Source organism: Escherichia sp. E13S3 (genome assembly GCF_004212325.1).
GTDB lineage: Bacteria > Pseudomonadota > Gammaproteobacteria > Enterobacterales > Enterobacteriaceae > Escherichia.
This window is the reverse complement of sequence record NZ_RHJR01000003.1, coordinates 1-57,671: the sequence shown is the minus strand read 5'-3', so window position 1 is coordinate 57,671 and position 57,671 is coordinate 1. Positions and strand designations below refer to the sequence as shown.

General features: G+C 52.3%; 54 protein-coding genes (1 of these 54 running past the window's edge). 37 read left to right on the top strand and 17 right to left on the bottom strand.

What is annotated here, in order from left to right; genetic code table 11:
* From hrpB to fhuB, 6 genes are all read left to right on the top strand, one after another.
* Positions 1-787, top strand: partial view of an ATP-dependent helicase HrpB gene (gene hrpB / locus D9597_RS03240; protein WP_130221607.1) — the 3' end only. Its footprint begins 1,643 nt before the window's first position; 787 of the gene's 2,430 nt are visible here — the last part of the coding sequence; its start codon lies off the left edge, out of view; it ends in the stop codon at positions 785-787.
* Positions 788-949: 162 nt separating this feature from the next.
* Positions 950-3,472 (top strand): bifunctional glycosyl transferase/transpeptidase, encoded by a 2,523-nt coding sequence (gene mrcB, locus D9597_RS03235; RefSeq protein ID WP_130221606.1) that lies wholly within the window; start codon positions 950-952, stop codon positions 3,470-3,472.
* 219 nt (positions 3,473-3,691) lie between these two features.
* The gene (fhuA, locus tag D9597_RS03230; protein WP_130221605.1) at positions 3,692-5,935 is read left to right on the top strand and encodes a ferrichrome porin FhuA; all 2,244 of its coding nucleotides are present in this window, start codon (positions 3,692-3,694) and stop codon (positions 5,933-5,935) included.
* Positions 5,936-5,985: 50 nt separating this feature from the next.
* Positions 5,986-6,783, top strand: coding sequence for a Fe3+-hydroxamate ABC transporter ATP-binding protein FhuC (fhuC, locus tag D9597_RS03225; protein ID WP_001158929.1), 798 nt, complete (start codon positions 5,986-5,988; stop codon positions 6,781-6,783).
* Positions 6,783-7,673: a Fe(3+)-hydroxamate ABC transporter substrate-binding protein FhuD gene (gene fhuD / locus D9597_RS03220; RefSeq protein ID WP_130221604.1), complete on the top strand. Its 891-nt coding sequence runs from the start codon at positions 6,783-6,785 to the stop codon at positions 7,671-7,673. The genes fhuC and fhuD overlap by 1 nt, the downstream gene beginning before the upstream one ends.
* Entirely contained in the window at positions 7,670-9,652 is a 1,983-nt protein-coding gene (fhuB, locus tag D9597_RS03215) for a Fe(3+)-hydroxamate ABC transporter permease FhuB (protein ID WP_130221603.1), read from the top strand. Before fhuD ends, fhuB begins: the two co-directional genes overlap by 4 nt.
* A 440-nt stretch (positions 9,653-10,092) precedes the next feature.
* On the opposite strand, the gene hemL is transcribed toward fhuB, so the two are convergent.
* The gene (hemL, locus tag D9597_RS03210) at positions 10,093-11,373 is read right to left on the bottom strand and encodes a glutamate-1-semialdehyde 2,1-aminomutase (RefSeq protein ID WP_130221602.1); all 1,281 of its coding nucleotides are present in this window, start codon (positions 11,371-11,373) and stop codon (positions 10,093-10,095) included.
* Between the two features lie 161 nt (positions 11,374-11,534).
* On the opposite strand from hemL, the gene D9597_RS23255 reads away from it, so the two are divergent.
* The 4 genes from D9597_RS23255 to erpA are packed head-to-tail and all read left to right on the top strand — an operon-like array spanning position 11,535 to position 13,441.
* Entirely contained in the window at positions 11,535-11,597 is a 63-nt protein-coding gene (locus tag D9597_RS23255; protein ID WP_214430084.1) for a hypothetical protein, read from the top strand.
* Positions 11,594-13,015: a H(+)/Cl(-) exchange transporter ClcA gene (gene clcA, locus D9597_RS03205; RefSeq protein ID WP_130217336.1), complete on the top strand. Its 1,422-nt coding sequence runs from the start codon at positions 11,594-11,596 to the stop codon at positions 13,013-13,015. Before D9597_RS23255 ends, clcA begins: the two co-directional genes overlap by 4 nt.
* 23 nt (positions 13,016-13,038) lie before the next feature.
* Positions 13,039-13,104 (top strand): small protein YadW, encoded by a 66-nt coding sequence (yadW, locus tag D9597_RS03200; RefSeq protein ID WP_120795373.1) that lies wholly within the window; start codon positions 13,039-13,041, stop codon positions 13,102-13,104.
* The gene (gene erpA, locus D9597_RS03195; RefSeq protein ID WP_001295564.1) at positions 13,097-13,441 is read left to right on the top strand and encodes an iron-sulfur cluster insertion protein ErpA; all 345 of its coding nucleotides are present in this window, start codon (positions 13,097-13,099) and stop codon (positions 13,439-13,441) included. Before yadW ends, erpA begins: the two co-directional genes overlap by 8 nt.
* A gap of 46 nt (positions 13,442-13,487) precedes the next feature.
* Here the strand turns inward: erpA and D9597_RS03190 are convergent, their stop codons facing one another.
* Genes D9597_RS03190 through mtnN form a run of 3 tightly spaced genes read right to left on the bottom strand, consistent with a single transcriptional unit; the run spans position 13,488 to position 15,640 of the window.
* Complete coding sequence (locus D9597_RS03190; RefSeq protein WP_064525034.1) at positions 13,488-14,111, bottom strand: TRIC cation channel family protein; 624 nt, start codon at positions 14,109-14,111, stop codon at positions 13,488-13,490.
* 37 nt (positions 14,112-14,148) lie between these two features.
* Positions 14,149-14,949 (bottom strand): vitamin B12 ABC transporter substrate-binding protein BtuF, encoded by an 801-nt coding sequence (gene btuF / locus D9597_RS03185; protein WP_130205008.1) that lies wholly within the window; start codon positions 14,947-14,949, stop codon positions 14,149-14,151.
* The gene (mtnN, locus tag D9597_RS03180; protein ID WP_064525028.1) at positions 14,942-15,640 is read right to left on the bottom strand and encodes a 5'-methylthioadenosine/S-adenosylhomocysteine nucleosidase; all 699 of its coding nucleotides are present in this window, start codon (positions 15,638-15,640) and stop codon (positions 14,942-14,944) included. Before mtnN ends, btuF begins: the two co-directional genes overlap by 8 nt.
* An 83-nt stretch (positions 15,641-15,723) precedes the next feature.
* Between mtnN and dgt the strand changes: the two genes are divergently transcribed.
* From dgt to cdaR, 3 genes are all read left to right on the top strand, one after another.
* Positions 15,724-17,241, top strand: a complete 1,518-nt coding sequence (gene dgt, locus D9597_RS03175) for a dGTPase (RefSeq protein ID WP_130221601.1) — start codon at positions 15,724-15,726, stop codon at positions 17,239-17,241.
* 129 nt (positions 17,242-17,370) lie between these two features.
* Entirely contained in the window at positions 17,371-18,798 is a 1,428-nt protein-coding gene (gene degP / locus D9597_RS03170; RefSeq protein WP_130205012.1) for a serine endoprotease DegP, read from the top strand.
* Between the two features lie 154 nt (positions 18,799-18,952).
* Complete coding sequence (cdaR, locus tag D9597_RS03165; protein WP_130217332.1) at positions 18,953-20,110, top strand: DNA-binding transcriptional regulator CdaR; 1,158 nt, start codon at positions 18,953-18,955, stop codon at positions 20,108-20,110.
* Positions 20,111-20,198: 88 nt separating this feature from the next.
* Here cdaR and D9597_RS03160 read toward each other — a convergent pair whose 3' ends face one another.
* The 4 genes from D9597_RS03160 to map form a co-directional block, all read right to left on the bottom strand.
* Positions 20,199-20,585: a DUF3461 family protein gene (locus D9597_RS03160; RefSeq protein ID WP_000272188.1), complete on the bottom strand. Its 387-nt coding sequence runs from the start codon at positions 20,583-20,585 to the stop codon at positions 20,199-20,201.
* A gap of 307 nt (positions 20,586-20,892) precedes the next feature.
* Positions 20,893-21,717: a 2,3,4,5-tetrahydropyridine-2,6-dicarboxylate N-succinyltransferase gene (dapD, locus tag D9597_RS03155; protein ID WP_001186656.1), complete on the bottom strand. Its 825-nt coding sequence runs from the start codon at positions 21,715-21,717 to the stop codon at positions 20,893-20,895.
* A gap of 30 nt (positions 21,718-21,747) precedes the next feature.
* Positions 21,748-24,420, bottom strand: a complete 2,673-nt coding sequence (gene glnD / locus D9597_RS03150; protein WP_130221600.1) for a bifunctional uridylyltransferase/uridylyl-removing protein GlnD — start codon at positions 24,418-24,420, stop codon at positions 21,748-21,750.
* Between the two features lie 179 nt (positions 24,421-24,599).
* Complete coding sequence (gene map / locus D9597_RS03145; protein WP_001018190.1) at positions 24,600-25,394, bottom strand: type I methionyl aminopeptidase; 795 nt, start codon at positions 25,392-25,394, stop codon at positions 24,600-24,602.
* A gap of 367 nt (positions 25,395-25,761) precedes the next feature.
* Between map and rpsB the strand changes: the two genes are divergently transcribed.
* The 20 genes from rpsB (at position 25,762) to tilS (ending at position 47,862) form a co-directional block, all read left to right on the top strand.
* Positions 25,762-26,487 (top strand): 30S ribosomal protein S2, encoded by a 726-nt coding sequence (gene rpsB, locus D9597_RS03140; RefSeq protein WP_000246884.1) that lies wholly within the window; start codon positions 25,762-25,764, stop codon positions 26,485-26,487.
* A 258-nt stretch (positions 26,488-26,745) separates the two neighbouring features.
* On the top strand, positions 26,746-27,597 hold the full coding sequence (tsf, locus tag D9597_RS03135; RefSeq protein ID WP_000818112.1) for a translation elongation factor Ts: 852 nt from the start codon (positions 26,746-26,748) through the stop codon (positions 27,595-27,597).
* A 146-nt stretch (positions 27,598-27,743) separates the two neighbouring features.
* Positions 27,744-28,469, top strand: coding sequence for a UMP kinase (pyrH, locus tag D9597_RS03130; RefSeq protein WP_000224573.1), 726 nt, complete (start codon positions 27,744-27,746; stop codon positions 28,467-28,469).
* A 290-nt stretch (positions 28,470-28,759) separates the two neighbouring features.
* Positions 28,760-29,317 carry a ribosome recycling factor gene (gene frr, locus D9597_RS03125; protein WP_000622419.1) on the top strand — a complete coding sequence of 186 codons (558 nt, stop codon included), beginning with the start codon at positions 28,760-28,762 and terminating at the stop codon, positions 29,315-29,317.
* A 91-nt stretch (positions 29,318-29,408) separates the two neighbouring features.
* Positions 29,409-30,605, top strand: a complete 1,197-nt coding sequence (ispC, locus tag D9597_RS03120; protein ID WP_130217328.1) for a 1-deoxy-D-xylulose-5-phosphate reductoisomerase — start codon at positions 29,409-29,411, stop codon at positions 30,603-30,605.
* Positions 30,606-30,793: 188 nt separating this feature from the next.
* Positions 30,794-31,552, top strand: a complete 759-nt coding sequence (gene ispU / locus D9597_RS03115; protein WP_112014149.1) for a (2E,6E)-farnesyl-diphosphate-specific ditrans,polycis-undecaprenyl-diphosphate synthase — start codon at positions 30,794-30,796, stop codon at positions 31,550-31,552.
* 12 nt (positions 31,553-31,564) lie between these two features.
* Positions 31,565-32,422, top strand: coding sequence for a phosphatidate cytidylyltransferase (gene cdsA / locus D9597_RS03110; RefSeq protein WP_130205024.1), 858 nt, complete (start codon positions 31,565-31,567; stop codon positions 32,420-32,422).
* Positions 32,423-32,433: 11 nt separating this feature from the next.
* Positions 32,434-33,786, top strand: a complete 1,353-nt coding sequence (gene rseP, locus D9597_RS03105) for a sigma E protease regulator RseP (protein WP_130221599.1) — start codon at positions 32,434-32,436, stop codon at positions 33,784-33,786.
* Positions 33,787-33,815: 29 nt separating this feature from the next.
* A complete protein-coding gene (gene bamA / locus D9597_RS03100; RefSeq protein WP_130217324.1) occupies positions 33,816-36,248 on the top strand; it encodes an outer membrane protein assembly factor BamA in 2,433 nt (810 codons plus the stop codon).
* 121 nt (positions 36,249-36,369) lie between these two features.
* Positions 36,370-36,855, top strand: coding sequence for a molecular chaperone Skp (gene skp, locus D9597_RS03095; RefSeq protein ID WP_000758958.1), 486 nt, complete (start codon positions 36,370-36,372; stop codon positions 36,853-36,855).
* A 3-nt stretch (positions 36,856-36,858) separates the two neighbouring features.
* The gene (lpxD, locus tag D9597_RS03090) at positions 36,859-37,884 is read left to right on the top strand and encodes a UDP-3-O-(3-hydroxymyristoyl)glucosamine N-acyltransferase (RefSeq protein WP_064524990.1); all 1,026 of its coding nucleotides are present in this window, start codon (positions 36,859-36,861) and stop codon (positions 37,882-37,884) included.
* A gap of 104 nt (positions 37,885-37,988) precedes the next feature.
* Positions 37,989-38,444: a 3-hydroxyacyl-ACP dehydratase FabZ gene (gene fabZ / locus D9597_RS03085; RefSeq protein ID WP_000210739.1), complete on the top strand. Its 456-nt coding sequence runs from the start codon at positions 37,989-37,991 to the stop codon at positions 38,442-38,444.
* A 3-nt stretch (positions 38,445-38,447) separates the two neighbouring features.
* Positions 38,448-39,236, top strand: a complete 789-nt coding sequence (lpxA, locus tag D9597_RS03080) for an acyl-ACP--UDP-N-acetylglucosamine O-acyltransferase (RefSeq protein WP_130221598.1) — start codon at positions 38,448-38,450, stop codon at positions 39,234-39,236.
* Positions 39,236-40,384 carry a lipid-A-disaccharide synthase gene (gene lpxB / locus D9597_RS03075; protein ID WP_130221597.1) on the top strand — a complete coding sequence of 383 codons (1,149 nt, stop codon included), beginning with the start codon at positions 39,236-39,238 and terminating at the stop codon, positions 40,382-40,384. The genes lpxA and lpxB overlap by 1 nt, the downstream gene beginning before the upstream one ends.
* Positions 40,381-40,977 (top strand): ribonuclease HII, encoded by a 597-nt coding sequence (gene rnhB / locus D9597_RS03070; RefSeq protein WP_130221596.1) that lies wholly within the window; start codon positions 40,381-40,383, stop codon positions 40,975-40,977. Before lpxB ends, rnhB begins: the two co-directional genes overlap by 4 nt.
* Positions 40,978-41,013: 36 nt before the next feature.
* Positions 41,014-44,496: a DNA polymerase III subunit alpha gene (gene dnaE / locus D9597_RS03065; RefSeq protein ID WP_130221595.1), complete on the top strand. Its 3,483-nt coding sequence runs from the start codon at positions 41,014-41,016 to the stop codon at positions 44,494-44,496.
* A gap of 12 nt (positions 44,497-44,508) precedes the next feature.
* Positions 44,509-45,468: an acetyl-CoA carboxylase carboxyl transferase subunit alpha gene (accA, locus tag D9597_RS03060; protein WP_000055746.1), complete on the top strand. Its 960-nt coding sequence runs from the start codon at positions 44,509-44,511 to the stop codon at positions 45,466-45,468.
* Positions 45,469-45,690: 222 nt separating this feature from the next.
* A complete protein-coding gene (locus D9597_RS03055) occupies positions 45,691-45,945 on the top strand; it encodes a DUF4282 domain-containing protein (protein WP_130205036.1) in 255 nt (84 codons plus the stop codon).
* A gap of 164 nt (positions 45,946-46,109) precedes the next feature.
* Complete coding sequence (locus D9597_RS03050; protein ID WP_130205038.1) at positions 46,110-46,499, top strand: VOC family protein; 390 nt, start codon at positions 46,110-46,112, stop codon at positions 46,497-46,499.
* Between the two features lie 64 nt (positions 46,500-46,563).
* Positions 46,564-47,862, top strand: a complete 1,299-nt coding sequence (gene tilS / locus D9597_RS03045; RefSeq protein WP_130221594.1) for a tRNA lysidine(34) synthetase TilS — start codon at positions 46,564-46,566, stop codon at positions 47,860-47,862.
* 48 nt (positions 47,863-47,910) lie between these two features.
* Here tilS and rof read toward each other — a convergent pair whose 3' ends face one another.
* Positions 47,911-48,171 (bottom strand): Rho-binding antiterminator, encoded by a 261-nt coding sequence (gene rof / locus D9597_RS03040; RefSeq protein WP_000062312.1) that lies wholly within the window; start codon positions 48,169-48,171, stop codon positions 47,911-47,913.
* Positions 48,158-48,358, bottom strand: coding sequence for a YaeP family protein (locus tag D9597_RS03035; RefSeq protein ID WP_000417058.1), 201 nt, complete (start codon positions 48,356-48,358; stop codon positions 48,158-48,160). The genes rof and D9597_RS03035 overlap by 14 nt, the downstream gene beginning before the upstream one ends.
* A 165-nt stretch (positions 48,359-48,523) precedes the next feature.
* On the opposite strand from D9597_RS03035, the gene D9597_RS03030 reads away from it, so the two are divergent.
* From D9597_RS03030 to nlpE, 3 genes are read left to right on the top strand one after another with little or no spacing between them, the layout of a single operon-like run.
* On the top strand, positions 48,524-49,069 hold the full coding sequence (locus D9597_RS03030) for a YaeQ family protein (RefSeq protein WP_001185282.1): 546 nt from the start codon (positions 48,524-48,526) through the stop codon (positions 49,067-49,069).
* On the top strand, positions 49,066-49,488 hold the full coding sequence (gene arfB / locus D9597_RS03025) for an alternative ribosome rescue aminoacyl-tRNA hydrolase ArfB (RefSeq protein ID WP_130205042.1): 423 nt from the start codon (positions 49,066-49,068) through the stop codon (positions 49,486-49,488). Before D9597_RS03030 ends, arfB begins: the two co-directional genes overlap by 4 nt.
* Positions 49,489-49,501: 13 nt before the next feature.
* Positions 49,502-50,212, top strand: a complete 711-nt coding sequence (nlpE, locus tag D9597_RS03020; protein WP_130221593.1) for an envelope stress response activation lipoprotein NlpE — start codon at positions 49,502-49,504, stop codon at positions 50,210-50,212.
* A gap of 154 nt (positions 50,213-50,366) precedes the next feature.
* On the opposite strand, the gene D9597_RS03015 is transcribed toward nlpE, so the two are convergent.
* The 7 genes from D9597_RS03015 to metN form a co-directional block, all read right to left on the bottom strand.
* Complete coding sequence (locus tag D9597_RS03015) at positions 50,367-51,191, bottom strand: YaeF family permuted papain-like enzyme (RefSeq protein WP_130221592.1); 825 nt, start codon at positions 51,189-51,191, stop codon at positions 50,367-50,369.
* A 52-nt stretch (positions 51,192-51,243) separates the two neighbouring features.
* The gene (gene proS / locus D9597_RS03010) at positions 51,244-52,962 is read right to left on the bottom strand and encodes a proline--tRNA ligase (RefSeq protein WP_001260707.1); all 1,719 of its coding nucleotides are present in this window, start codon (positions 52,960-52,962) and stop codon (positions 51,244-51,246) included.
* A gap of 110 nt (positions 52,963-53,072) precedes the next feature.
* Positions 53,073-53,780 (bottom strand): tRNA (N6-threonylcarbamoyladenosine(37)-N6)-methyltransferase TrmO, encoded by a 708-nt coding sequence (gene tsaA / locus D9597_RS03005; RefSeq protein WP_130221591.1) that lies wholly within the window; start codon positions 53,778-53,780, stop codon positions 53,073-53,075.
* Entirely contained in the window at positions 53,777-54,181 is a 405-nt protein-coding gene (rcsF, locus tag D9597_RS03000; protein ID WP_001202329.1) for an Rcs stress response system protein RcsF, read from the bottom strand. Before rcsF ends, tsaA begins: the two co-directional genes overlap by 4 nt.
* 117 nt (positions 54,182-54,298) lie before the next feature.
* Positions 54,299-55,114, bottom strand: coding sequence for a methionine ABC transporter substrate-binding lipoprotein MetQ (gene metQ / locus D9597_RS02995; protein ID WP_000874224.1), 816 nt, complete (start codon positions 55,112-55,114; stop codon positions 54,299-54,301).
* Between the two features lie 39 nt (positions 55,115-55,153).
* Positions 55,154-55,807, bottom strand: coding sequence for a methionine ABC transporter permease MetI (locus D9597_RS02990; protein WP_001294600.1), 654 nt, complete (start codon positions 55,805-55,807; stop codon positions 55,154-55,156).
* Positions 55,800-56,831 (bottom strand): methionine ABC transporter ATP-binding protein MetN, encoded by a 1,032-nt coding sequence (gene metN / locus D9597_RS02985; protein ID WP_000593990.1) that lies wholly within the window; start codon positions 56,829-56,831, stop codon positions 55,800-55,802. The genes D9597_RS02990 and metN overlap by 8 nt, the downstream gene beginning before the upstream one ends.
* A 187-nt stretch (positions 56,832-57,018) precedes the next feature.
* Here metN and gmhB point away from each other — a divergent pair, with 187 nt between their 5' ends.
* Positions 57,019-57,591 (top strand): D-glycero-beta-D-manno-heptose 1,7-bisphosphate 7-phosphatase, encoded by a 573-nt coding sequence (gene gmhB, locus D9597_RS02980; RefSeq protein ID WP_097751265.1) that lies wholly within the window; start codon positions 57,019-57,021, stop codon positions 57,589-57,591.
* Positions 57,592-57,671 lie beyond the last annotated feature (80 nt).

Sequence of the window (57,671 nt, the reverse complement as noted above, 5' to 3'; positions counted from 1 at the left end):
TTTGCTGGCGCTGCCGGTCGATATTGATGAGTTAGTACATCGCTGCCCGCAGCTATTACGGCAGTCTGACACCGTAGAATGGGATGATGCGCAAGGTACTCTGAAGGCCTGGCGTCGGTTGCAGATTGGTCAGCTCACAGTAAAAGTACAGCCGCTGGCGAAACCGTCGGAAGATGAATTACATCATGCAATGCTTAATGGTATTCGCGATAAAGGTCTAAGCGTACTTAACTGGACGCCGGAAGCGGAACAACTACGCTTGCGTTTGCTGTGTGCCGCAAAGTGGTTACCAGAGTATGACTGGCCAGCGGTCGATGACGCGAGTTTATTGGCGACGCTTGAAACGTGGTTGTTGCCGCATATGAGCGGTGTACATTCGCTACGTGGCCTGAAATCAGTCGATATTTACCAGGCGCTGCATGGATTACTCGATTGGGGAATGCAGCAACGTCTGGTGAGTTCCCTGCCTGCGCATTACACTGTGCCGACGGGAAGTCGGATCGCCATTCGTTATCATGAAGATAACCCGCCTGCGCTGGCAGTAAGAATGCAGGAGATGTTTGGCGAAGCCACCAATCCGACAATCGCCCAGGGGCGTGTGCCGCTGGTGCTGGAGTTACTTTCACCCGCCCAAAGGCCGCTGCAAATCACGCGTGATTTGGGGGCCTTCTGGAAAGGGGCGTATCGTGAGGTGCAAAAGGAGATGAAAGGGCGTTATCCCAAACACGTCTGGCCGGACGACCCGGCGAATACCGCACCAACGCGGCGGACGAAAAAGTATTCGTAAGGTTGGTAAACGGGCATAGGGGCAATGTGCGCGCTGATGCCCTCACCCCGGCCCTCTCCCATAGGGAGAGGGAGAAAAGCATTTTGAGAGATATCTTCTTCTGTATTGCAACAGAAGAACAGAAAATCGGGCTTTTGCGCCTGAATATTGCGGAGAAAAAGCATGGCCGGGAATGACCGCGAGCCAATTGGACGCAAAGGGAAACCGACGCGTCCAGTCAAACAAAAGGTAAGCCGTCGTCGTTACGAAGACGACGATGATTACGACGATTATGATGACTATGAGGACGAAGAACCGATGCCGCGCAAAGGAAAGGGCAAAGGAAAAGGGCGTAAGCCTCGTGGCAAACGCGGCTGGTTATGGCTGCTGCTAAAACTGGCTATCGTTTTTGCCGTGCTGATCGCCATTTACGGCGTTTATCTCGATCAAAAAATTCGTAGCCGTATTGATGGCAAGGTCTGGCAGTTGCCAGCAGCGGTCTATGGCCGAATGGTTAACCTTGAACCAGATATGACCATCAGCAAGAACGAGATGGTGAAACTGCTGGAGGCGACCCAGTATCGTCAGGTGTCGAAGATGACCCGTCCTGGCGAATTTACCGTGCAGGCCAACAGCATTGAGATGATCCGCCGTCCGTTTGATTTCCCGGACAGTAAAGAAGGGCAGGTGCGTGCGCGTCTGACTTTTGATGGTGATCATCTGGCGACCATCGTCAATATGGAGAACAACCGTCAGTTCGGTTTCTTCCGTCTTGATCCGCGCCTGATCACCATGATCTCCTCGCCAAACGGCGAGCAGCGTCTGTTTGTGCCGCGCAGTGGTTTCCCGGACTTGCTGGTAGATACCTTGCTGGCGACAGAAGACCGTCATTTCTACGAGCATGATGGCATCAGCCTCTACTCCATTGGACGTGCGGTGCTGGCGAACCTGACAGCCGGACGCACGGTGCAGGGGGCGAGTACACTGACGCAACAGTTAGTGAAAAACCTGTTCCTCTCCAGCGAACGTTCTTACTGGCGTAAAGCGAACGAAGCCTATATGGCGTTGATCATGGATGCGCGTTACAGCAAAGATCGCATTCTTGAGCTGTATATGAACGAGGTGTATCTCGGTCAGAGCGGCGACAACGAAATTCGTGGCTTCCCGCTGGCGAGCCTGTACTACTTTGGTCGCCCGGTAGAAGAGTTGAGCCTTGACCAGCAGGCGCTGTTAGTTGGCATGGTGAAAGGCGCGTCGATCTACAACCCGTGGCGTAATCCGAAACTGGCGCTGGAGCGACGTAACCTGGTGCTGCGTTTGCTGCAACAACAGCAGATTATCGACGGCGAACTGTATGAAATGCTGAGTGCGCGACCGCTGGGCGTACAGCCACGCGGCGGAGTAATCTCTCCGCAGCCAGCCTTTATGCAGCTGGTGCGTCAGGAGTTGCAGGCGAAACTGGGCGATAAGGTGAAAGATCTCTCTGGTGTGAAGATCTTCACTACTTTTGACTCAGTGGCCCAGGATGCGGCAGAAAAAGCTGCCGTAGAAGGCATTCCTGCACTGAAGAAACAGCGTAAGTTGAGCGATCTGGAAACGGCGATTGTCGTCGTTGATCGCTTTAGTGGCGAAGTCCGTGCGATGGTCGGGGGGGCTGAACCGCAGTTTGCGGGCTACAACCGTGCGATGCAGGCACGTCGTTCGATTGGTTCACTGGCAAAACCAGCGACTTATCTTACGGCGTTAAGCCAGCCGAAAATCTATCGTCTGAATACGTGGATTGCCGATGCGCCAATCGCGCTGCGTCAGCCGAACGGTCAGGTCTGGTCACCGCAGAACGATGATCGTCGCTATAGCGAAAGCGGCAGAGTGATGCTGGTGGATGCGTTGACCCGTTCGATGAACGTGCCGACGGTGAATCTGGGGATGGCGCTGGGGCTGCCTGCGGTTACGGAGACCTGGATCAAACTGGGCGTGCCGAAAGACCAGTTGAATCCAGTTCCGGCAATGTTGCTGGGAGCGCTGAACTTAACGCCAATCGAAGTGGCGCAGGCGTTCCAGACTATCGCCAGCGGTGGTAACCGCGCGCCGCTTTCTGCACTGCGTTCGGTAATCGCGGAAGATGGTAAGGTGCTGTATCAGAGCTTCCCGCAGGCGGAACGCGCAGTTCCGGCGCAGGCGGCGTATCTGACGCTGTGGACCATGCAGCAAGTGGTGCAACGTGGTACAGGGCGTCAGCTTGGGGCGAAATATCCGAACCTGCATCTGGCAGGGAAAACGGGTACTACCAACAACAACGTTGATACCTGGTTTGCGGGCATTGATGGCAGCACGGTGACCATCACCTGGGTAGGCCGCGATAACAACCAGCCGACTAAGCTGTACGGTGCCAGCGGGGCGATGTCGATTTACCAGCGTTATCTGGCTAATCAGACACCAACGCCGCTGAATCTTGTACCGCCGGAAGATATCGTGGATATGGGCGTGGATTACGACGGTAACTTTGTTTGCAGCGGTGGTATGCGTACTTTGCCGGTCTGGACCAGCGATCCGCAATCGCTGTGCCAGCAGAGTGAGGTACAGCAGCAGCCGTCAGGCAATCCGTTTGATCAGTCTTCACAGCCGCAACAGCAACCTGCTCAACAGCAGCAGAAAGACAGCGACGGCGTGGCAGGCTGGATCAAGGATATGTTTGGTAGTAATTAACGTCTAAACGTGAAATACCGGATGGCGAGTTGCCATCCGGTAAAATAACATCCCACCCAAAGTATTAACCCTTTCTTTTCATCTGGTTGTTTATTAACCCTTCAGGAACGCTCAGATTGCGTACCGCTTGCGAACCCGCCAGCGTTTCGAATATTATCTTATCTTTATAATAATCATTCTCGTTTACGTTATCATTCACTTTACATCAGAGATATACCAATGGCGCGTTCCAAAACTGCTCAGCCAAAACACTCACTGCGTAAAATCGCAGTTGTAGTAGCCACAGCGGTTAGCGGCATGTCTGTTTATGCACAGGCAGCGGTTGAACCGAAAGAAGACACTATCACCGTTACCGCTGCACCTGCGCCGCAAGAAAGCGCATGGGGTCCGGCTGCAACTATTGCGGCGCGACAATCCGCCACCGGTACCAAAACAGATACGCCGATTCAAAAAGTGCCACAGTCTATTTCTGTTGTGACTGCTGAAGAGATGGCGCTGCACCAGCCGAAGTCAGTAAAAGAAGCGCTCAGTTACACGCCGGGTGTCTCAGTGGGTACGCGTGGTGCATCCAACACCTATGACCACCTGATCATTCGTGGTTTTGCTGCGGAAGGCCAAAGTCAGAACAACTATCTGAATGGCCTGAAGATGCAGGGCAACTTCTATAACGATGCGGTTATCGACCCGTATATGCTGGAGCGCGCTGAAATCATGCGTGGCCCGGTATCTGTGCTTTATGGGAAAAGCAGCCCAGGCGGCCTGTTGAACATGGTCAGCAAGCGCCCGACCACCGAACCGTTGAAAGAAGTGCAGTTTAAAGCCGGGACTGACAGCCTGTTCCAGACCGGTTTTGACTTTAGCGATGCGCTGGATGATGACGGCGTTTACTCTTATCGTCTGACCGGTCTTGCGCGCTCTGCCAATGCCCAGCAAAAGGGGGCGGAAGAGCAGCGTTATGCCATTGCACCGGCGTTCACCTGGCGTCCGGATGATAAAACCAATTTCACTTTCCTTTCTTACTTCCAGAATGAACCGGAAACTGGTTATTACGGCTGGTTGCCGAAAGAGGGAACCGTTGAGCCGCTGCCGAACGGTAAGCGTCTGCCGACAGACTTTAATGAAGGGGCGAAGAACAACACCTATTCTCGTAATGAGAAGATGATTGGCTACAGCTTCGACCACGAATTTAATGACACCTTTACTGTGCGCCAGAACCTGCGCTTTGCTGAAAACAAAACCTCGCAAAACAGCGTTTATGGTTACGGCGTCTGCTCCGATCCGGCGAATGCTTACAGCCAACAGTGTGCAGCTTTAGCGCCAGCGGATAAAGGCCATTATCTGGCGCGCAAATACGTCGTTGATGATGAGAAGCTGCAAAACTTCTCTGTTGATACCCAGTTGCAAAGCAAATTCGCCACTGGCGATATCGACCATACCCTGCTGACCGGTGTCGACTTTATGCGTATGCGTAATGACATCAACGCCTGGTTTGGTTACGACGACTCTGTGCCACTGCTCGATCTGTACAATCCGGTGAATACCGATTTCGATTTCAATGCGAAAGATCCGGCAAACTCCGGCCCGTACCGTATTCTGAATAAGCAGAAGCAAACGGGTATTTACGTTCAGGATCAGGCGCAGTGGGATAAAGTGCTGGTCACTCTGGGCGGTCGTTACGACTGGGCAGATCAAGAATCTCTTAACCGCGTAGCGGGAACGACAGACAAGCGTGATGACAAACAGTTCACCTGGCGTGGTGGCGTTAACTACCTGTTTGATAACGGCGTAACACCGTACTTCAGCTATAGCGAATCGTTTGAACCTTCTTCACAGGTCGGGAAGGATGGTAATATTTTCGCACCGTCTAAAGGTAAGCAGTACGAAGTCGGCGTGAAATACGTACCGGAAGATCGCCCAATTGTGGTGACTGGCGCGCTGTATAATCTCACCAAAACCAACAACCTGATGGCGGATCCTGAGGGTTCCTTCTTCTCGGTTGAAGGTGGCGAGATCCGTGCGCGTGGCGTTGAGATCGAAGCAAAAGCGGCGCTGTCGGCGAGTGTTAACGTAGTCGGTTCTTATACTTACACCGATGCAGAATACACCACCGATACTACCTATAAAGGCAATACACCTGCGCAGGTGCCAAAACACATGGCTTCTCTGTGGGCTGATTACACCTTCTTTGACGGTCCACTTTCAGGTCTGACGCTGGGTACTGGCGGTCGTTATACTGGCTCCAGCTACGGCGATCCGGCGAACTCCTTTAAAGTGGGAAGTTATACGGTCGTGGATGCGTTAGTGCGTTATGATCTGGCGCGAGTCGGCATGGCGGGCTCCAACGTAGCGCTGCATGTTAACAACCTGTTCGATCGTGAATACGTCGCCAGCTGCTTTAACACCTATGGCTGCTTCTGGGGCGCAGAACGTCAGGTCGTTGCAACCGCAACCTTCCGTTTCTAATTTTCTCTTTGGGGCACGGATTTCCGTGCCCGCTTCACAAGTTGGCTGTTATGCAGGAATACACGAATCATTCCGATACCACTTTTGCACTGCGTAATATCTCCTTTCGTGTGCCAGGGCGCACGCTTTTGCATCCGCTGTCGTTAACCTTTCCTGCCGGAAAAGTGACCGGTCTGATTGGTCACAACGGTTCTGGTAAATCCACTCTGCTCAAAATGCTTGGTCGTCATCAGCCGCCGTCGGAAGGTGAGATTCTTCTTGATGCCCAGCCGTTGGAAAGCTGGAGCAGCAAAGCGTTCGCCCGCAAAGTGGCTTATTTGCCGCAGCAGCTTCCTCCGGCAGAAGGGATGACCGTGCGTGAACTGGTGGCGATTGGTCGTTACCCGTGGCATGGCGCGCTGGGGCGCTTTGGCGCGGCTGATCGCGAAAAGGTCGAAGAGGCGATTTCGCTGGTTGGCTTAAAACCGCTGGCGCATCGGCTGGTCGATAGTCTCTCTGGCGGCGAACGTCAGCGGGCGTGGATCGCCATGCTGGTGGCGCAGGATAGCCGTTGCCTGCTGCTGGATGAACCGACCTCGGCGCTGGATATCGCCCACCAGGTTGACGTGCTGGCGCTGGTGCACCGTTTAAGTCAGGAACGTGGCCTGACGGTCATTGCCGTGCTGCACGATATTAATATGGCTGCGCGCTACTGTGATTATCTGGTCGCCCTGCGCGGCGGTGAAATGATTGCTCAGGGAACGCCTGCGGAAATTATGCGTGGCGAAACCCTCGAAATGATTTATGGCATCCCGATGGGGATTTTGCCGCATCCGGCGGGTGCTGCACCTGTGAGTTTTGTTTATTGATGAGCGGTTTACCTCTTATTTCGCGCCGTCGACTGTTAACGGCGATGGCGCTTTCTCCGTTGCTATGGCAGATGAATACCGCCCGTGCGGCGGCTATTGATCCACATCGCGTTGTGGCGCTGGAGTGGTTGCCGGTGGAATTACTGCTGGCGCTCGGCATCGTACCTTACGGCGTGGCGGACACCATTAACTATCGCCTGTGGGTCAGCGAACCACCATTACCTGAATCGGTGATTGACGTTGGTTTGCGCACAGAACCTAACCTTGAACTGCTGACCGAAATGAAACCATCGTTTATGGTCTGGTCGGCGGGATATGGCCCTTCGCCAGAAATGCTGGCACGCATTGCGCCGGGACGTGGATTTAACTTCAGCGACGGAAAACAGCCGCTGGTGATGGCGCGTAAATCGCTGACGGAAATGGCGGATTTACTTAATCTGCAAAGCGCAGCAGAAACGCATTTAGCGCAATATGAAGACTTTATCCGCAGCATGAAACCCCGCTTTGTGAAGCGTGGAGCGCGCCCGTTATTGCTGACGTCGCTTCTTGATCCGCGCCATATGCTGGTCTTCGGTCCAAACAGCCTGTTCCAGGAAATCCTCGATGAATACGGCATTGTGAATGCCTGGCAGGGAGAAACTAACTTCTGGGGCAGTACCGCCGTCAGTATCGATCGTCTGGCAGCGTATAAAGACGTTGATGTGCTCTGTTTTGATCATGACAACAGCAAGGAGATGGACGCGCTAATGGCAACCCCGCTGTGGCAGGCCATGCCGTTTGTCCGCGCCGGACGTTTTCAGCGCGTTCCGGCAGTCTGGTTCTATGGCGCGACGCTTTCGGCAATGCACTTTGTGCGTATTCTGGATAACGCCATCGGAGGTAAAGCGTGAGTAAACGTATTGCGCTTTTCCCGGCGTTATTGCTGGCGCTGCTGGTGATTGTCGCAGCGGCGCTCACCTGGATGAACTTTTCGCAAGCGCTGCCGCGTAGCCAGTGGGCGCAGGCTGCATGGTCGCCGGATATCGATGTCATCGAGCAGATGATTTTTCACTACAGCTTGTTGCCGCGTCTGGCGATTTCGCTGCTGGTGGGCGCGGGCCTGGGGCTGGTGGGCGTGCTGTTTCAGCAAGTGCTGCGTAACCCGCTGGCGGAACCGACGACGTTGGGCGTTGCTACAGGCGCGCAACTGGGGATTACCGTCACTACGCTCTGGGCGATCCCCGGTGCGATGGCGAGCCAGTTTGCTGCGCTGGCGGGCGCTTGTGTCGTTGGCTTAATCGTTTTTGGCGTCGCGTGGGGGAAACGGCTTTCGCCGGTAACGCTGATCCTCGCGGGGCTGGTGGTGAGCCTTTATTGCGGGGCAATCAATCAGTTACTGGTCATCTTCCATCACGACCAGCTGCAAAGCATGTTCCTGTGGAGCACCGGAACGCTGACGCAAACCGACTGGGGCGGCGTTGAGCGTTTATGGCCGCAGCTGCTGGGCGGCGTGATGCTGACGTTACTGCTACTTCGCCCGTTAACCCTGATGGGGCTTGATGATGGCGTGGCGCGCAATCTCGGGCTGGCCTTGTCGCTGGCGCGTCTGGCTGCGCTGTCGCTGGCGATAGTCATCAGTGCGTTGCTGGTGAACGCGGTGGGGATTATCGGCTTTATCGGTTTGTTCGCGCCGTTGCTGGCGAAAATGCTGGGCGCGCGGCGTCTGCTGCCACGATTGATGCTGGCGTCGCTGATTGGTGCGTTAATTCTGTGGCTTTCTGATCAAATCATCCTCTGGCTGACTCGCGTGTGGATGGAAGTTTCTACCGGTTCGGTCACTGCGCTCATCGGTGCGCCGCTGCTACTGTGGCTGCTGCCGCGTTTACGCAGCATTAGCGCGCCGGATATGAAGGTCAACGATCGTGTCGCGACTGAACGCCAACACGTGCTGGCGTTTGCCCTCGCGGGCGGCGTGCTGCTGTTGATGGCTGTGGTGGTGGCGCTGTCGTTTGGTCGTGATGCGCACGGCTGGACGTGGGCGAGCGGGGCGTTGCTCGAGGATTTGATGCCCTGGCGCTGGCCGCGAATTATGGCGGCGTTGTTTGCGGGCGTTATGCTGGCGGTGGCGGGCTGTATTATTCAGCGGCTGACCGGAAACCCGATGGCAAGCCCGGAAGTGCTGGGGATTAGCTCCGGCGCGGCGTTTGGCGTGGTGTTAATGCTGTTTCTGGTGCCGGGTAATGCCTTTGGCTGGCTGTTACCCGCGGGAAGTCTCGGGGCTGCGGTGACGCTGTTGATCATTATGATCGCCGCCGGACGCGGCGGATTTTCCCCACACCGGATGTTACTGGCGGGGATGGCTTTAAGTACCGCGTTCACCATGCTTTTGATGATGTTGCAGGCAAGTGGTGACCCGCGAATGGCGCAAGTGTTGACCTGGATTTCCGGTTCGACCTACAACGCGACAGATGCGCAGGTATGGCGTACCGGAATTGTGATGGTGATTTTGCTGGCGATTACCCCGCTGTGTCGCCGCTGGCTGACCATTTTACCGCTGGGCGGTGATACCGCGCGAGCCGTGGGGATGGCGCTGGCGCCGACGCGAATTGCGCTGCTGCTGTTAGCGGCTTGCCTGACGGCGACCGCGACAATGACCATCGGGCCGTTGAGTTTTGTTGGTCTGATGGCACCGCATATCGCGCGGATGATGGGCTTTCGACGGACGATGCCGCACATCGTGATTTCAGCGCTGGTGGGGGGATTACTGCTGGTGTTCGCTGACTGGTGTGGACGGATGGTGCTGTTTCCATTCCAGATCCCGGCGGGTCTGCTGTCGACGTTTATCGGCGCACCGTATTTTATTTATTTGCTGAGAAAGCAGAGCCGTTAATTTTTCCATATAACGGCGCTGAACCCCAGGTCGGATAAGGCGTTCATGCCACATCCGACAAACAATGCCCGATGCGACGCTGGCGCGTCTTATCGGGCCTACAAACGGTCCTGCACTCCAGGTCGGATAAGGCGTCCATGCCGCATTCGGCAAACAATGCCCGATGCGACGCTGACGCGTCTTATCGGGCCTACAAACGGCCCTGAACTCCAGGTCGGATAAGGCGTTCACGCCGCATCCGACAAACCATGCCCGATGCAACGCTGGCGCGTCTTATCGGGCCTACAAACGGCCCCGAACCGTAGGTCGGATAAGGCGTTCACGCCGCATCCGACAACCGATGCCCGATGCGACGCTGGTGCGCCTTATCGGGCCTACAAACGGCCCTGAACTCCAGGTCGGATAAGGCGTTTACGCCGCATCCGACAAACCATGCTGGATCACAACTTCGCAAACACCCGGCGTGCAGCATCGATGGTGTTATTGATATCTTTCATGCTGTGCGCCACGGACATAAAGCCCGCTTCAAACGCTGACGGTGCCAGGTAAACACCTTCGTCCAGCATCATATGGAAGAAACGCTTAAAGCGTTCCACGTCACAGGACATCACATCCTGGTAGCATGTTACGGACTCGGCGTCGGTAAAGAAAATACCGAACATGCCGCCAACGTGGTTAACAACCAGCGGAATTCCCGCTTCTTCCGCCGCTTCCAGCAGACCTTCTGCCAGACGTGTTGTCAGCTCATCCAGTGTCTCGTGAACGCCCGGCTGCGCGACTTCATTCAGACAGGCGAAACCGGCGGCCATCGCAATCGGGTTACCGGAAAGCGTACCCGCCTGATACACCGGACCAGTCGGAGCCAGCGCATCCATCACATCACGACGACCGCCGAAGGCACCTACCGGCATTCCACCACCGATGATTTTGCCCAGACAGGTGAGATCTGGCACCACGCCGTAATAATCCTGTGCGCCAGCTAGCGCTACGCGGAAACCGGTCATCACTTCATCAATGATCAGCAACGCGCCAAATTCGTCGCACAGCGCGCGCAGACCTGGCAGGAACTCTGGCAGCGGTGGAACACAGTTCATATTGCCTGCCACCGGCTCGACGATAATACAGGCAATCTCTTGCGGGTACTGTTCGAACGCGGCGCGTACAGAGGCCAGATCGTTATAAGTACAGGTTAAGGTATGTTTGGCGAAATCTGCCGGAACGCCCGGTGAGTTTGGCTGCCCTAAAGTGAGTGCGCCAGAACCGGCTTTCACCAGCAGGCAGTCAGCATGACCGTGGTAGCAACCTTCGAATTTGATGATCTTGTCACGGCCAGTAAAACCACGGGCCAGGCGGATGGCGCTCATTGTCGCTTCGGTGCCGGAGTTCACCATGCGCACCATATCCATCGTTGGCACCAGTTCGGTCACCAGTTGCGCCATTTTCACTTCCATTTCGGTCGGCGCACCAAAGCTCAGACCGCGCTCGGCGGCTTCAATCACTGCGTTACGGATCGCCGGATGGTTATGGCCCAGCACCATCGGCCCCCAGGAACCGACATAATCGATATACGCTTTGCCATCAACATCATACAGATAAGCGCCGTCCGCTTTTTCGATAAACAGTGGAGTGCCGCCCACGCCAGTAAAGGCGCGAACAGGAGAGTTCACACCGCCAGGGATCAGCTCGCGCGCTGCGCTGTAAAGATTTTCAGACTTACTCATGGAGGGTTCCTGATTCGTAGAAAAAGTGAATGGCTGCTATTCTAGGTTATTCATAACAAGTTAAATACTCGTCAACAAGTTGCTTTTACTGCTGCAACTTTGACTTCGTAGAGTATAAAAGTTTTGTGCATTTGAAACATTACGCTTTGCAAAGGATTTTCATTGAATGTACGAGTAAAATGCCGTCATCTTATTTGTATGACCAATATGTGATCATTGGATGAAAACTGATACTCCCTCTTATGAAATACCGCAGGCTGCGCGTCTGCGACGCAGACAACTCATTCGCCAGCTTCTTGAGCGTGATAAAACGCCATTAGCTATTTTGTTTATGGCGGCGGTCGTCGGTACCCTTGTCGGGCTGGCAGCGGTTGCTTTTGACAAAGGTGTCGCCTGGTTGCAGAACCAACGAATGGGCGCGCTGGTACATACTGCCGATAATTATCCACTTCTGTTAACCGTTGCTTTTCTCTGTTCGGCAGTGCTGGCGATGTTCGGTTATTTCTTAGTGCGCAAATACGCGCCGGAAGCGGGTGGTTCGGGTATCCCGGAAATTGAAGGGGCGCTGGAAGATCAACGTCCCGTTCGCTGGTGGCGTGTATTACCAGTGAAATTCTTTGGTGGCCTGGGGACGCTGGGCGGCGGTATGGTACTGGGGCGCGAAGGGCCAACCGTGCAGATTGGCGGTAATATTGGCCGGATGGTGCTTGATATTTTCCGCATGAAAGGTGACGAAGCTCGCCATACGTTACTGGCAACCGGTGCGGCGGCAGGTCTGGCGGCGGCTTTTAACGCGCCGCTGGCGGGGATTCTTTTTATTATTGAAGAGATGCGTCCGCAGTTTCGCTATACGCTAATTTCGATTAAAGCGGTATTTATTGGCGTCATTATGTCGACCATTATGTACCGGGTATTTAACCACGAAGTTGCACTTATTGATGTCGGTAAACTTTCTGACGCCCCGCTTAATACGCTGTGGCTTTATCTGATCCTCGGTATTATTTTTGGCATTTTCGGCCCTATTTTTAATAAATGGGTGCTGGGGATGCAGGATTTACTACACCGCGTACACGGCGGCAATATAACCAAATGGGTACTGATGGGCGGTGCGATTGGTGGTTTGTGTGGGCTGCTGGGTTTTGTCGCTCCTGAAACCTCAGGCGGTGGTTTTAACCTGATTCCTATCGCCACGGCGGGGAACTTCAGCATGGGAATGCTGGTGTTTATCTTTGTCGCGCGGGTCATTACCACCTTACTCTGTTTCTCTTCCGGCGCGCCGGGCGGTATTTTCGCTCCGATGCTGGCGCTGGGTACCGTGCTGGGAACCGCGTTCGGGATGGTTGCCGTTGAGCTGTTTCCGCAATATCACCTTGAAGCAGGCACCTTTGCTATTGCCGGAATGGGCGCGTTACTGGCGGCGTCCATTCGTGCGCCGTTAACGGGGATCATTCTGGTATTAGAGATGACAGATAACTATCAGCTCATTTTGCCAATGATTATTACCGGTCTTGGCGCAACACTATTAGCACAATTTACCGGCGGAAAACCGCTATACTCGGCGATTCTTGCGCGCACGCTGGCAAAACAGGAAGCGGAGCAACTGGCGCGAAGCAAGGCCGCTGTCGCCAGCGAGAATACTTGAACGAAATACCAGGGTATTAGATAATGGCGATTATTATTGGGTTAGAATTTGCCCAATTGCCGATGTCGTTTGGAGCAAAATATGAGTGATGACGTAGCACTGCCGCTGGAGTTTACCGACGCAGCAGCCAACAAAGTTAAAAGCCTGATCGCTGACGAAGATAACCCGAATCTGAAATTACGCGTGTATATCACCGGTGGCGGTTGCAGCGGCTTCCAGTATGGTTTCACCTTTGATGATCAGGTGAACGAAGGCGATATGACCATTGAAAAACAGGGCGTTGGCCTGGTGGTTGACCCGATGAGCCTGCAATATCTGGTTGGTGGTTCCGTTGATTATACTGAAGGACTGGAAGGTTCGCGTTTCATCGTGACCAACCCGAACGCGAAAAGCACCTGTGGTTGCGGTTCTTCCTTCAGCATCTAATCTGCTGTTAATGTGCCGGATAAACTATCCGGCACATCTACTCTCTTTAACGCCCATTCTCATCCAGCGCAAATGTCGGCAGTTTAAGATGCCAACGGATAGCTGCCAGTCGAATCAATAGCGTTACCACCATCCCCATCATACTGGCCGTTTCTAACGGGACGGAAAACGTATAATAAGCCGTAGCGTGGACAATACCGCCGATAATACAGGCTGTTGCGTAGATTTCTGTACGTAAAATCATGGGGATTTCGCGCGCCAGCACATCGCGAATGATCCCGCCGCCAACGCCCGTAATAACACCCATACATACCGCAATCAATGGACCCGCATCCGCATTAAAGGCTTTGTTGACGCCAATGCCAACAAATACTGCCAACCCAACAGCATCCAGCACCGGCAGCATCCATTTCGGCAAGCGTCTTGGCTGGCGTACCAGGACGATCGTCAGCATGCTGGTTACCATTGCAACGACCAGATCGGTAGGGTCTTTCACCCAAAATACCGGACCGTGATCCAGCGCCATGTCACGAATGGTTCCACCACCTACTGCGGTAACCACGCCTAATACCAGGACGCCAAAAGGGTCCATACGCAATTTTCCGGCAAGTAAAACGCCGGAGATGGCAAATACCGCTGTGCCGACTATATCCAGCCAATAGACGAGCATTGTTCAATCCCCACTGAGCACCTGAAAAGGTCAGGCGCTAATCCACTTGTGAAAGCGCATTACAGAGTTGTTGTGCAGCGAGGATAATACGTGGGCTTGCACGTTCAAACCAGTCACTTGTGAGAGGAATAATGGGAATTTTGAGCTGTTCACCCCAGTATTGCTCGATTTTAGGAGTTTGGTCCGATCCGCCAGTGATGACAATTGCCTGTGGCGCGCGTGCTAATACCTGTTCGCGGCTCACCTGTGGCCAGGGAACATGGCTGTTTTTAAAGATGTTTTCTCCACCGCAAACTTCCAGTACCTGGTTCTGAATCGACTCTTTTCCGCTGGTGAAGGGCGGATTAATGCCGAATTGTAAGAAAACACGTTTTTTAGGTTTGTCGGCGAATTTAGCTTTGAGTTGCGCATACTGTTCCAGCAAGGTTTGCGCGGCTTTCTCGGCCTTGTCAGGTTGCGGACTCCACGGGGCCAGTTGACGTAACGCATCGGCAATTTGTTCAATGCTTGTCGCATCGACCCACATCACTTTTATTCCCAGCGAAGCAAGCTGGTCAACTTGTCGCTCGGCGTTACCCCCGCGCCAGGCTACGACCAGATCGGGTTTTAGCGCCACAATACGTTCCAGATTCATCCCTTGCCAGGTGGAAACCTGCTCTATTTTCTGTGCTTCTGGCGGATAGTCGGAATAACTGCTGACCGCTACCGGCGTGATCCCGGCGGCAAATGCGAGTTCGGTGTTAGCGGGGGAAAGTGTGATGACACGCGGCGCGGCGTTGAGCCACAGTGGCGCAAGAAAAGACAGGGCGACCAGCGCCCTGAATAGTGACTTAGCCATGAGCCAGTTTCTGCACCAGTGACTCAACCATCAGGCTGGACTGTTTGGCAGCAACGGCCAGGAACTCGTCGAAGCTAAGGTGAGACTGTTGATCGGCGACGTCAGAGATGGCGCGCACCACCACAAACGGGACGTTAAAATTGTGGCAAACGTGAGCGATAGCCGTCGCTTCCATTTCGACAGCAATGGCCTGCGGGAAATTGTGGCGGATTTTCGCCAGACCAACAGAGCCGTTGATGAAAGCGTCGCCGCTAACAATCAGGCCACGTACAGCGTTAAGATTCAGTTCGGCAATGCAGGACTCGGCAGCAGCGATCAGTTTATCGTCAGCTTTGAAGCCTGCAGGGCAGCCAGGCAGTTGACCGTATTCATAGCCAAACGCCGTGACATCCGCGTCGTGATAACGTGCTTCGTCCGAGACAACGATATCGCCCACTTTCAGCGTTGGCGCCAGGCCACCCGCGGAACCGGTGTTAATAATCACATCAGGCTTGCAGTGTTCCAGCAGCAGAGTTGCACCCAGCGCTGCTGCGACTTTACCAATGCCTGATTTCAGAAGCGCAACCTCGGTTCCGTTCAGTTGGCCGGTATAGATTTCGCAACCGCCCAGGCTGATAGTTTGACGGTTTTCGATTTTGTCACGCAGCAGCGTAACTTCTTCTTCCATTGCACCAATGATGCCGATTTTCATAGATTTACTCGCGATAAGCTCGATTTGAAGGCATAGTTTATCATGCGCTTGAGGGGAAGCGTATTTCTCACGCGGGAGAGGACATGGCACAGATTGATTTCCGAAATAAAATAAACTGGCATCGTCGTTATCGTTCACCGCAGGGCGTTAAAACTGAACATGAGATCCTGCGGATCTTCGAGAGCGATCGCGGGCGTATTATCAACTCCCCGGCGATTCGCCGTCTGCAACAAAAGACCCAGGTCTTCCCACTTGAGCGCAATGCTGCCGTGCGCACGCGTCTTACCCATTCTATGGAAGTTCAGCAGGTGGGGCGTTATATCGCTAAAGAAATTTTAAGCCGCCTGAAAGAGCTTAAATTGCTGGAGGCTTACGGTCTGGACGAGTTGACCGGGCCGTTTGAAAGCATTGTCGAAATGTCGTGCCTGATGCATGACATAGGAAATCCGCCGTTTGGTCATTTCGGCGAGGCAGCCATTAATGACTGGTTCCGTCAGCGCTTGTACCCGGCGGATGCCGAAAGTCAGCCATTAACCGACGATCGCTGTAGCGTGGCAGCGTTGCGATTGAGGGAAGGGGAGGAGCCGCTCAACGAGCTGCGGCGAAAAATTCGTCAGGACTTATGTCATTTTGAAGGTAACGCACAGGGTATTCGTCTGGTGCATACATTGATGCGGATGAATCTTACCTGGGCCCAGGTAGGCGGTATTTTAAAATATACCCGTCCGGCGTGGTGGCGTGGCGAAACGCCCGAGACTCACGATTATTTAATGAAAAAGCCGGGCTATTACCTTTCTGAAGAATTCTATATTGCGCGTTTGCGTAAAGAACTTAATTTAGCGCTTTACAGTCGCTTCCCATTAACGTGGATTATGGAAGCTGCCGACGATATATCTTATTGTGTGGCTGATCTTGAAGATGCGGTAGAAAAAAGAATATTTACCGTTGAACAGCTTTATCATCATCTGCATGAAGCGTGGGGCCAGCATGAGAACGGCTCGCTGTTTGCGCAGGTGGTAGAAAATGCCTGGGAAAAATCGCGCTCAAATAGCTTAAGTCGTAGCACGGAAGATCAGTTTTTTATGTATTTACGCGTAAATACCTTAAATAAACTGGTGCCGTATGCGGCACAACGATTTATTGATAACTTACCTGAAATTTTTGCCGGAACCTTTAATCATGCACTGTTAGAAGATGCCAGCGAATGTAGCCAGTTGCTGAAGTTATATAAAAATGTCGCTGTAAAACATGTGTTTAGCCATCCAGATGTCGAGCAGCTTGAATTGCAGGGCTACCGGGTGATTAGCGGTTTATTAGAGATATATCGACCGTTGTTAAACATGTCGTTATCAGACTTTACCGAACTTGTTGAAAAAGAACGTGTGAAACGTTTCCCCATTGAAACGCGTTTATTCCATAAGCTCTCAACGCGCCATCGGTTGGCCTATGTTGAGGCTGTCAGTAAATTATCGTCAGATTCACCTGAGCTCCCGCTATGGGAATATTATTACCGCTGCCGGCTGTTACAGGATTATATCAGCGGTATGACAGACCTTTATGCGTGGGATGAATACCGACGTCTGATGGCCGTAGAACAATAACCAGGCTTTTGTAAAGACGGACAATAAATTTTTACTTTTTGCAGAAACTTTAGTTCGGAACTTCGCGCTATAAAACGAATCTGAAGAACACAGCAATTTTGCGTTATCTGTTAATCGAGACTGAAATACATGAAAAAAACCACATTAGCACTGAGTGCACTGGCTCTGAGTTTAGGTTTGGCGTTATCTCCGCTCTCTGCAACGGCGGCTGAGACTTCTTCAGCAACGACAGCCCAGCAGATGCCAAGCCTTGCACCGATGCTCGAAAAGGTGATGCCTTCAGTGGTCAGCATTAACGTAGAAGGTAGCACAACCGTTAATACGCCGCGTATGCCGCGTAATTTCCAGCAGTTCTTCGGTGATGATTCCCCGTTCTGCCAGGAAGGTTCTCCGTTCCAGAGCTCCCCGTTCTGTCAGGGCGGTGGACAAGGTGGTAACGGCGGTGGCCAGCAACAAAAATTCATGGCGCTGGGTTCTGGCGTCATCATTGATGCCGATAAAGGCTATGTCGTGACTAACAACCACGTTGTCGATAACGCGACGGTCATTAAAGTTCAACTGAGCGATGGCCGTAAGTTCGACGCGAAGATGGTCGGCAAAGATCCGCGCTCTGATATCGCGCTGATCCAGATCCAGAACCCGAAAAACCTGACCGCGATTAAGATGGCGGATTCCGATGCGCTGCGCGTGGGTGATTACACCGTCGCTATCGGTAACCCGTTTGGTCTGGGCGAGACGGTAACTTCCGGTATCGTCTCTGCGCTGGGGCGTAGCGGTCTGAACGCCGAAAACTACGAAAACTTCATCCAGACAGACGCAGCAATCAACCGTGGTAACTCCGGTGGTGCGCTGGTTAACCTGAACGGTGAACTGATCGGTATTAACACCGCGATCCTTGCACCAGACGGCGGTAACATCGGTATCGGTTTTGCTATCCCGAGCAACATGGTGAAAAACCTGACCTCACAGATGGTGGAATACGGCCAGGTGAAACGCGGTGAGTTGGGCATTATGGGTACTGAGCTGAACTCTGAACTGGCGAAAGCGATGAAAGTTGACGCCCAGCGTGGCGCTTTCGTAAGTCAGGTTCTGCCGAATTCCTCCGCTGCAAAAGCGGGTATTAAAGCGGGTGATGTGATCACCTCACTGAACGGTAAGCCGATCAGCAGCTTTGCCGCACTGCGTGCTCAGGTGGGTACTATGCCGGTGGGCAGCAAACTGACCCTGGGCTTGCTGCGCGATGGTAAGCAGGTCAACGTGAATCTGGAACTGCAGCAGAGCAGCCAGAATCAAGTTGATTCCAGCTCTATCTTCAATGGTATTGAAGGCGCTGAAATGAGCAACAAAGGCAAAGATCAGGGCGTGGTCGTGAACAACGTGAAAACCGGTACTCCGGCTGCGCAGATTGGCCTGAAAAAAGGTGATGTGATTATTGGCGCGAACCAGCAGACAGTGAAAAACATCGCTGAACTGCGTAAAGTTCTCGACAGCAAGCCGTCAGTGCTGGCGCTGAACATTCAGCGCGGCGATAGCACCATCTACCTGTTAATGCAGTAATCTCCCTCAACCCCTTCCTGTAAACGGGAAGGGGTTCTCTTTTCAATTTGTGACCCCCTCCACAACTCCATATTTCTCCGTCGTCCTTTGTGCATTTGCACAATGCCGTGCGTTGCGTACTTCCTTATGCTAAACCGTGCACAACGGAGGGCTTATGGCTGGCTGGCATCTTGATACCAAAATGGCGCAGGATATCGTGGCGCGTACCATGCGCATCATCGATACCAATATCAACGTAATGGATGCTCGCGGGCGAATTATCGGCAGCGGCGATCGTGAGCGTATTGGTGAATTGCACGAAGGTGCATTACTGGTACTGTCGCAAGGGCGGGTGGTCGATATCGATGATGCGGTAGCGCGCCATCTGCACGGAGTACGTCAGGGGATTAACCTGCCGTTAAGGCTGGAAGGCGAGATTGTCGGCGTTATCGGCCTGACCGGTGAACCGGAGCATTTGCGCAAATATGGTGAACTGGTCTGTATGACGGCGGAGATGATGCTGGAACAGTCGCGGTTGATGCACCTGCTGGCGCAGGATAGCCGACTGCGTGAAGAGTTAGTCATGCATCTGATTCAGGCTGAAGAAAATACGCCAGCGTTAACCGAATGGGCGCAACGACTGGGTATCGATCTCAATCAACCCCGCGTGGTAGCCATTGTCGAGGTCGATAGCGGCCAGCTTGGCGTGGACAGCGCGATGGCGGAACTACAGCAACTGCAAAATGCACTCACCACGCCGGAACGCAACAATCTGGTGGCGATAGTCTCGCTAACCGAAATGGTAGTGCTGAAACCGGCGTTGAATACGTTTGGGCGCTGGGATGCGGAAGACCATCGTAAGCGAGTAGAGCAACTTATTACTCGTATGAAGGAGTACGGTCAGCTGCGTTTTCGCGTGTCACTGGGCAATTATTTTACCGGCGCTGGCAGTATTGCGCGTTCTTATCGTACGGCGAAAACAACGATGGTCGTGGGTAAACAGCGGATGCCAGAAAGTCGCTGCTATTTTTATCAGGATCTGATGCTGCCAGTATTACTCGACAGTTTGCGTGGCGACTGGCAAGCCAACGAACTGGCGCGCCCCCTGGCACGGCTGAAAGCGATGGACAATAACGGTTTACTGCGACGGACGCTGGCGGCGTGGTTTCGCCATAATGTGCAGCCGCTGGCAACGTCAAAGGCGCTGTTTATTCATCGTAATACCCTGGAGTATCGGCTTAATCGTATATCTGAACTGACCGGGCTTGATTTGGGCAATTTTGATGACAGGTTGCTGCTGTATGTTGCGTTGCAACTGGATGAAGAGCGGTAGGTTATGCGTTAAGGTCGAGGCGGCGCTGGCTTGTTCCCCTCACCCCGAAGGGAAGAGGGGATTGCCCGAGCTAACCGTCAGTTCGGGATTATTTACGCGTCAGTTTTTCCAGATCGGCTTCAATCTCGCTGATCTTATTGGTTACGACTGACTCCAGATGACGTAAGTCGTCGAGGATCTTACGCTTAAGATCAACTTCGCTACGATCACGCTGGCAGATTTGATCAAGTTCATCAATGATATAACGCAGATTCGGGCTGATCTCCTGCACTTCTTTATAACCCTGACCCACACCATCGGCGACGACCGTTTTGCGCTGACGCGGATATTTAAACTTCACGCTTTTAGCGAAAAACTCGCCTTTGTCTTTCTGAAAATAGATTTTCAGAATATCGTTGTTGGCTTCCTGCCGGAGGCTGTAACGATCAATTTCTTCAGGATTGGTAATACCCAGACTTTTCAGATTGTCGTACATAGCGTTACCTCAAAATGAGTCAGTAAATTGTGCTTATCTTAGCATTTGGCCTGGCCCGCCCGGCTCGACTGTGATCGCAGAAAGCCTTTTTTCCAGACTTCTATCATGGCGTAAAAATCAAAAAATTACCTGCTTTATTCTGGCGATATTCCAGGGGATGGATTAGCACATTTATCTTCGTTTTGCGAATTACACGACAGTCCGAAACAAGATGAAAAAGTATTTAAAAAAGGGGAAGAATGAGTAGGACGAATTAATCTGAGCCAGAAAGCAAACGGGCAGCGTCGTGCTGCCCGTGTGCATACTTTTAGTCGATGGTACGCAGCAGTTCGTTAATACCAACTTTACCGCGAGTTTTCGCGTCAACTTTCTTAACGATAACCGCACAGTAGAGGCTGTATTTGCCATCTTTCGACGGCAGGTTGCCGGATACCACCACAGAACCCGCCGGAACGCGACCGTAGTGGATTTCGCCGGTTTCACGGTCGTAAATACGGGTGCTTTGACCGATGTATACGCCCATAGAGATGACGGAACCTTCTTCGACAATCACCCCTTCAACCACTTCAGAGCGTGCGCCGATGAAGCAGTTATCTTCAATAATGGTCGGGTTAGCCTGCAACGGCTCCAGTACACCGCCGATGCCTACACCGCCAGACAGGTGGACGTTTTTACCAATCTGCGCACAGGAACCGACAGTGGCCCAGGTATCAACCATCGTACCTTCATCAACGTATGCGCCGATGTTGACGTAAGATGGCATCAGCACGGTATTACGGGCGATAAATGCGCCCTGACGCACTGCCGCTGGTGGCACTACGCGGAAGCCTTCTTTCTGGAAACGCGCTTCATCGTAGTTAGCGAATTTCATCGGCACTTTATCGAAGTAGCGGCTTTCTGCCCCTTCGATCACCTGATTATCATTAATACGGAAAGAGAGCAGCACCGCTTTTTTCAACCACTGATGCGTCACCCACTGACCGTCAATTTTTTCCGCTACACGCAGTGCGCCGGAATCCAGCAGGGCGATCACCTGATTTACCGCTTCGCGGGTAACGGTGTCTGCATTGGCTGGCGTGATCTCGGCACGGCGTTCAAAAGCGGTTTCAATAATGTTCTGTAACTGCTGCATTGTTAAACTCTTTTCATATCAGTAAACACATCACCCTTTATCGTTTGGATTGAGGGCCTCTGTCAACCGCTGATGCACTTCCTGCTGCAACTCGTTATTAAGTGCGCGCCGATCAGCGGTGGCGATTATGAATAAATCTTCTACTCGCTCGCCAATGGTTGTAATTCGAGCGCCATGAAGCGAAATTCCCAGATCGGCAAAAATTTTCCCAACTCGGGCCAGCAGACCAGGTTGGTCGAGAGCGATAAGCTCAAGGAATGATTTTCGGTCGGTATGGGTAGGCAAAAACGTCACTTCGGTTTCAACAGTAAAGTGACGTAGTTTGGCCGGTTGACGACGCGGCTGTGGTGGCTGCCAGCTACTTTGCGTCAGCACCTGCTCAAGTCCAAAACGAATGACTTCATGGCGATCTGCGGACAGCGGGCTGCCATCTGGTTCCAGCACGATGAAGGTATCCATCGCCATACCGTCGCGAGTGGTGAAAATTTGTGCGTCGTGAACGCTTAAATTGCGGCGGTCTAATTCGGCACAGACGGCGGCAAACAGATAGGGGCGGTCCGGGCTCCAGATAAATATCTCCGTTCCGCCGCGTGTGGCTTGCGGACTAAGCAATACCAGCGGCTTGCTTAAATCATGCTGCAATAAATGGCGCGCATGCCAGGCCAGTTGATTTGGGCTATGGCGGACAAAATAGTTAGCGCGACAGCGCGACCAAATCTGGTGCAGCGCCTCTTCGTCGATATTGTCCATGCGCAGCAGCGCCAGCGCCTGAAGCTGATGATGGCGAACCCGTTCGCGCATATCCGGCGTGTTTTGCATCCCGCGTCGTAGCTGTTTTTCGGTGGCGAAATAGAGTTCGCGCAACAGGCTTTGCTTCCAGCTATTCCATAGTGTTTCGTTGGTGGCGCAAATATCGGCCACTGTCAGGCATACCAGATAGCGCAGCCGGGTTTCCGTTTGCACTTCTTCGGCAAACTGCTTGATGACTTCCGGATCCTGAATATCGCGGCGTTGGGCGGTGACCGACATCAGCAAGTGCTGGCGAACCAGCCAGGCTACCAGTTGCGTTTCGCGCGAGTTCAGCCCGTGGATCTCGGCAAAATGCACTACGTCTTGTGCGCCGAGTATCGAGTGGTCGCCGCCACGCCCTTTGGCGATATCGTGAAACAGCGCGGCGATGAAAATCAGCTCAGTTGACGGCAGGCGCGGCCAGACGTCCACACACAACGGATGGCGCTGGCGTGTTTCTTCACTGGCAAAACTCTCCAGTTTCAGCATCACGCGGATAGTATGTTCATCCACCGTGTAGGCGTGGAACAGGTCAAACTGCATTTGCCCGACGATATGCGACCATTGCGGCATGTACGCGCCGAGCACGCTATGGCGATGCATCGGTAACAGTCCTCGACGCACCGAACCAGGGTGACGCAGAATGCTCAAAAATAGCTTTCGCGCTTGCGGAATATTGCACAGCGGTTGTTGCAGATGGCGACGGGCATGACGTAACTGGCGCAGCGTGGTGGAGTAAATGCCGGTGATCGCACTGTTGCGCACCATCGTATAGAACATGCGTAATATCGCTTCTGGTTGGCGCATAAACAGCGTTTCATCGCGCAGATCGATAAGCGTGCCGCGTAGCTGAAATTCATCGTCTATTGGTCGCGGTTTTTCGTCGGCAGGGAGGGCGAGGATAGCCTCGTCGAACAGTTGCAATAGCATATGGTTAAGTTCGCTAACGCGGCGCGTAACGCGAAAATAATCCTTCATCATCTGTTCGACTGGCTCGTTACCTTCACCACCGTAATTCAGACGCTGGGCAACGCTAAGCTGGCGATCAAATAACAGGCGATTATCGTAACGGTTGACCACCAAATGCAGGGCGAAGCGAATTCGCCAGAGAATATGCAAACACTCATTTAGCTCTGCACGTTCCGCAGACGTTAAGAAGCCAAATCCGACCATTTCATCGAGTGATGTTGCGCCAAAATGGCGGCGGGCCACCCATTGCAGAGTGTGGATATCGCGCAAGCCGCCGGGGCTGCTTTTGATGTCTGGTTCAAGATTGTAGCTGGTGCCGTGATAACGCTGGTGGCGCTGGTTTTGTTCTTCAACTTTCGCCGCGTAAAACTTATCGGACGGCCAGAATCCTTCGCTGAAAATATGCTTTTGCAGTTCGAGAAATAGCGCTACATCGCCAATTAACAAGCGGGATTCGATCAGGTTGGTGGCGACGGTTAAATCTGATAATCCTTCCAGCATGCACTCTTCAAGCGTGCGCACGCTATGACCGACTTCCAGCTTCACATCCCAGAGCAGCGTTAACAGCTCGCCCACTTTTTGCGCCTGATCGTCCGGAAGTTTTTTACGGCTTAAGATCAGTAAATCGACGTCTGAAAGCGGATGCAGCTCGCCACGACCATAACCACCGACGGCAACCAGCGCCAGATCGGCGATCTGGCTGAATCCTGAATCAATCCATAACCGTTGCAGGAGCTGGTCGATAAATTCAGTGCGGGCTTCAATCAATTGTTCAGCGGAAATCCCACTATCAAAGGCATCGCCCAGCCAACGCTGGAAAGTATCGATATGGGCTTTTATCCCACAGACGGTTAATTCATCACGGGGCCAGACGCATGGATTTTGCGGTTGACCGGGCAGGGTGGGGAGAGCGGTGTTTGCGTACTGTTCTGGAAGGGTATTCATCGTGCGCCACCCATAAGATTACATTATCACATTAAAAAAGCCGGCATTCGCCGGCTTCAGATTGTTGACAAAGTGCGCTTTGTTCATGCCGGATGCGGCGTGAACGCCTTATCCAGCCTACAACTCCTTGCAAATGGAGAAGGTAGGACGCATCAGGCATTTTTGCGTTTGTCTTCCTCTTATTCGTCGTGCGAGATTATCGCCGGGATGGTGTCATCCTTGCGTAACGTCAGAATTTCGCAGCCGTTATCAGTCACCACAATAGTATGCTCGTATTGTGCAGACAAGCTGCGATCTTTGGTTTTTACCGTCCAGCCATCTTTCATGGTGCGGATCTCTTTTTTACCCGCGTTGACCATTGGCTCGATAGTGAATGTCATCCCTGGTTTCAGCACGACGTTGGTTTCAGGGGAGTCATAGTGCAGTACTTGCGGTTCTTCATGGAAGCCGCGACCAATACCGTGTCCGCAATATTCACGAACGACAGAGAAGCCTTCTGCTTCGACAAATTTCTGAATCGCTGCACCGATTTCGCGCAGATTGATGCCTGGTTTCACCATACGCAGCGCCAGATACAGGCTCTCTTGTGTGATGCGGCACAGGCGTTCGCCCATGATGGTCGGCTTACCGACGATAAACATTTTCGAGGTGTCGCCGTGGAAACCATCCTTAATAACGGTGACATCGATGTTAACGATGTCGCCATCTTTCAGCAGCTTGGCATCGTCCGGAATACCGTGGCACACCACTTCATTAATAGAGATGCAAACAGATTTCGGATAACCATGATAGCCGAGGCAGGCAGAAACCGCGTGTTGTTCATTAACAATGTAATCATTACAGATGCGATCCAGCTCGCCGGTGCTGACGCCCGGTTTAACATACGGTTCGATCATCTCCAGCACTTCGGCAGCCAGGCGGCCAGCGACGCGCATTTTTTCGATATCTTCAGGGGTCTTGATTGAGATAGCCATTAATTCTGTCCATCAGCGTCGGTGATACCGACAATATATATGTAAGTGCTGTCAATGGTATCACACCCGGGCAAATTGAGAATCATTCTGAATTTCGCCAAACGTGCCACTGAACGTTTTCTATAATAGAAAATTCATCGTCTGGTGCTGTACACAGCGCCAACAATTATTGGTGTCCGCGACGTATTTGTGGTATAAAGCGCGCCGGACTTCCGATCCATTTCGTATACACAGACTGGACGGAAGCGACAATCTCACTTTGTGTAACAACACACACGTATCGGCACATATTCCGGGGTGCCCTTTGGGGTCGGTAATATGGGATACGTGGAGGCATAACCCCAACTTTTATATAGAGGTTTTAATCATGGCAACTGTTTCCATGCGCGACATGCTCAAGGCTGGTGTTCACTTCGGTCACCAGACCCGTTACTGGAACCCGAAAATGAAGCCGTTCATCTTCGGTGCGCGTAACAAAGTTCACATCATCAACCTTGAGAAAACTGTACCGATGTTCAACGAAGCTCTGGCTGAACTGAACAAGATTGCTTCTCGCAAAGGTAAAATCCTTTTCGTTGGTACTAAACGCGCTGCAAGCGAAGCGGTGAAAGACGCTGCTCTGAGCTGCGACCAGTTCTTCGTGAACCATCGCTGGCTGGGCGGTATGCTGACTAACTGGAAAACCGTTCGTCAGTCCATCAAACGTCTGAAAGACCTGGAAACTCAGTCTCAGGACGGTACTTTCGAAAAGCTGACCAAGAAAGAAGCGCTGATGCGCACTCGTGAGCTGGAGAAACTGGAAAACAGCCTGGGCGGTATCAAAGACATGGGCGGTCTGCCGGACGCTCTGTTTGTAATCGATGCTGACCACGAACACATTGCTATCAAAGAAGCAAACAACCTGGGTATTCCGGTATTTGCTATCGTTGATACCAACTCTGATCCGGACGGTGTTGACTTCGTTATCCCGGGTAACGACGACGCAATCCGTGCTGTGACCCTGTACCTGGGCGCTGTTGCTGCAACCGTACGTGAAGGCCGTTCTCAGGATCTGGCTTCCCAGGCGGAAGAAAGCTTCGTAGAAGCTGAGTAATAAGGCTTGATAACTCCCCCAAAATAGTTCGAGTTGCAGAAAGGCGGCAAGCTCGAGAATTCCCGGGAGCTTACATCAGTAAGTGACCGGGATGAGCGAGCGAAGACAACGCATCTGCGGCGCGAAATATGAAGGGGGGAGAGCCCTTATAGACCAGGTAGTACACGTTTGGTTAGGGGGCCTGCATATGGCCCCCTTTTTCACTTTTATATCTGTGCGGTTTAACGCCGGGCAGATCACATCTCCGAGGATTTTAGAATGGCTGAAATTACCGCATCCCTGGTAAAAGAGCTGCGTGAGCGTACTGGCGCAGGCATGATGGATTGCAAAAAAGCACTGACTGAAGCTAACGGCGACATCGAGCTGGCAATCGAAAACATGCGTAAGTCCGGTGCTATTAAAGCAGCGAAAAAAGCAGGCAACGTTGCTGCTGACGGCGTGATCAAAACCAAAATCGACGGCAACTACGGCATCATTCTGGAAGTTAACTGCCAGACTGACTTCGTAGCGAAAGACGCTGGTTTCCAGGCGTTCGCAGACAAAGTTCTGGACGCAGCTGTAGCTGGCAAAATCACTGACGTTGAAGTTCTGAAAGCACAGTTCGAAGAAGAACGTGTTGCGCTGGTAGCGAAAATCGGTGAAAACATCAACATTCGCCGCGTTGCTGCGCTGGAAGGCGACGTTCTGGGTTCTTATCAGCACGGTGCGCGTATCGGCGTTCTGGTTGCTGCTAAAGGCGCTGACGAAGAGCTGGTTAAACACATCGCTATGCACGTTGCTGCAAGCAAACCAGAATTCATCAAACCAGAAGATGTATCCGCTGAAGTGGTAGAGAAAGAATACCAGGTACAGCTGGACATCGCGATGCAGTCTGGTAAGCCGAAAGAAATCGCAGAGAAAATGGTTGAAGGCCGCATGAAGAAATTCACCGGCGAAGTTTCTCTGACCGGTCAGCCGTTCGTTATGGAACCGGCAAAAACTGTTGGTCAGCTGCTGAAAGAGCATAACGCTGAAGTGACTGGCTTCATCCGCTTCGAAGTAGGTGAAGGCATCGAGAAAGTTGAGACTGACTTTGCAGCAGAAGTTGCTGCGATGTCCAAGCAGTCTTAATTATCGAAAAGGAGCCGCCTGAGGGCGGCTTCTTTTTGCGCCCATCTTGTAAATTCAGCTAACCCTTATGGGGCTGCGCTGAAAAGCGACGTACAATGTCGCTAGTATTAATTCATTTCAATCGTTGACAGTCTCAGGAAAGAAACATGGCTACCAATGCAAAACCCGTCTATAAACGCATTCTGCTTAAGTTGAGTGGCGAAGCTCTGCAGGGCACGGAAGGCTTCGGTATTGATGCAAGCATACTGGATCGCATGGCTCAGGAAATCAAAGAGCTGGTTGAACTGGGTATTCAGGTTGGTGTGGTGATTGGTGGGGGTAACCTGTTCCGTGGCGCTGGTCTGGCGAAAGCGGGTATGAACCGCGTTGTGGGCGACCACATGGGGATGCTGGCTACCGTAATGAACGGTCTGGCAATGCGTGATGCACTGCACCGCGCCTATGTGAACGCTCGTCTGATGTCCGCTATTCCGTTGAATGGCGTGTGCGACAGTTACAGCTGGGCAGAAGCAATCAGCCTGTTGCGTAACAACCGTGTGGTGATCCTCTCCGCCGGTACGGGTAATCCATTCTTCACCACTGACTCCGCAGCTTGCCTGCGTGGTATCGAAATTGAAGCCGATGTGGTGCTGAAAGCGACCAAAGTTGATGGTGTGTTTACCGCTGATCCAGCGAAAGATCCAACTGCAACTATGTATGAGCAGCTGACTTACAGCGAAGTGCTGGAAAAAGAGCTGAAAGTCATGGACCTGGCGGCCTTTACGCTGGCTCGTGACCACAAATTACCGATTCGTGTTTTCAACATGAACAAACCGGGTGCACTGCGCCGTGTGGTAATGGGTGAAAAAGAAGGAACATTAATCACGGAATAATTCCCGTGATGGATAAATAAGGGTAAGATTCCGCATAAGTATCGCGGGGGCGTAAGTCTGGTTATAAGGCGTTATTGTTGCAGGCAGTCTGGTCACGGCCAGCGCGCAGCAACCGGAGCGTACATAAGTACGTGAGGATGGCGAGCACTGCCCGGGCCAAAATGGCAAATAAAATAGCCTAATAATCCAGACAATTACCCGTAATATGTTTAATCAGGGCTATACTTAGCACACTTCCACTGTGTGTGACTGTCTGGTCTGACTGAGACAAGTTTTCAAGGATTCGTAACGTGATTAGCGATATCAGAAAAGATGCTGAAGTACGCATGGACAAATGCGTTGAAGCGTTCAAAACCCAAATCAGCAAAATACGCACGGGTCGTGCTTCTCCCAGCCTGCTGGATGGCATTGTCGTGGAATATTACGGCACGCCAACGCCGCTGCGTCAGCTGGCAAGCGTAACGGTAGAAGATTCCCGTACTCTGAAAATCAACGTGTTTGACCGTTCAATGTCTCCGGCCGTTGAAAAAGCGATTATGGCGTCCGATCTCGGCCTGAACCCGAACTCTGCGGGTAGCGACATTCGTGTTCCACTACCGCCGCTGACGGAAGAGCGTCGTAAAGATCTGACCAAAATCGTTCGTGGTGAAGCTGAACAGGCGCGTGTTGCAGTACGTAACGTGCGTCGTGATGCGAACGACAAAGTGAAAGCACTGTTGAAAGAAAAAGAGATCAGCGAAGACGACGATCGCCGTTCTCAGGACGATGTACAGAAACTGACTGATGCTGCAATCAAGAAAATTGAAGCGGCGCTGGCAGACAAAGAAGCAGAACTGATGCAGTTCTGATTTCTTGAACGACAAAAACGCCGCTCAGTAGATCCTTGCGGATCGGCTGGCGGCGTTTTGCTTTTTATTCTGTCTCAACTCTGGATGTTTCATGAAGCAACTCACCATTCTGGGCTCGACCGGCTCGATTGGTTGCAGCACGCTGGACGTGGTGCGCCATAATCCCGAACACTTCCGCGTAGTTGCGCTGGTGGCAGGCAAAAATGTCACTCGCATGGTAGAACAGTGCCTGGAGTTCTCTCCCCGCTATGCTGTTATGGACGATGAAGCGAGTGCGAAACTTCTTAAAACTATGCTACAGCAACAGGGTAGCCGCACCGAAGTCTTAAGCGGGCAACAAGCTGCCTGCGATATGGCGGCGCTTGAAGATGTTGATCAGGTGATGGCGGCGATTGTGGGCGCTGCTGGCCTGTTACCTACCCTTGCAGCGATCCGCGCCGGTAAAACCATCTTGCTGGCAAACAAAGAATCACTGGTCACCTGCGGACGTCTGTTTATGGACGCAGTAAAGCAGAGTAAAGCACAGTTATTACCGGTCGATAGCGAACACAACGCCATTTTTCAGAGTTTACCGCAACCTATTCAGCATAATCTGGGATACGCTGACCTTGAGCAAAATGGCGTGGTGTCCATTTTACTTACCGGGTCTGGTGGCCCTTTCCGTGAGACGCCATTGCGCGATTTGGCAACAATGACGCCCGATCAAGCTTGCCGTCATCCGAACTGGTCGATGGGACGTAAAATTTCTGTCGATTCGGCTACCATGATGAACAAAGGTCTGGAATACATTGAAGCTCGCTGGTTGTTTAACGCCAGCGCCAGCCAGATGGAAGTGCTGATTCACCCGCAGTCAGTGATTCACTCGATGGTGCGTTATCAGGACGGCAGCGTTCTGGCGCAATTGGGCGAACCCGACATGCGTACGCCAATTGCCCACACCATGGCATGGCCGAATCGCGTGAACTCTGGCGTGAAGCCGCTCGATTTTTGCAAATTAAGTGCGTTGACATTTGCCGCACCGGATTATGAGCGTTATCCATGCCTGAAACTGGCGATGAAGGCGTTCGAACAGGGCCAGGCAGCGACGACCGCGTTGAATGCCGCAAACGAAATCACTGTTGCAGCCTTTCTTGCGCAACAAATCCGCTTTACGGATATCGCCGCGTTGAATTTATCCGTGCTGGAAAAAATGGATATGCGCGAACCACAATGTGTGGACGATGTGTTGTCTGTTGATGCCGATGCGCGTGAGGTCGCCAGAAAAGAGGTGATGCGTCTCGCAAGCTGAGGATAATCCGGCTACAGAGAGTCGTGCTATTTGTTAGCGTAGGGCTTCAGTGATATAGTCTGCGCCATCTGATCGTCAGTAGTTGGCTTTGTAAGGTCAGATATGCCGTGGTTTTACACGGCTTTTTTTTGTATAGGCTTCAGTATTCCTGAGTACCGTAAACCCTATCAGGGAATAAAAAACGCGTGATGTTGTCTGCTACTCAACCACTTAGCGAAAAATTGCCAGCACATGGCTGTCGCCATGTTGCGATCATTATGGACGGCAATGGTCGCTGGGCAAAAAAGCAAGGGAAGATTCGTGCCTTTGGGCATAAAGCCGGGGCAAAATCCGTCCGCCGGGCTGTCTCTTTTGCGGCCAACAACGGTATTGAGGCGTTAACGCTGTATGCCTTTAGTAGTGAAAACTGGAACCGACCAGCGCAGGAAGTCAGTGCGTTAATGGAACTGTTTGTGTGGGCGCTTGATAGCGAAGTAAAAAGCCTGCACCGACATAACGTGCGTCTGCGTATTATTGGCGATACCAGTCGCTTTAACTCGCGTTTGCAAGAACGTATTCGTAAATCTGAAGCGTTAACTGCCGGGAATACCGGTCTGACGCTAAATATTGCGGCGAACTACGGTGGACGTTGGGATATTGCCCAGGGAGTCAGGCAACTGGCTGAAAAGGTGCAGCAAGGAAACCTGCAACCGGATCAGATAGATGAAGAGATGCTTAACCAGCATGTCTGTATGCATGAACTGGCCCCTGTAGATTTAGTAATTAGGACTGGGGGGGAGCATCGCATTAGTAACTTTTTGCTTTGGCAAATTGCCTATGCCGAACTTTACTTTACAGATGTTCTTTGGCCCGATTTCGATGAACAAGACTTTGAAGGGGCGTTAAATGCCTTTGCTAATCGTGAGCGTCGTTTCGGCGGCACCGAGCCCGGTGATGAAACAGCCTGATGGGGGTCGCTTTTGCTGAAGTATCGCCTGATATCTGCTTTTGTTTTAATACCCGTCGTCATCGCGGCGCTGTTTTTGTTGCCGCCGGTGGGGTTCGCCATTGTTACGCTGGTAGTTTGTATGCTGGCGGCGTGGGAATGGGGACAGCTTAGCGGTTTTACCACTCGCTCGCAGCGGGTATGGCTGGCGGTGCTGTGCGGGTTATTGCTGGCGCTGATGCTTTTTCTATTGCCGGAATATCATCGGAATATTCATCAACCACTGGTTGAAGTCTCACTTTGGGCTTCGCTTGGTTGGTGGGGTGTTGCGTTATTATTGGTGCTATTTTACCCCGGTTCGGCGGCAATCTGGCGCAACTCTAAAACGTTACGCATTATTTTCGGTGTATTAACCATTGTGCCTTTCTTTTGGGGCATGCTGACGTTACGTGCCTGGCACTATGACGAGAATCATTACAGTGGCGCGATATGGCTGCTCTATGTCATGATCCTGGTCTGGGGAGCTGACTCAGGGGCATATATGTTTGGCAAATTATTTGGCAAACATAAGCTGGCGCCGAAGGTTTCTCCGGGTAAAACCTGGCAAGGTTTTATTGGCGGACTCGCGACCGCAGCAGTAATCTCATGGGGTTATGGTATGTGGGCGAATCTCGACGTCGCACCCGTCACCTTACTCATTTGCTCCATTGTCGCAGCGTTAGCTTCTGTGCTCGGCGACTTAACTGAGAGCATGTTTAAGCGCGAAGCAGGAATTAAGGACAGCGGTCATTTAATTCCAGGACACGGTGGTATTTTAGATCGTATTGATAGCCTGACGGCTGCGGTGCCGGTCTTTGCTTGCCTGTTGTTGCTGGTATTCAGGACGCTTTAACGGAAGGTATTATGCTGAGTTTTCTCTGGGATTTGGCTTCGTTCATTGTTGCACTGGGTGTGCTTATCACCGTGCATGAATTTGGTCATTTCTGGGTTGCCCGGCGCTGTGGTGTTCGCGTTGAGCGTTTCTCGATAGGTTTTGGTAAGGCGCTCTGGCGCCGCACTGACAAACTCGGCACCGAATATGTCATCGCCCTGATCCCCCTGGGCGGTTATGTCAAAATGCTGGATGAGCGCGCAGAACCGGTTGTTCCGGAACTTCGCCACCATGCCTTCAACAATAAAACTGTTGGCCAGCGTGCAGCGATAATCGCCGCAGGTCCGGTTGCAAACTTCATTTTTGCTATCTTTGCTTACTGGCTGGTTTTTATCATTGGTGTTCCCGGCGTTCGCCCGGTTGTTGGTGAAATATCAGCCAACTCGATTGCCGCACAAGCACAAATTGTACCTGGCACGGAACTAAAAGCTGTAGATGGTATCGAAACGCCTGATTGGGATGCCGTGCGCTTACAACTGGTTGACAAAATCGGCGACGAAAGCACCACCCTTACGGTGGCACCTTTTGGCAGCGATCAACGACGAGATGTAAAGCTTGATTTGCGAAACTGGGCGTTTGAGCCTGATAAGGAAGATCCGGTATCTTCTTTGGGGATTCGCCCTCGTGGTCCGCAAATTGAACCTGTACTGGAAAATGTGTCACCAAACTCAGCGGCAAGTAAGGCGGGTTTGCAAGCAGGCGACAGGATCGTTAAAGTCGATGGTCATCCATTAACGCAATGGCTGACGTTTGTGATGCTTGTCCGGGATAACCCGGATAAACCGTTAGCGTTAGATATCGAAAGGCAGGGGAGTCCCTTGTCTTTGACATTAATCCCGGAGAGCAAACCGGGTAAGGGTAAAGCGATTGGTTTTGCCGGCATTGAGCCGAAAGTCATTCCTTTGCCAGATGAGTATAAAGTTGTACGCCAGTATGGACCGTTCAACGCCATCGTTGAAGCCACGGACAAAACGTGGCAATTGATGAAGCTGACGGTCAGTATGCTGGGAAAATTGATCACCGGTGATGTGAAACTGAACAACCTCAGTGGGCCGATCTCTATCGCCAAGGGGGCTGGGATGACAGCGGAACTCGGGGTTGTTTATTACCTGCCGTTCCTTGCGCTTATTAGCGTGAACTTAGGGATAATTAACCTGTTTCCGTTGCCCGTACTTGACGGGGGGCATCTGCTGTTCCTTGCGATCGAAAAGATCAAGGGCGGACCGGTATCCGAGCGGGTTCAAGACTTTTGTTATCGCATTGGCTCGATTCTGCTGGTGCTGTTAATGGGGCTTGCACTTTTCAATGATTTCTCTCGGTTATGAGAGTTAGTTAGGAAGAACGCATAATAACGATGGCGATGAAAAAGTTGCTCATAGCGTCGCTGCTGTTTAGCAGCGCCACCGTATACGGTGCTGAAGGGTTCGTAGTGAAAGACATTCATTTCGAAGGCCTTCAGCGTGTCGCCGTTGGTGCGGCCCTCCTCAGTATGCCGGTGCGCACAGGCGACACGGTTAATGATGAAGATATCAGTAATACCATTCGCGCTCTGTTTGCTACCGGCAACTTTGAGGATGTTCGCGTCCTTCGTGATGGTGATACCCTTCTGGTTCAGGTAAAAGAACGTCCGACCATTGCCAGCATCACTTTCTCCGGTAACAAATCGGTGAAAGATGACATGCTGAAGCAAAACCTCGAGGCTTCTGGCGTGCGAGTGGGGGAATCCCTCGATCGCACCACCATTGCCGATATCGAGAAAGGTCTGGAAGACTTCTACTACAGCGTCGGTAAATACAGCGCCAGCGTAAAAGCTGTCGTGACCCCACTGCCGCGTAACCGTGTTGACCTAAAACTGGTGTTCCAGGAAGGTGTGTCAGCTGAAATCCAGCAAATCAACATTGTTGGTAATCATGCTTTCACCACCGACGAACTGATCTCTCATTTCCAACTGCGTGATGAAGTGCCGTGGTGGAACGTGGTAGGCGATCGTAAATATCAGAAACAGAAACTGGCGGGCGACCTTGAAACCCTGCGCAGCTACTATCTGGATCGCGGTTATGCCCGTTTCAACATCGACTCTACCCAGGTCAGTCTGACTCCAGATAAAAAAGGTATCTACGTCACGGTAAACATTACCGAAGGCGATCAGTACAAACTCTCTGGCGTTGAAGTGAGTGGTAACCTTGCCGGGCACTCTGCGGAAATCGAACAGTTGACTAAGATCGAGCCGGGTGAGCTGTATAACGGCACCAAAGTGACCAAAATGGAAGATGACATTAAAAAACTTCTCGGTCGCTACGGTTATGCCTATCCGCGCGTGCAGTCGATGCCTGAAATCAACGACGCCGACAAAACCGTTAAATTACGTGTGAACGTTGATGCGGGTAACCGTTTCTACGTACGTAAGATCCGTTTTGAAGGTAATGACACCTCGAAAGATGCCGTCCTGCGCCGAGAAATGCGCCAGATGGAAGGTGCCTGGTTAGGCAGCGACCTGGTCGATCAGGGTAAAGAACGTCTGAATCGTCTGGGCTTCTTTGAAACGGTTGATACCGATACCCAACGTGTTCCGGGTAGCCCGGACCAGGTTGACGTGGTCTACAAGGTAAAAGAGCGCAACACCGGTAGCTTCAACTTTGGTATTGGTTACGGTACTGAAAGTGGTGTGAGCTTCCAGGCTGGCGTGCAGCAGGATAACTGGTTAGGTACCGGTTATGCTGTTGGTATCAACGGGACCAAAAACGATTACCAGACCTATGCTGAATTGTCGGTAACCAACCCGTACTTCACTGTAGATGGTGTAAGCCTCGGCGGTCGTGTCTTCTATAATGACTTCCAGGCAGATGACGCTGACCTGTCCGACTATACCAACAAGAGTTATGGTACAGACGTAACATTGGGCTTCCCGATCAACGAATATAACTCGCTGCGTGCAGGTCTGGGTTATGTCCATAACTCCCTCTCCAACATGCAGCCGCAGGTTGCGATGTGGCGTTATCTCTACTCTATGGGTGAACATCCAAACACCTCTGATCAGGATAACAGCTTCAAAACGGACGACTTCACGTTTAACTATGGTTGGACCTATAACAAGCTCGACCGTGGTTATTTCCCGACGGATGGTTCCCGTGTCAACCTGACCGGTAAAGTGACCATTCCGGGATCGGATAACGAATACTATAAAGTGACGTTAGACACGGCGACCTATGTGCCGATCGACGACGATCACAAATGGGTTGTTCTGGGTCGTACTCGTTGGGGCTACGGTGATGGTTTAGGCGGCAAAGAAATGCCGTTCTATGAAAACTTCTATGCCGGTGGTTCCAGCACCGTGCGTGGCTTCCAGTCCAATACCATCGGTCCGAAAGCGGTTTACTTCCCGCATCAGGCCAGTGATTATGATCCGGACTACGATTATGAATGTGCAACTCAGGACGGTGCAACCGACCTGTGTAAATCGGATGATGCAATTGGGGGGAACGCTATGGCGGTTGCCAGCCTGGAACTCATCACTCCGACGCCGTTCATTAGCGACAAGTATGCCAACTCGGTCCGTACCTCCTTCTTCTGGGATATGGGTACCGTTTGGGATACTAACTGGGATTCAAGTCAGTACTCTGGATATCCGGACTATAGTGATCCAAGCAATATCCGTATGTCTGCGGGTATCGCATTACAATGGATGTCCCCATTGGGGCCGTTGGTGTTCTCCTACGCCCAGCCGTTCAAAAAGTACGATGGAGACAAGGCTGAACAGTTCCAGTTTAACATTGGTAAAACCTGGTAAGTGTTCTCCACAAAGGAATGTAGTGGTAGTGTAGCGATGACTTTAGGCGATCTCGATAAGATCGCCGGGCCACGCAAAGAACTGCACCTTCCGGTGCAAATGGGATGGTAAGGAGTTTATTGTGAAAAAGTGGTTATTAGCGGCAGGTCTCGGTTTAGCACTGGCAACTTCTGCTCAGGCGGCTGACAAAATTGCAATCGTCAATATGGGCAGCCTGTTTCAGCAGGTAGCACAGAAAACCGGTGTTTCTAACACGCTGGAAAATGAGTTCAAAGGCCGTGCCAGCGAACTGCAGCGTATGGAAACTGATCTGCAAGCTAAAATGAAAAAGCTGCAGTCCATGAAAGCCGGCAGCGATCGCACTAAGCTGGAAAAAGACGTGATGGCTCAGCGCCAGACTTTTGCTCAGAAAGCGCAGGCTTTTGAGCAGGATCGCGCACGTCGTTCCAACGAAGAACGCGGTAAACTGGTTACTCGTATCCAGACTGCTGTGAAATCCGTTGCCAGCAGCCAGAGCATCGATCTGGTTGTTGACGCAAACGCCGTTGCTTACAACAGCAGCGATGTAAAAGACATCACTGCTGACGTACTGAAACAGGTTAAATAAGTAATGCCTTCAATTCGACTGGCTGATTTAGCGCAGCAGTTGGATGCAGAACTACACGGTGATGGCGATATCGTCATCACCGGCGTTGCGTCCATGCAATCTGCACAAACAGGTCACATCACGTTCATGGTTAATCCTAAATACCGTGAACATTTAGGCTTGTGCCAGGCGTCTGCGGTTGTCATGACCCAGGACGATCTCCCTTTCGCGAAAAGTGCCGCGCTGGTAGTGAAGAATCCCTACCTGACTTACGCGCGCATGGCGCAAATTTTAGATACCACGCCACAGCCCGCGCAAAACATTGCACCGAGTGCAGTGATCGACGCGACGGCGAAGCTGGGTAACAACGTATCAATTGGCGCTAACGCGGTGATTGAGTCCGGCGTTGAACTGGGCGATAACGTGGTTATCGGCGCCGGTTGCTTCGTTGGTAAAAACAGCAAAATCGGTGCAGGTTCGCGTCTTTGGGCGAACGTGACGATTTACCATGAGATCCAGATTGGTCAGAATTGCCTGATCCAATCCGGAACTGTGGTAGGCGCAGACGGCTTTGGCTATGCCAACGATCGTGGTAATTGGGTGAAGATCCCGCAGATTGGTCGCGTAATTATTGGCGATCGCGTGGAGATCGGCGCATGTACCACCATCGATCGCGGTGCGCTGGACGACACCGTTATTGGCAATGGCGTGATCATTGATAACCAGTGCCAGATTGCACATAACGTCGTGATTGGCGACAATACGGCGGTTGCCGGTGGCGTCATTATGGCGGGCAGCCTGAAAATTGGTCGTTACTGCATGATCGGCGGTGCCAGCGTAATCAACGGGCATATGGAAATATGCGATAAAGTGACGGTTACGGGCATGGGTATGGTGATGCGTCCCATCACTGAACCAGGCGTCTATTCCTCAGGCATTCCGCTGCAACCCAACAAAGTCTGGCGCAAAACCGCTGCACTGGTGATGAACATTGATGACATGAGCAAGCGTCTGAAGTCGCTTGAGCGCAAGGTTAATCAACAAGACTAACGTTCCATCTTTTGTTCGCCAAACTTTACGGCCTGTCTCATTCTTACGATTGCGGCAGGCCGTGTTATTATTGTCGTTTCTTATATTTTGACAGGAAGAGTATCTTGACTACTAACACTCATACTCTGCAGATTGAAGAGATTTTAGAACTTCTGCCGCACCGTTTCCCGTTCTTACTGGTGGATCGCGTGCTGGATTTTGAAGAAGGTCGTTTTCTGCGCGCAGTAAAAAATGTCTCTGTCAATGAGCCATTCTTCCAGGGCCATTTCCCTGGAAAACCGATTTTCCCGGGTGTGCTGATTCTGGAAGCAATGGCACAGGCAACAGGTATTCTGGCGTTTAAAAGCGTAGGAAAACTGGAACCGGGTGAGCTGTACTACTTCGCCGGTATTGACGAAGCGCGCTTCAAGCGCCCGGTCGTGCCAGGCGATCAAATGATCATGGAAGTCACTTTCGAAAAAACGCGCCGCGGCCTGACCCGTTTTAAAGGGGTTGCTCTGGTCGACGGTAAAGTAGTTTGCGAAGCAACGATGATGTGTGCTCGTAGCCGGGAGGCCTGATACGTGATTGATAAATCCGCCTTTGTGCATCCAACCGCCATTGTGGAAGAGGGCGCGTCGATTGGCGCCAACGCCCACATTGGTCCTTTTTGTATCGTTGGACCCCATGTCGAAATTGGTGAGGGTACCGTACTGAAATCTCACGTTGTCGTGAATGGCCATACTAAAATTGGCCGCGATAATGAGATTTATCAGTTCGCCTCCATCGGTGAAGTTAACCAGGATCTGAAATATGCTGGCGAACCGACCCGCGTGGAAATCGGCGATCGTAACCGCATTCGCGAAAGCGTCACCATTCATCGTGGCACAGTCCAGGGCGGTGGATTGACGAAGGTGGGCAGCGACAACTTACTGATGATCAACGCGCACATTGCGCACGATTGTACGGTAGGTAACCGCTGCATTCTCGCCAACAACGCAACGCTGGCGGGGCACGTATCGGTAGACGACTTCGCGATCATCGGCGGCATGACCGCAGTCCATCAGTTCTGCATCATTGGTGCGCATGTGATGGTTGGCGGTTGCTCCGGTGTGGCGCAAGACGTCCCTCCTTATGTCATTGCGCAGGGTAACCACGCAACGCCGTTCGGTGTCAATATCGAAGGGCTGAAGCGCCGCGGATTCAGCCGCGAGGCGATTACCGCTATCCGCAATGCGTATAAGCTGATTTATCGCAGCGGTAAAACGCTCGATGAAGTGAAACCGGAAATTGCCGAACTTGCGAAAACGTATCCGGAAGTAAAAGCCTTTACCGATTTCTTTGCACGCTCAACGCGCGGTCTGATTCGTTAATGACTGAACAGCGTCCATTAACGATTGCCCTGGTCGCCGGAGAAACCTCCGGCGATATCCTGGGGGCCGGTTTAATCCGTGCTCTGAAAGAACGTGTGCCCAATGCCCGCTTTGTTGGCGTTGCCGGGCCACGAATGCAAGCCGAAGGCTGCGAAGCCTGGTACGAAATGGAAGAGCTGGCGGTGATGGGCATTGTTGAAGTGCTCGGGCGTCTGCGTCGCTTACTGCATATTCGTGCCGATCTGACAAAGCGTTTTGGCGAACTGAAGCCAGATGTTTTTGTCGGTATTGATGCGCCTGACTTCAATATTACCCTTGAAGGTAACCTTAAAAAGCAGGGTATCAAAACCATTCATTATGTCAGTCCGTCCGTCTGGGCGTGGCGACAGAAACGCGTTTTCAAAATAGGCAGAGCCACCGATCTGGTGCTCGCATTTCTGCCTTTCGAAAAAGCGTTTTATGACAAATATAACGTGCCGTGCCGTTTTATCGGTCACACTATGGCTGATGCCATGCCGTTAGATCCAGATAAAAACGCCGCGCGTGATGTGCTGGGGATCCCTCACGATGCCCACTGTCTGGCATTGTTGCCGGGAAGCCGTGGCGCGGAAGTGGAGATGCTTAGCGCCGATTTCCTGAAAACTGCCCAGCTTTTGCGCCAGACTTACCCTGATCTGGAGATCGTGGTGCCGCTGGTAAATGCCAAACGCCGTGAGCAGTTTGAACGCATCAAAGCTGAAGTCGCGCCAGACCTTTCGGTTCATATGCTGGATGGAATGGGCCGTGAGGCGATGGTCGCCAGCGATGCGGCGCTATTGGCGTCGGGTACGGCTGCACTGGAGTGCATGCTGGCGAAATGCCCGATGGTGGTGGGGTATCGCATGAAGCCTTTCACCTTCTGGCTGGCGAAGCGGCTGGTGAAAACCGATTATGTCTCGCTGCCAAACCTGCTGGCGGGCAGAGAGTTAGTTAAAGAATTATTGCAGGAAGAGTGTGAGCCGCAAAAACTGGCTGAGTCGCTGTTACCGCTGTTGGCGAACGGGAAAACCAGCCACGCGATGCACGACACCTTCCGCGAGCTGCATCAGCAGATCCGCTGCAATGCCGATGAGCAGGCGGCACAAGCCGTTCTGGAGTTAGCACAATGATCGAATTTGTCTATCCGCACACGAATCTGGTTGCTGGTGTGGATGAAGTTGGGCGCGGGCCGTTGGTTGGCGCGGTCGTTACCGCTGCCGTGATCCTCGATCCGGCGCGCCCGATTGTCGGGTTGAATGATTCCAAAAAGCTAAGTGAAAAACGTCGTCTTGCGCTCTGTGAAGAGATCAAAGAGAAAGCGTTAAGCTGGAGCCTGGGCCGCGCGGAACCTCATGAAATCGACGAACTGAATATTTTACACGCGACCATGCTGGCGATGCAGCGTGCCGTCGCTGGGCTGCATATTGCGCCGGAATATGTGTTGGTTGATGGTAACCGCTGCCCGAAATTACCGATGCCGTCGATGGCAGTGGTGAAAGGCGATAGCCGCGTACCGGAAATCAGTGCTGCGTCTATCCTGGCGAAAGTGACGCGCGACGCCGAAATGGCGGCGCTGGATATTGTTTTCCCGCAATATGGTTTTGCCCAACACAAAGGGTATCCAACCGCTTTTCATCTGGAAAAACTGGCTGAATATGGCGCGACTGAACATCATCGTCGCAGCTTTGGGCCTGTCAAACGCGCACTGGGACTTGCGTCCTGATTCTTGTGTCGAGATTAAGTAAACCGGAATCTGAAGATGTCTGAACCACGTTTCGTACACCTGCGGGTGCACAGCGACTACTCGATGATCGATGGCCTGGCAAAAACCGCGCCGCTGGTAAAAAAGGCGGCGGCGTTGGGTATGCCAGCACTGGCGATCACCGATTTCACCAACCTTTGCGGTCTGGTGAAGTTCTACGGAGCGGGACATGGCGCAGGGATTAAGCCCATCGTCGGGGCAGATTTTAATGTCCAGTGCAACCTGCTGGGTGATGAGTTAACCCACCTGACGGTGCTGGCGGCGAACAATACTGGCTATCAGAATCTGACGTTGCTGATCTCAAAAGCGTATCAGCGCGGTTACGGTGCCGCCGGACCGATCATCGATCGCGACTGGCTTATCGAATTAAACGAAGGGCTGATTTTGCTCTCTGGCGGGCGCATGGGCGACGTCGGGCGCAGTCTTTTGCGTGGTAACAGCGCGCTGGTAGATGAGTGTGTCGCGTTTTATGAAGAACACTTCCCGGATCGCTATTTTCTCGAGCTGATCCGCACCGGAAGGCCGGACGAAGAAAGCTATTTGCACGCGGCGGTGGAACTGGCGGAAGCGCGCGGTTTGCCCGTCGTGGCGACCAACGACGTGCGCTTTATCGACAGCAGCGACTTTGACGCACACGAAATCCGCGTCGCGATCCACGACGGCTTTACCCTCGACGATCCTAAACGCCCGCGTAACTATTCGCCGCAGCAATATATGCGTAGCGAAGAGGAGATGTGCGAGCTGTTTGCCGACATCCCCGAAGCTCTTGCCAACACCGTTGAGATCGCCAAACGCTGTAACGTAACTGTGCGTCTTGGTGAATACTTCCTGCCGCAGTTCCCGACCGGGGACATGAGTACTGAAGATTATCTGGTCAAGCGTGCGAAAGAGGGGCTGGAAGAGCGTCTGGCATTTTTATTCCCTGACGAGGAAGAACGTCTTAAGCGCCGCCCGGAATATGACGAGCGTCTGGAGACTGAACTTCAGGTTATCAACCAGATGGGCTTCCCGGGCTACTTCCTCATCGTTATGGAATTTATCCAGTGGTCGAAAGATAACGGCGTACCGGTAGGGCCGGGCCGTGGTTCCGGTGCAGGGTCACTGGTGGCCTACGCGCTGAAAATCACCGACCTCGATCCGCTGGAATTTGACCTGCTGTTCGAACGTTTCCTTAACCCGGAGCGTGTCTCCATGCCTGACTTTGACGTTGACTTCTGTATGGAGAAACGCGACCAGGTTATCGAACACGTAGCGGACATGTACGGTCGTGATGCGGTATCGCAGATTATCACCTTCGGTACGATGGCGGCGAAAGCGGTGATCCGCGACGTAGGCCGCGTGCTGGGGCATCCGTACGGCTTTGTCGACCGTATCTCGAAACTGATCCCGCCCGATCCGGGGATGACGCTGGCGAAAGCGTTTGAAGCCGAGCCGCAGCTGCCGGAAATCTACGAAGCAGATGAAGAAGTTAAGGCGCTGATCGACATGGCGCGCAAACTGGAAGGGGTCACCCGTAACGCCGGTAAGCACGCCGGTGGGGTGGTTATCGCGCCGACCAAAATTACAGATTTTGCGCCACTTTATTGCGATGAAGAGGGCAAACATCCGGTCACCCAGTTTGATAAAAGCGACGTTGAATACGCCGGACTGGTGAAGTTCGACTTCCTCGGCTTGCGTACGCTCACCATCATCAACTGGGCGCTGGAGATGATCAACAAGCGGCGGGCGAAGAATGGCGAGCCGCCGCTGGATATCGCCGCGATCCCGCTGGATGACAAGAAAAGCTTCGACATGCTGCAACGCTCGGAAACCACGGCGGTATTCCAGCTTGAATCGCGCGGCATGAAAGACCTGATCAAGCGTCTGCAACCTGACTGCTTCGAAGATATGATCGCACTGGTGGCACTGTTCCGCCCCGGCCCGTTGCAATCAGGGATGGTGGATAACTTTATCGACCGTAAACATGGTCGCGAGGAGATTTCCTACCCGGACGTGCAGTGGCAGCATGAAAGCCTGAAACCGGTACTGGAGCCAACCTACGGCATTATCCTGTATCAGGAACAGGTCATGCAGATTGCCCAGGTGCTCTCTGGTTATACCCTCGGTGGCGCGGATATGCTGCGTCGTGCGATGGGTAAGAAAAAGCCGGAAGAGATGGCTAAGCAGCGTTCTGTATTTGCTGAAGGTGCAGAAAAGAACGGGATCAACGCCGAACTGGCGATGAAAATCTTCGACCTGGTGGAGAAATTCGCCGGTTACGGATTTAACAAATCGCACTCTGCGGCCTATGCTTTGGTGTCATATCAAACGTTATGGCTGAAAGCGCACTATCCGGCAGAGTTTATGGCGGCGGTAATGACTGCCGATATGGATAATACCGAGAAGGTGGTGGGCCTGGTGGATGAGTGCTGGCGGATGGGGCTGAAAATCCTGCCACCAGATATAAACTCCGGTCTTTACCATTTCCACGTCAACGACGACGGCGAAATCGTGTATGGTATTGGCGCGATCAAAGGGGTAGGTGAAGGTCCGATTGAGGCCATCATCGAAGCCCGTAATAAAGGCGGCTACTTCCGCGAACTGTTTGATCTCTGCGCCCGAACCGACACCAAAAAGTTAAACCGGCGAGTGCTGGAAAAACTGATCATGTCTGGGGCGTTTGACCGTCTGGGGCCACACCGCGCGGCGCTGATGAACTCGCTGGGCGATGCGTTAAAAGCGGCAGATCAACACGCGAAAGCGGAAGCTATCGGTCAGGCCGATATGTTCGGCGTGCTGGCCGAAGAGCCGGAACAAATAGAACAATCCTACGCCAGCTGCCAGCCGTGGCCGGAGCAGGTGGTGTTAGATGGGGAACGTGAAACGTTAGGTCTGTACCTGACGGGACACCCTATCAACCAGTATTTAAAAGAGATTGAGCGTTATGTCGGAGGCGTAAGGCTGAAAGACATGCACCCGACAGAACGTGGTAAAGTCACCACGGCTGCGGGGCTCGTTGTTGCCGCGCGGGTTATGGTCACCAAGCGCGGCAATCGTATCGGTATCTGCACGCTGGATGACCGTTCCGGGCGCCTGGAAGTGATGTTGTTTACAGACGCCCTGGATAAATACCAGCAATTGCTGGAAAAAGACCGCATACTTATCGTCAGCGGACAGGTCAGCTTTGATGACTTCAGCGGTGGGCTTAAAATGACCGCTCGCGAAGTGATGGATATTGACGAAGCCCGGGAAAAATATGCTCGCGGGCTTGCTATCTCGCTGACGGACAGGCAAATTGATGACCAGCTTTTAAACCGACTCCGTCAGTCTCTGGAACCCCACCGCTCTGGGACAATTCCAGTACATCTCTACTATCAGAGGGCGGATGCACGCGCGCGGTTGCGTTTTGGCGCGACGTGGCGTGTCTCTCCGAGCGATCGTTTATTAAACGATCTCCGTGGCCTCATTGGTTCGGAGCAGGTGGAACTGGAGTTTGACTAATACAGGAATACTATGAGTCTGAATTTCCTTGATTTTGAACAGCCGATTGCAGAGCTGGAAGCGAAAATCGATTCTCTGACTGCGGTTAGCCGCCAGGATGAGAAACTGGATATTAACATCGATGAAGAAGTGCATCGTCTGCGTGAAAAAAGCGTAGAACTGACACGTAAAATCTTCGCCGATCTCGGTGCATGGCAGATTGCGCAACTGGCACGCCATCCACAGCGTCCTTATACCCTGGATTACGTTCGCCTGGCATTTGATGAATTTGACGAACTGGCTGGCGACCGCGCGTATGCAGACGATAAAGCTATCGTCGGTGGTATCGCACGTCTTGACGGTCGTCCGGTGATGATCATTGGCCATCAGAAAGGTCGTGAAACCAAAGAAAAAATTCGCCGTAACTTTGGTATGCCAGCACCAGAAGGTTACCGCAAAGCTCTGCGTCTGATGCAAATGGCTGAACGCTTTAAGATGCCAATCATCACCTTTATCGACACTCCTGGAGCTTATCCGGGCGTGGGCGCAGAAGAACGCGGTCAGTCTGAAGCCATCGCGCGCAACCTGCGTGAAATGTCTCGCCTTAGTGTACCGACTATTTGTACCGTTATCGGTGAAGGTGGTTCTGGCGGCGCGCTGGCGATTGGCGTGGGCGATAAAGTGAATATGCTGCAATACAGCACCTATTCCGTTATCTCGCCGGAAGGTTGTGCGTCCATTCTGTGGAAGAGCGCCGACAAAGCGCCGCTGGCGGCTGAAGCGATGGGTATCATCGCTCCGCGCCTGAAAGAACTGAAACTGATCGACTCCATCATCCCGGAACCGCTGGGCGGCGCTCACCGTAACCCGGAAGCGATGGCGGCGTCTTTGAAAGCGCAACTGCTGGCGGATCTGGCCGATCTCGACGTGTTAAGCACTGAAGATTTAAAAAATCGTCGCTATCAGCGCCTGATGAGCTACGGCTACGCGTAATCAGCAAATATTCTGAAAAGGGTCACTTCGGTGGCCTTTTTTTCTATGTAGTTTATTTAGTCATATTATAAATACATTTAGATAATCTTACTTTCGTTTTCCCCTGCCATAAAATTCTTGAACTCATGTTGATAACTCCGATTTCGGAGGCATATACCAATATACACAGTGGTCAAAAATAATATAAATTTATCAATCTCATAGAATTTTTAAGGATAAAATATGAAAGCAATTTTAGGATTTGATCATCTTCTTATGCCGCGTGTTCTGGTGTTTTTTTACTGGCTGGCTATGGTGCTGACACTGATAGGCGGTGTCTTCTCCATATTTAGCGGAAACATTATCTTAGGGTTAGCTTATACCGTCATTGGTCTTATAAGCTGTCGTATGACTTTCGAATTAATTATGATAGCGTTTAAGAATAACGAATATTTGCGCCGCATTGCCGAGAGTGTTAGCAAGAATAGCGCAGAGTAATCTCCCGCAAAGCGCTTCACCAAACCGCATCTCAACCGCTATTACAGGCGTTTGAGATGTTGTTTTAAAGTCAGTGTAAATGTCTGATTCATCTTTCCTGTAATTTGTGCGTATTATCAATATATAGCGATGCACGTGCGTATCATATCAATGCAGGAGATTCTATGTTGGGGTTAAAACAGGTTCACCATATTGCGATTATTGCGACGGATTATGCGGTGAGCAAAGCTTTTTACTGCGACATTCTCGGCTTCACGTTGCAAAGCGAAGTCTATCGTGAAGCGCGAGATTCGTGGAAAGGGGATTTGGCACTTAACGGGCAGTACGTGATTGAGCTTTTCTCATTTCCGTTTCCGCCGCAACGACCCAGTCGACCGGAAGCCTGCGGCCTGCGCCATCTGGCTTTTAGCGTTGATGATATCGATACGGCAGTGGCGCACCTGGAAAGCAATAACGTGAAATGTGAAGCGATACGTGTCGATCCATACACGCAAAAACGCTTCACGTTCTTTAACGACCCTGACGGACTGCCGCTGGAACTGTATGAGCAGTAAGGCTTGTCATTACTGCATTTGCCCGGTAACGTGCCGGGCATCGCTACTGTAAAATCGCGCTATCATGACACTCACACTGAATACACAACTTCTCACCTCACGCCAGATTCTGGCGGCCTTTAGCGGCGGGCTTGACTCTACCGTTCTGCTGCATCAACTGGTGCAGTGGCGGGCGGAAAATCCGGGCGTCGCTTTGCGCGCTATCCATGTGCATCATGGGTTAAGTGCCAATGCTGATGCCTGGGTGAAACATTGTGAAAATATCTGCCAGCAGTGGCAGGTGCCGCTGGTGGTTGAGCGTGTGCAGCTTGCGCAAGAGGGGTTAGGCATTGAGGCCCAGGCGCGGCAGGCGCGTTATCAGGCATTTGCCCGCACCTTGTTACCTGGCGAAGTGCTGGTCACAGCGCAACATCTTGACGATCAATGTGAAACCTTTCTGCTGGCGCTAAAACGCGGAAGCGGCCCCGCCGGGCTTTCGGCTATGGGGGAAGTCTCGGAGTTTGCCGGAACGCGGCTTATCCGTCCGTTGCTCGCCCGTACGCGGGGAGAACTGGCGCAGTGGGCATTGGCGCATGGTTTACGCTGGATTGAAGACGAAAGTAATCAGGACGATTCCTACGATCGTAACTTCCTGCGCCTGCGCGTGGTGCCGTTATTGCAGCAGCGTTGGCCACATTTTGCCGAAGCGACGGCCCGAAGTGCCGCACTTTGCGCCGAACAAGAGAGCCTGCTGGATGAACTGCTGGCGGATGATTTAGCGCACTGCCAAACGCCGCAAAGGACGCTGCAGATTGCGCCAATGCTGGCGATGAGTGATGCCCGTCGCGCCGCGATTATCCGCCGCTGGCTGGCAGGGCTGAATGCCCCAATGCCTTCCCGCGACGCGCTGGTGCGGATCTGGCAGGAAGTGGCGCTGGCGCGGGAAGATGCTTCCCCCTGTTTACGTTTTGGCGCGTTTGAAATCCGCCGCTATCAGTCGCAATTGTGGTGGATTAAATCCGTCGCCGGGCAAAGCGAAACCATTGTACCGTGGCAGGCGTGGCAACAGCCGCTGGAATTACCGGCGGGGCTAGGCAGCGTGCAGCTTACTGCGGGCGGGGAAATTCGCCCTCCACGTGCAGACGAAGCGGTCAGCGTGCGTTTTAAAGCGCCAGGATTGCTACATATTGTCGGGCGCAACGGCGGGCGTAAGCTAAAGAAAATCTGGCAGGAATTGGGCGTACCGCCGTGGCTGCGTGACACCACGCCGCTGCTGTTTTATGGCGAAACGCTGATTGCGGCGGCAGGGGTATTTGTGACGCAAGAAGGTGTGGCTGAAGGTGAGAAGGGCGTAAGTTTTGTCTGGCAGAAAACGCTTAGTTAAGTGAAAGCCGGATAAGACGCTTCAAACGTCGCATCCGGCGAAAGTCAATCAGGACTCGCTCACTACCACCGTACCGATTTCCGGGTGGCTAAAGCTGGTAATTTTATCCAGACGTAGCTCGCGGGTTTCGCCAGCGGCCTCGACGACCAGATACTCCACATTTTTGCGGGAGACTAAATCGCTGGCCTTCGCCTGCAATTTTTCGCCATCTTTCAGCTCAAGTGTCAGCATTAAATGATGCTGGCAGGCGAGCTCAAGATTATCGTAATCATCACAATTGATTGGTTGATACGTATCATTCATTGACATAATCGCTCACCAGTAAGTTTGCCGCAGCGTATGCTGCTTTTTCCCTGACAGCCTCAGAAAGGGCGTCGTCGGCAGCCATTTCATTCAGCACTTTCAAAACGCAGCCCAGCGCGTCCGGAACGTATCCTAAGTCTCCGCTGGCGATTTCCGCGTACCGCTTGCGTATTAACTCACAATATTTTTCCACATGCCCTCCTGTCAGCACTCTGACTTAACCGTGGATGCAAGTCTAAGCCTACGAAGATAAACTCTGTTTCGCAAGGTGACTATACCACACTCATTTCTGCAATATCAGCGCCGCAACTGCACGTATTCCGTTACAATGGCCTCCTGATTCGAAAGGAGTTTTCTTATGGCGCTTAAAGCGACAATTTATAAAGCGACGGTTAATGTGGCCGATCTCGACCGCAACCAGTTTCTCGATGCCTCTCTGACGCTGGCGCGCCATCCTTCAGAAACCCAGGAGCGCATGATGCTGCGCCTGCTGGCGTGGCTGAAATATGCTGATGAACGTCTGCAATTTACCCGAGGTTTGTGTGCCGATGATGAGCCGGAAGCGTGGCTGCGTAACGATCACCTGGGCATTGATTTGTGGATTGAACTGGGGCTGCCGGATGAGCGACGGATTAAGAAAGCCTGCACCCAGGCCGCAGAAGTGGCGCTGTTTGCCTATAATAGTCGGGCGGCGCAAATCTGGTGGCAGCAAAATCAGAGCAAATGTGCGCAGTTTGCCAATCTTTCCGTCTGGTATCTGGACGACGAGCAGCTGGCGAAAGTGAGCGCCTTTGCCGATCGTACCATGACGCTGCAGGCAACGATTCAGGATGGCGTGATCTGGTTATCGGATGATAAGAATAATCTGGAAGTGAACTTAACCGCCTGGCAACAACCTTCATGATTGTGATTTCCCGACATGTTGCTATCCCCGATGACGAGCTTGAGATCACTGCTATTCGTGCACAGGGCGCGGGTGGGCAGCATGTCAATAAGACCTCAACGGCCATTCATCTGCGTTTTGACATTCGGGCGTCCAGCCTGCCAGAGTATTACAAAGAGCGCCTGCTCGCCGCCAGCCATCATTTAATCAGCAGCGATGGCGTGATTGTCATTAAGGCGCAGGAATACCGTAGTCAGGAGCTCAACCGCGAAGCGGCGCTGGCCCGGTTGGTGGCAGTGATTAAAGAATTAACAACAGAACAAAAAGCCCGACGACCCACGCGGCCCACCCGCGCATCAAAAGAGCGCAGGCTGGCATCGAAGGCACAAAAATCAAGCGTGAAGGCGATGCGCGGCAAAGTGCGCAGCGGTCGGGAGTAAAAAGAAGGAATGGATGGTGAGAAAAGCGATAGTGACAGCGATGGCTGTAATCAGCCTCTTTACTCTGATGGGATGTAACAATCGGGCCGAAGTCGATACGCTTTCTCCGGCGCAGGCTGCCGAACTGAAACCGATGCCGCAAAGTTGGCGCGGCGTGCTGCCGTGTGCCGATTGCGAAGGGATCGAAACCTCTCTGTTCCTCGAAAAAGATGGAACCTGGGTGATGAACGAACGCTATCTTGGCGCTCGTGAAGAGCCTTCATCCTTTGCCTCCTACGGTACATGGGCGCGAACTGCCGACAAGCTGGTATTAACCGACAGCAAAGGTGAAAAGTCATATTATCGAGCGAAAGGGGATGCACTGGAGATGCTCGATCGTGAAGGTAATCCCATTGAATCGCAGTTCAACTACACGCTGGAACCGGCAAAATCGAGCATGCCAATGACGCCGATGACCCTGCGTGGTATGTATTTCTATATGGCTGATGCGGCGACCTTTACTGATTGCGCGACCGGAAAACGTTTTATGGTGGCGAATAACGCAGAGCTGGAGCGTGGCTACCTGGCTGCGCGGGGTAACAGTGAAAAACCGGTGTTACTGTCAGTTGAAGGTCACTTTACGCTGGAGGCTAATCCGGATACCGGTGCGCCGACCAAAGTATTAGCGCCCGATACGGCGGGTAAATTTTACCCGAACAAGGATTGCAGTAGTTTGGGGCTGTAACCCGTCTTGAGACAGAAACAAACGAAAAATTGCCTCATGCGCTGCGCTTATTAGGCCTAAAGCATACAATGCAATATTTTGAATTAGCACGATTTGTTTGCCGGATAAGGCGTTCACGCCGCATCCGGCATTTTGCGCACGAGGCTGGCTTTTATCACTGAGTCAGCCCAACAAAGCGACCCGCCTTGATATAAATCCCTGGCTTCAGGTGCCCAACATACTGTAACTGCGTTTCTGGCTTAAACGCAGAGACATCGCCAGTACGCATATGCATCAGATCGGCAGGGCTAATCCAGCCTGATTGCGCCAGCGTAAGCGGATGCCCGGCTTTGGCAAATGCATCAGTGACAAATTCCGAACAAAACCACGACTTTTTGTCTCCTTCGCCCACACTGCTTAACTGCGCTTTCGCCAGGCCGCTGACGCACTGTTGACGAAAATCCTCGGAAAAAGGATTTAGTGAACACATCTGGCGGGTCACCATAAACGGAATGAACTCGACAATGCCGCGATAGTTATAACCGCTATCTTTAATTTTGTTGGCGAACGCGGTGATTTCTGTGGCTTGCTGCGGGGTAAGATCCGGAACTCGTAAGACGAAAAGCTTATCACTATGCTTCATCGCTTTTTTAAGGGAAACAATCTGGACGCCAGCGCCTGTCGCTTCTGCAACATTATTATCTCCCAAATAGATTGCAACGTGGCTCACAGAGGAAGTGCTGAAGACGCGGATACCAAATGAGGTAACCCCAAGGCTTGAGGAGAACAGTAAATCGCCGGGTTTGAGGTCAGGTTCCGTTATTTCAGTTATTGCTTGTTCGGTGAAGGAGCTTTGATGCTGGAATTTGACAGCCCATGTTTTCGCCTCGGCATCTACCGCTGTGGCTGATGAGTCTGGCTGGCTGATATCAACGGTACAGGCCGAAAGTAAAAGAAAGCAGGGGAGAAGCAGGCGGCAGTACGCCTTTGGTTTATCCATTTTATACAATCCATGTAAAAAAGGGTCCTGAAATTCAGGACCCTTTCTGGCATCAGCCTTTAATCTGTTTCACCAGATAATCGACGATGTCACCAGTCTTAATTAACTGTTTCTCGCCGTTACGACGATATTTATATTCGATATCGTCGTTGTCGAGGTTACGGTCGCCCAGCACAATAGTGTGCGGAATACCGATCAGTTCCATATCAGCAAACATCACGCCCGGACGCTCTTTGCGGTCATCCAGCAGCACTTCGATACCTTGTGCACGCAGTTCGCTGTACAGTTTCTCGGCCAGTTCCTGTACGCGGAAGGATTTGTGCATGTTCATCGGCAGAATCGCCACCTGGAACGGCGCGATAGCGTCAGGCCATACGATGCCGCGTTCGTCGTAGTTCTGCTCAATCGCCGCAGCTACCACACGCGTTACCCCGATACCGTAGCAACCCATCGTCAGGATTTGGTTACGACCATCTTCACCCTGTACGGAGGCTTTCAGTGCTTCGGAGTACTTGGTACCCAGCTGGAAGATGTGACCAACTTCGATACCACGTTTGATCAGCAGCGTACCCTGACCATCCGGGCTTGGATCGCCCGCCACCACGTTACGGATATCCGCAATTTCTGGGGTAGCGACATCGCGATCCCAGTTGATACCGAAGTAGTGTTTACCATCGATGTTAGCACCAGCAGCGAAATCACTCATCGCCGCAACGGTACGGTCAATCACCACCGGAATCGGCATGTTTACCGGACCCAGTGAACCCGGACCGGCTTTAACCACGGCACGAATTTCTTCTTCGGTCGCGAAAGTCAGCGGGCTTGCAACCTGCGGCAGTTTTTCTGCTTTAACTTCGTTCAGCTCGTGGTCACCGCGCACCAGCAGCGCAACCAGCGGGAAGCTACTGCCTTCAACCGCTTTAACCAGCAGAGTCTTAACCGTTTTCTCAATCGGCAGATTGAACTGTTCAACCAGTTCCGCGATGGTTTTCGCGTTCGGCGTATCAACCAGCGTCATCTCCTGGGTAGCAGCAGCGCGCGGTTCTTTCGGCGCGATAGCTTCTGCCAGTTCAATGTTCGCTGCATAGTCAGAGGTGTCGGAGAAGACCACATCGTCTTCACCGCTCTGCGCCAGCACCTGGAATTCGTGAGAGGCGCTGCCGCCGATAGAACCGGTGTCGGCCTGTACGGCGCGGAAATCCAGCCCCATGCGGCTGAAGATTTTGCTGTAGGCCGCATACATTGCATCGTAGGTTTCCTGCAGGGATTCCTGAGAAGTATGGAAAGAGTAAGCATCTTTCATCAGGAATTCGCGGGAACGCATGACGCCGAAACGCGGACGCACTTCGTCGCGGAACTTGGTCTGGATCTGATAGAAGTTCAGCGGCAGCTGTTTGTAAGAGCTAAGCTCGTTACGAATCAGGTCAGTGATAACTTCTTCATGAGTTGGGCCGAGTACGAACGGACGCTCGCCACGGTCAACAAAACGCAGCAGTTCCGGACCGTACTGTTCCCAACGACCACTCTCTTGCCACAAATCGGCTGGCTGAACCACCGGCATCGACACCTCGATCGCACCGGCGTTGTTCATCTCTTCACGCACGATGTTTTCGACTTTTTTCAGAACGCGCACGCCGGTCGGCAGCCAGGTATATAACCCGGAGGCCAGCTTGCGGATCATCCCGGCGCGCAGCATCAGCTGATGGCTGATCACCTCGGCGTCGGCAGGTGTCTCCTTGAGAGTGGAGAGCAGGTATTGGCTAGTACGCATGTTGTTACGGTTCCAGTTGGAAGGTAGAACAGGCTCAAGGCGAGCCTGGGACAAAAAAAGTGATTTAGTTTACCAGTGCAAAAGAAATGTCAAAAGAGAAGGGCGTGAATTTAACGCGGTTCCAGCGCAAAGACTTCAAAACCTGCGTCGGTGACGCGCCAGCGAACGTTAAAATCATGCAGCCAGACGGCATAGGTTTTACCCGTTTCCTCACCTTTACGATAGGCCGGGCGCGGGTCCTGCGCCAGTATTTCGCGGATAAACAGCGTTAACTGCGGATAACGCTTCTCCAGTGTCAAAAGCTGCTTTTCGACCTCTGCGGTAAAACTCACCGCCATTTCTGCCGCTGGTGCACTTTGCGCATAGCTGGCGCTGGCATCGGGAAGCGATTCGGCAAAGGGGAGATACGGTTTGATATCCACTACCGGCGTACCATCGACCAGATCCAGACTGCCGAGCTTCAGAATCACGCTGTCTTTATGGCAAACAACCTCTTTCAGCTCTACCAGCGACATACCAATTGGGTTAGGGCGGAAAGTAGAGCGTGTTGCGAAAACCCCCATTCTGGCGTTACCGCCGAGGCGCGGTGGACGCACAGTCGGACGCCAGCCGCCTTCCATCGTTTGATGAAAGACGAAAAGGATCCATAAATGGCTGAACGCTTCCAGGCCGCGAACGGCATCGGCCTGGTTGTAGGGAGCAATGAGATGCAGTTCGCCGTTGGCGCTTTTTACCAGACCTGGCTGGCGCGGAACGGCGAATTTTTCTTTATAGGGCGAGCGAATAACGCCTATTTGCTCGAACTGGAAACTGCTCATTTCGCCGTAATGTTAAGCGCAGAGCCGATACATACAGCCTGACGATAGCAGCCTGGCGTACCGCTGGTGACTTCGCAGCTATGCAGTAATACAGCATTGGCTTTCATTTTAGAGGCGTTGATTTGCATCCGCTTACGTGCGGTTGGAATGCTCGGCGGAGAGTCCTGATTAGAGGCCTGGCAAGAGTCGCCACTGACTTCACCGAGATCGCGGAACGGTTTGCCGACTAATTCTTCTGCATTGGTATAAATTCGGACCGGCGTGGCGCGCGGCGCTTTCGGTTTTGCAGGCTCCGCTTTCGGCTGGGGTGCAGTGCTTTGAACGGGTTCGACAGGGGATCTGCTTAACATGGAACAGCCGCTTAGCATGAGTGCTACTAAACAGATCGGTAAAGCACGCATAGTATTTCCTCAATGTATGATCAAAACGTCAATATTGAATCAGGCGCTTGTAAAAATGACAAGACGGGCAAGCGCCCGTCCTGAATGATATTACAAATTGTGGAAACAGCCTAAAAATTACCAGCCTTTAACTGCACCGCCGTTAAACACTTTGTTTGCTGCTTCGTAAACTTCGTCAGACTGATAGGCCTGGACGAATTTCTTCACGTTCTCTGCGTCTTTGTTATCTTCACGCGTCACGATCAGGTTTACGTACGGGGAGTCTTTATCTTCGACAAAGATACCGTCTTTCGCTGGAGTCAGGCCAATCTGGCTGGCATAGGTGGTATTGATAACTGCCAGAGCGATTTGCGCGTCGTCCAGAGAGCGAGGCAGTTGCGGTGCTTCCAGCTCAACAATTTTCAGATTTTTTGGGTTCTCAACAACATCAAGAACGGTCGGCAGCAGGCCAACGCCATCTTTCAGTTTGATCAAGCCCACTTTTTGCAGCAGCAGCAGTGAACGACCAAGGTTAGTTGGGTCGTTTGGCACGGCAACCTGCGAACCATCCTGCAATTCATCCAGTGATTTGATCTTCTTGGAGTAGCCAGCAATTGGATAAACAAAAGTGTTGCCTACTGCGACCAGTTTGTAGCCACGATCTTTCAGTTGCTGATCAAGGTACGGTTTATGCTGGAAGGCGTTGGCGTCGATATCGCCTTTGCTCAATGCTTCGTTTGGCAGAACATAGTCGTTGAAGGTTACCAGCTCAACGTCCAGGCCATATTTGTCTTTCGCAACTTTCTGCGCGACTTCTGCAACCTGCTGTTCGGCACCAACAATCACGCCGACTTTAATATGATTTGGATCTTTTTCATCCTGACCGCAGCCTACCAGTGCCAGTGATCCAATCAGGGCTCCCACTGCCGCAAAGGTTTTGAATTTGAACGCCATACCTTATTCCTTCTTCAGTTATTTATGTTGTGTTGAACGTTACTTGCGAGTGACAGCCCGGACGATGCGGTCGCCTGCGAACTGAATTAAATAAACCAGAATAACCAGCAATACCAGTACCGTATTCATCACCGTCGCGTTGTAGCCGATGTAGCCATACTGATAGCCAATCTGACCTAAACCACCGGCACCGACTGCACCACCCATCGCGGAATAACCGACCAGGGTAATCAGGGTGATAGTTGCCGCATTCACCAGACCCGGCAGCGCTTCCGGTAACAGCACTTTACGGACGATCTGCATTGGCGTGGCACCCATTGCGCGGGAAGCTTCAATTAACCCGGTTGGGATCTCCAGCAGAGCGTTCTCGACCATACGGGCAATAAACGGCGCTGCGCCAACGGTTAACGGAACAATCGCTGCCTGCAAACCAATCGATGTACCGACAATAACGCGGGTAAACGGAATCATCCATACCAGCAATATAATGAACGGGATGGAACGGAAAATGTTCACAATCGCAGAAACGGTACGATACAGCTTCGCGTTAGCAATAATTTGCCCCGGACGCGTGACATAAAGCAGAACACCAACCGGCAGACCAATCACAAACCCAAAAAAACCGGATACGAAGGTCATTGCCAGCGTTTCCCATACGCCACGAACCAGCAGCCACATCATCGGCTCAGACATAACCCAGTACCTCTACTTTTACATGGTGTTCCTGCAGCCAGGCAATGGCGGCTTGCGTATCTTGTTGTGTGCCGTGCATTTCAGTCAGCATGATGCCGAACTTAACGCCACCGGCGTAATCCATCTGCGCGCTAATAATGTTGTTGTTGACGTTGAAACGACGCGCGGTTTCAGAAAGCAGTGGGGCATCGACCGACTGACCGGTAAACTCCAGACGCAGCATCGGCACGCAGTCAGTGAACGGCTCCGCTTGCAGACGTTCCTGATAATCTTCCGGGATATCCAGATGCAGGGTCGACTGAATAAATTTCTGCGCCAGCGGCGTTTTCGGATGCGAGAACACTTCACTTACCTTGTCCTGCTCGATCAGTTCGCCATTGCTGATGACCGCCACGCAATCACAAATGCGCTTCACAACGTCCATTTCGTGAGTGATCAACAGAATCGTCAAACCCAGACGGCGGTTGATGTCTTTCAGCAGTTCGAGAATAGAACGTGTCGTTGCCGGGTCCAGCGCGCTGGTGGCTTCATCACACAGCAATACTTTGGGATTGCTGGCTAACGCACGGGCAATTGCCACGCGCTGTTTCTGCCCACCGGAAAGGTTCGACGGATAGCTATCATGCTTATCGCCAAGACCAACCAATGACAGCAATTCCGTCACGCGACGTTTGATCTCGTCTTTCGGTGTGTTGTCCAGCTCCAGCGGCAGAGCCACGTTGCCAAAAACAGTACGCGAAGAGAGCAGGTTAAAATGCTGGAAAATCATACCAATCTGGCGGCGAGCTTTGGTCAACTCGGATTCTGACAGCGTGGTCAGTTCCTGGCCATCGACCAGCACGCTACCCTCGGTTGGGCGCTCCAGCAGGTTTACACAACGTATAAGCGTACTCTTACCCGCGCCTGAGGCACCGATAACGCCATAAATTTGTCCAGCTGGCACATGCAGGCTGACGTTGTTCAACGCCTGGATGGTACGGGTGCCCTGGTGGAACACTTTGGTGATATTCGAAAGTTTTATCATTGATTATTTATTATCGTCATTAAGTTAGTCGTGGCATTTCGAATGCCTGAAACGGGCAACGCCGTCAATGAAATGGATGTTAAGGCATCCAGACGTCTAAATCAATCAGGTTTATGCGAAGAGCACTTTCTTGCAGGTCGAAACATGCGATACTAGCGTCACATGCCTTATTAAGGAGCTATAAAAGGTGGCGAAGAGCGTACCCGCAATTTTTCTTGACCGTGATGGCACCATTAATGTCGATCACGGCTATGTCCATGAGATCGACAACTTTGAATTTATCGACGGTGTTATTGACGCCATGCGCGAGCTAAAAAAAATGGGCTTTGCGCTGGTGGTAGTAACCAACCAGTCTGGCATTGCTCGCGGTAAATTTACTGAAGCACAGTTTGAAACGCTGACCGAGTGGATGGACTGGTCGCTGGCGGACCGAGATGTCGATCTGGATGGTATCTATTATTGCCCGCATCATCCGCAGGGTAGTGTCGAAGAGTTTCGCCAGGTCTGCGATTGCCGCAAACCACATCCGGGGATGCTTTTGTCAGCACGCGATTATTTGCATATTGATATGGCCGCTTCTTATATGGTGGGCGATAAATTAGAAGATATGCAGGCAGCGGCTGCGGCGAACGTGGGAACAAAAGTGCTGGTGCGTACGGGTAAACCTATTACGCCTGAAGCAGAAAACGCGGCGGATTGGGTGTTAAATAGCCTGGCAGACCTGCCGCAAGCGATAAAAAAGCAGCAAAAATCGGCGTAATGACTAAAAGATGAGCGGTTGAAATAAAAATGCATTTTTCCGCTTGTCTTCCTGAGCCGACTCCCTATAATGCGCCTCCA

What these genes read in the sequence shown, in the direction of transcription:
- accA (WP_000055746.1), top strand. Translation starts at nt 44,509, where the DNA reads ATGAGTCTGAATTTCCTTGATTTTGAACAGCCGATTGCAGAGCTGGAA.
- rnhB (WP_130221596.1), top strand. Translation starts at nt 40,381, where the DNA reads ATGATCGAATTTGTCTATCCGCACACGAATCTGGTTGCTGGTGTGGAT.
- D9597_RS03015 (WP_130221592.1), bottom strand. Translation starts at nt 51,191, where the DNA reads ATGGATAAACCAAAGGCGTACTGCCGCCTGCTTCTCCCCTGCTTTCTT.
- fhuA (WP_130221605.1), top strand. Translation starts at nt 3,692, where the DNA reads ATGGCGCGTTCCAAAACTGCTCAGCCAAAACACTCACTGCGTAAAATC.
- hemL (WP_130221602.1), bottom strand. Translation starts at nt 11,373, where the DNA reads ATGAGTAAGTCTGAAAATCTTTACAGCGCAGCGCGCGAGCTGATCCCT.
- nlpE (WP_130221593.1), top strand. Translation starts at nt 49,502, where the DNA reads ATGGTGAGAAAAGCGATAGTGACAGCGATGGCTGTAATCAGCCTCTTT.
- D9597_RS03030 (WP_001185282.1), top strand. Translation starts at nt 48,524, where the DNA reads ATGGCGCTTAAAGCGACAATTTATAAAGCGACGGTTAATGTGGCCGAT.
- mrcB (WP_130221606.1), top strand. Translation starts at nt 950, where the DNA reads ATGGCCGGGAATGACCGCGAGCCAATTGGACGCAAAGGGAAACCGACG.
- erpA (WP_001295564.1), top strand. Translation starts at nt 13,097, where the DNA reads ATGAGTGATGACGTAGCACTGCCGCTGGAGTTTACCGACGCAGCAGCC.
- D9597_RS03050 (WP_130205038.1), top strand. Translation starts at nt 46,110, where the DNA reads ATGTTGGGGTTAAAACAGGTTCACCATATTGCGATTATTGCGACGGAT.
- fhuC (WP_001158929.1), top strand. Translation starts at nt 5,986, where the DNA reads ATGCAGGAATACACGAATCATTCCGATACCACTTTTGCACTGCGTAAT.
- tilS (WP_130221594.1), top strand. Translation starts at nt 46,564, where the DNA reads ATGACACTCACACTGAATACACAACTTCTCACCTCACGCCAGATTCTG.
- rseP (WP_130221599.1), top strand. Translation starts at nt 32,434, where the DNA reads ATGCTGAGTTTTCTCTGGGATTTGGCTTCGTTCATTGTTGCACTGGGT.
- dapD (WP_001186656.1), bottom strand. Translation starts at nt 21,717, where the DNA reads ATGCAGCAGTTACAGAACATTATTGAAACCGCTTTTGAACGCCGTGCC.
- rpsB (WP_000246884.1), top strand. Translation starts at nt 25,762, where the DNA reads ATGGCAACTGTTTCCATGCGCGACATGCTCAAGGCTGGTGTTCACTTC.
- mtnN (WP_064525028.1), bottom strand. Translation starts at nt 15,640, where the DNA reads ATGAAAATCGGCATCATTGGTGCAATGGAAGAAGAAGTTACGCTGCTG.
- cdaR (WP_130217332.1), top strand. Translation starts at nt 18,953, where the DNA reads ATGGCTGGCTGGCATCTTGATACCAAAATGGCGCAGGATATCGTGGCG.
- tsf (WP_000818112.1), top strand. Translation starts at nt 26,746, where the DNA reads ATGGCTGAAATTACCGCATCCCTGGTAAAAGAGCTGCGTGAGCGTACT.
- D9597_RS03160 (WP_000272188.1), bottom strand. Translation starts at nt 20,585, where the DNA reads ATGTACGACAATCTGAAAAGTCTGGGTATTACCAATCCTGAAGAAATT.
- map (WP_001018190.1), bottom strand. Translation starts at nt 25,394, where the DNA reads ATGGCTATCTCAATCAAGACCCCTGAAGATATCGAAAAAATGCGCGTC.
- degP (WP_130205012.1), top strand. Translation starts at nt 17,371, where the DNA reads ATGAAAAAAACCACATTAGCACTGAGTGCACTGGCTCTGAGTTTAGGT.
- dnaE (WP_130221595.1), top strand. Translation starts at nt 41,014, where the DNA reads ATGTCTGAACCACGTTTCGTACACCTGCGGGTGCACAGCGACTACTCG.
- fhuD (WP_130221604.1), top strand. Translation starts at nt 6,783, where the DNA reads ATGAGCGGTTTACCTCTTATTTCGCGCCGTCGACTGTTAACGGCGATG.
- ispU (WP_112014149.1), top strand. Translation starts at nt 30,794, where the DNA reads ATGTTGTCTGCTACTCAACCACTTAGCGAAAAATTGCCAGCACATGGC.
- D9597_RS03055 (WP_130205036.1), top strand. Translation starts at nt 45,691, where the DNA reads ATGAAAGCAATTTTAGGATTTGATCATCTTCTTATGCCGCGTGTTCTG.
- lpxD (WP_064524990.1), top strand. Translation starts at nt 36,859, where the DNA reads ATGCCTTCAATTCGACTGGCTGATTTAGCGCAGCAGTTGGATGCAGAA.
- tsaA (WP_130221591.1), bottom strand. Translation starts at nt 53,780, where the DNA reads ATGAGCAGTTTCCAGTTCGAGCAAATAGGCGTTATTCGCTCGCCCTAT.
- bamA (WP_130217324.1), top strand. Translation starts at nt 33,816, where the DNA reads ATGGCGATGAAAAAGTTGCTCATAGCGTCGCTGCTGTTTAGCAGCGCC.
- rcsF (WP_001202329.1), bottom strand. Translation starts at nt 54,181, where the DNA reads ATGCGTGCTTTACCGATCTGTTTAGTAGCACTCATGCTAAGCGGCTGT.
- clcA (WP_130217336.1), top strand. Translation starts at nt 11,594, where the DNA reads ATGAAAACTGATACTCCCTCTTATGAAATACCGCAGGCTGCGCGTCTG.
- rof (WP_000062312.1), bottom strand. Translation starts at nt 48,171, where the DNA reads ATGTCAATGAATGATACGTATCAACCAATCAATTGTGATGATTACGAT.
- dgt (WP_130221601.1), top strand. Translation starts at nt 15,724, where the DNA reads ATGGCACAGATTGATTTCCGAAATAAAATAAACTGGCATCGTCGTTAT.
- glnD (WP_130221600.1), bottom strand. Translation starts at nt 24,420, where the DNA reads ATGAATACCCTTCCAGAACAGTACGCAAACACCGCTCTCCCCACCCTG.
- D9597_RS03190 (WP_064525034.1), bottom strand. Translation starts at nt 14,111, where the DNA reads ATGCTCGTCTATTGGCTGGATATAGTCGGCACAGCGGTATTTGCCATC.
- pyrH (WP_000224573.1), top strand. Translation starts at nt 27,744, where the DNA reads ATGGCTACCAATGCAAAACCCGTCTATAAACGCATTCTGCTTAAGTTG.
- arfB (WP_130205042.1), top strand. Translation starts at nt 49,066, where the DNA reads ATGATTGTGATTTCCCGACATGTTGCTATCCCCGATGACGAGCTTGAG.
- metN (WP_000593990.1), bottom strand. Translation starts at nt 56,831, where the DNA reads ATGATAAAACTTTCGAATATCACCAAAGTGTTCCACCAGGGCACCCGT.
- D9597_RS02990 (WP_001294600.1), bottom strand. Translation starts at nt 55,807, where the DNA reads ATGTCTGAGCCGATGATGTGGCTGCTGGTTCGTGGCGTATGGGAAACG.
- btuF (WP_130205008.1), bottom strand. Translation starts at nt 14,949, where the DNA reads ATGGCTAAGTCACTATTCAGGGCGCTGGTCGCCCTGTCTTTTCTTGCG.
- ispC (WP_130217328.1), top strand. Translation starts at nt 29,409, where the DNA reads ATGAAGCAACTCACCATTCTGGGCTCGACCGGCTCGATTGGTTGCAGC.
- metQ (WP_000874224.1), bottom strand. Translation starts at nt 55,114, where the DNA reads ATGGCGTTCAAATTCAAAACCTTTGCGGCAGTGGGAGCCCTGATTGGA.
- proS (WP_001260707.1), bottom strand. Translation starts at nt 52,962, where the DNA reads ATGCGTACTAGCCAATACCTGCTCTCCACTCTCAAGGAGACACCTGCC.
- lpxB (WP_130221597.1), top strand. Translation starts at nt 39,236, where the DNA reads ATGACTGAACAGCGTCCATTAACGATTGCCCTGGTCGCCGGAGAAACC.